Origin of the sequence: Demequina lignilytica (genome assembly GCF_030418375.1) — a bacterium.
GTDB lineage: Bacteria > Actinomycetota > Actinomycetes > Actinomycetales > Demequinaceae > Demequina > Demequina lignilytica.
Genome location: NZ_JAUHPZ010000007.1, coordinates 57,672 through 113,367, shown reverse-complemented (window position 1 = coordinate 113,367; position 55,696 = coordinate 57,672). Strand labels below are relative to the sequence as shown.

Below are 55,696 nucleotides of genomic sequence, written 5' to 3'. Positions count from 1 at the left end.
CGGCGGCGACGGGACGATGCTGCACGCGGCGGACATGACGCGCGGTACCGGCATCCCGCTGCTCGGGGTGAACCTGGGGAGGGTGGGATTCCTCGCCGAGCTCGAGCGTGACGATGTCGCGACGGCGGCGGTGCGTCTCGCCGAGGGCGACTACTCGGTCGAGGAGCGCGGCACGATCGACGTGGTGGTCACCGAGCGCGACGGCGGGGTCAGCACCGGGTGGGCGCTCAACGAGGCGACGATCGAGCGCGCCAACCTGCGCACCACGGTCGAGGTCGGGCTCGACATCGATGGACGGCCCTTGTCCACCTTCGGCTGCGACGGCGTGGTGATCGCCACCTCCACCGGCTCGACCGCGCATGCCTTCAGCGCGGGTGGTCCGGTGCTCTGGCCCGAGGTGGACGCCCTGCTGGTCGTCCCCCTGGCGGCACACGCGCTGTTCGCGCGCCCGCTCGTGATCGGCCCGTCCTCGAGCGTGACGGTGGAGATCCTGGAACGGTCGGCGAGCACGGCGCAGGTGGTGCTCGACGGCGCCCGGGCGATCGACGTCGCCCGCGGCGGTCGGGTCGAGGTGCGTCGAGGCGCGGAGCCGGTCCGCCTCGCCCGCATGCTCGACGCCCCGTTCAGCGAGCGCCTGGTGAAGAAGTTCTCCCTGCCCGTCGACGGCTTCCGCGGGACCCGCGACGTCGAGGGATGGGCCGCGGGGATCTGATGCTGCGCGAGCTCGCGATCGAGAACCTGGGTGTGATCGAGTCGGCCCGCATCGACCTCGGACCCGGCCTCACCTGCGTGACGGGGGAGACCGGAGCGGGCAAGACCATGGTGCTGACCGGGCTCGGGCTGATCCTCGGGTCCAGGTCCGTCCCCGCGACGGTCCGCACGGGCGCCGCCGCGGCGCTCGCCGAGGCGATCGTCGACGTGGCGCCCGGGAGCTGGCCCGCGGAGCGCCTCGAGGAGGCGGGCGCGGCGCTCGACGACGACGGCACCGTGATCGTCAGCAGGAGCGTGGGCGCCTCGACGCGGTCGCGCACCGTCGTGGGCGGGAGGACGGTGCCGCAGGCGGTGCTCGCGGAGGTCGCCGCGCACTGGGTCACCGTGCACGGCCAGAGCGACCAGGCGCGGCTGCGCTCCTCCGCGGAGCAGCGCGCGATCCTCGACGAGTACGCGGATCATGCGGACCTGCTCGACTCCTACGCGGCCGCATGGCGCCGCTGGCGGGATGCTCGCGACGCTCTCGAGCGGATGGAGTCCGGCGCCGAGCAGGCCCGCCTCGAGGCGGCGCGGATGCGCGACGATCTCGCGGCGATCGACGAGGTCGCGCCCGAGGCAGGCGAGGACCAGGCGCTCAAGGACCAGATCGAGGTGCTCGAGAACGCGGAGTCCGTCCGCACGGGCGTCGCCGCCGCGCGCGAGGCCATCGACGGCGACGGCGAGACCACCCTCGTCATCGCCGCGGAGGCGGCGCGGCGCGCGCTCGGCGAGGCCGCGCGCCACGACCGTGCCCTCGCGGACCTCGAGAACCGGCTGGCCGACGTGGCCTACGGCGCCGCCGACGTCGCGCAGGAGCTCGCGTCCTATCTCGACCGGATGGACGCGGACCCGTCGCGTCTCGACGAGCTCCAGCAGCGTCGTGCGGCGCTCGGCTCGCTCATGCGGCGCATCGGCGCGGATCTCGATGGCGTGCTGGCCTACCGCGACCGCGCCGCGGCCGCGGTCGCCGAGGACGACTCGTGGGACGAGCACCTGGCTGCGCGTCGCGGCGACGAGCGCGCCGCGGCGGCCGAGGTCGAGCGGCTCGCCGACGCGCTGTCCGCGAGCCGTCGCGCCGGCGCCGACCGCCTGGCCGCCGACGTGAACGCCGAGCTCGCGGGGCTCGCGATGCCCGACGCGTCGTTCGCCGTCGAGGTCGATCGTGCGGAGCTGCGCCGCTCGGGCGCGGACGAGGTCCGGATGACCCTCGCCTCCCATCCGGGAGCGCCCGCGCGGCCGGTGGCGCTGGCGGCGTCGGGAGGCGAGCTGTCCCGCATCATGCTCGCGTTGGAGGTGTCCCTCGCCCGGCACGCCGCCGCGCCCGGCCACACGTTCGTGTTCGACGAGGTCGACGCCGGGGTCGGCGGGCGCGCGGCGGTGGCCGTCGGACGGCGCCTCGCGGAGCTCGCTCGGACCCATCAGGTGCTGGTCGTCACCCACCTCGCGCAGGTGGCCGCGCACGCCGACCGTCACGTCGTGGTGGCGAAGGCCACGGACGGCGCGATCACGCGCGCCCAGGTGCGCGAGGTGGCCGGCGATGCCCGCGTCGAGGAGCTCGCGCGGCTCCTCTCGGGACACGAGGACTCGAAGACCGCACTCGCCCACGCGCGTGAGCTGTGGGAGGCCTCCCGCGTGGCACCATAGCCGCCATGACACCCCTCCCGACCGTCAGCGGGACCGCGCGTGTGGACTCCTCCCCGCTCGCCCTCGCGCGCAGGCTCCGCCAGGGCGACGTCGCGATCATCGATGCGCTCGACCTCGACCGGCGGGCCGCCCAGGCGCTGCTCGCGCGGCAGCCGGCCGCCGTCGTGAACGCCCAGGCGTCTCTGTCGGGCAGGCTCCCGCACACCGGTTCGCTCGTGCTGCTCGAGGCGGGGATCCCCGTCGTGGACGCCGTGGGCGAGGAGGTCCTCGCGTTCCATGAGGGCGACCGGGTGACCATCGAGGGCGGTCGGGTGACGGCGGGTGACACGGCCCTCGAGGGCAACCGGCTCACCTCCGAGGCCGCGCACGAGCTGCGGGCGGCGGCCGCCGCCGACCTCCCTGTCCACGTCGGCGCCTTCGCGGCGAACACGCTCGAGGTGCTCGCCCGCGAGTCCGCTCTGCTGCTCGACGGCACGGGCCTTCCTGAGCTGCGGCTGCCGGTCGCCGGCCGCGCCGTCGTGGTGGTGGCGCCCGGCTTCGCCGGCGACCCCGTCCTCAGCCGCTTCGCCCGGGAACGGCGGCCGCTGGTGATCGGGATCGGGGAGGGCGCCGACGCCGCGCGCGCCGCCGGCCTCGCCCCGCGCATCGTGCTCGGGGACATCGACACCGTGGCCGAGGACACCCTGGCACGGGCCAACCAGGTGATCATCCACGACCCCCGGGGCCACGATGCCGGGCGCGCGAGGGCGCAGGCGATCGGCCTCACCCATGACACCTCCGACGCGGGCATCGCGAGCGAGGACCTGGCGATCCTGGCAGCCCACGCGGCCGGCGCGACGGTGATCGTGGTCGCCGGCGGCCGGACGGGGCTCCTCGACCACGTCGAGGACCGCACCGGCGACGCCGCGGGGGCCCTGCTCGCGCGCCTCGCGGCCTCGGGAACCGTGGTGGACGCGGACGTGCTCGGACCCCTGTACCGGCACCGCTACTCGGCCGTCGCCGCCTGGGGCCCGCTCGTGCTCGCCACGGTCGCGCTCGTGCTCGCAGCCTGGGGCACCCCGGAGGGCCACGATGCGATGACCGGCGCGTGGGAATGGCTCAGCGGGCTGCTGGAGGGAGCACGATGAGGGACGGCAGGACCGTCGCCCTGCTCGCCGGCGCCGGGGTCGCGCTGCTCGCGATCGGAGTCGTGCTCGGGTCGGGCCCGCTGCGCGCGGCGCTGCTCGGCGACGTGGGCGATGAGATCGACACCCTGCAGGCGCAGATCGAGGTCGAGGCCGCGGCACGCGCGGATGCCGAGGCCGCGGCGCAGGCCGCCGTCGCGTACGTCGACGGCGCCGCGCCCGCGCTGCTCGCGGACCGGCTGGCGGGGGCGGCCGTGCTCATCGTGACCGTGCCCGGAGCCGACGGCGACCTCGCCGCGGGTGTCGCGAACCGGATCGTCCAGGCCGGGGGACAGGTCGCGGGCGAGGTCGCCCTCACCGACGAGTGGGCCGCGACGGAGACCACGACGTTCCGCGAGGCGCTCGCCGAGCAGCTCGCCCCGACGGTGATCGGCGAGGCGGAGGGCGACGTCGAGGCGCTGCTCGCGCACGCGTTCGTCCAGGGTTCCACGGGGGGAGCCGCACCGTCGGCGGCCGACCCCGCTGAGGTGGCGGCGATCGGCACCGACCGCGGCGAGGTGCTCTGGTCCCTCCTGGTGCAGGCGGGCCTGGCAGACGGCGCGGCGGCGCAACGCGCAGATGCGGTGGTGATGATCGGCGGCAGCGACGCCGGGACGCTCGGGGTCCTCGCGGACGCGTTCGCGCAGTACGACGCCCCGGTGATCCTGGCGGGGTCGCCGGGCCAGACCGCCCCGTACGCGGGCTCGCTCGACGTCGCGACCGTCGCCGGCGACGAGTGGACCATGGGGTCGGTCACGGTCGCCGCGGTGATCTCGGAGAGCCTGTTCGGAGCGGTCCCGCACTACGGCCCGGGCGAGGTTCCCGGAATCCTCAGCGCGTCAGCCGTTCCGACCGGGACCGCGGGCTGATAGGCTTGAAGCCCGTGGAGCGAACGCGATTTATGTCCGGCACGGACCATGTCACCAAGCACATCTTCGTCACCGGAGGAGTCGTCTCCTCCCTGGGGAAGGGCCTGACGGCTTCCAGCCTCGGTCGACTTCTCCGCTCGCGCGGCCTGCGGGTGACCATGCAGAAGCTGGACCCGTATCTCAACGTGGACCCCGGCACCATGAACCCGTTCCAGCACGGCGAGGTCTTCGTGACCGACGACGGTGCCGAGACCGACCTCGACATCGGCCACTACGAGCGGTTCCTCGACGTCAAGCTCTCCGCGAGCTCCAACGTCACCACCGGTCAGGTGTACTCGCAGGTCATCGCGAAGGAGCGCCGCGGCGAGTACCTGGGCGACACCGTGCAGGTCATCCCGCACATCACGGACGAGATCAAGCGCCGCATGCGCGAGCAGGCGGGCCAGTCGGTCGACGTCATCATCACCGAGATCGGCGGCACCGTCGGCGACATCGAGTCCCAGCCGTTCCTCGAGGCCGCGCGCCAGGTCCGCCACGACGTCGGACGCGACCACGTGTTCTTCCTGCACGTCTCGCTCGTGCCGTTCATCGGCCCGTCGGGAGAGCAGAAGACCAAGCCGACCCAGCACTCGGTGGCCGCGCTGCGCAGCATCGGCATCCAGCCGGACGCCCTGGTCCTCCGCTCCGACCGCGAGGTGCCCTCGTCGGTCAAGAACAAGGTCGCGCTCATGTGCGACGTCGAGCCGCAGGCCGTCGTCAACGCCGTCGACGCGCCCAGCATCTACGACATCCCCAAGGTGCTCCACGCCGAGGGCCTCGACGCCTACGTGGTGCGTCGCCTCGACCTGCCCTTCCACGACGTCGAGTGGGGTGCCTGGAACGACGTCCTCAAGCGCGTCCACAAGCCCGCCAACGAGGTCGAGGTCGCCCTGGTGGGCAAGTACATCGACCTGCCCGACGCGTACCTCTCGGTGAGCGAGGCGCTCCGCGCCGGCGGCTTCCACCACAACGCCCGGGTGCGCATCCGCTGGGTCGCGTCCGACCGCTGCCAGACGCCCGAGGGGGCGCAGGAGGCCCTCGGCGGGGTCGACTGCGTGCTGGTGCCGGGAGGCTTCGGCATCCGCGGCGTCGACGGCAAGATCGGCGCGCTGCGGTGGGCCCGCGAGAACAAGGTGCCCACGCTCGGCATCTGCCTCGGCATGCAGACCATGGTGATGGAGTACGCGCGCAACGTGCTCGGCCTCGAGGGCGCGTCGAGCTCGGAGTTCGACCCGGAGACCCCGCATCCCGTGGTCGCGACCATGGAGGAGCAGCTCGAGATCGTCGAGGGCAAGGGCGACCTGGGCGGCACCATGCGCCTCGGTGAGTACCAGGCGGTCCTCAAGGAGGGCTCCGTCGTGGCGCAGACGTACGGCACGTCCACCGTCGGCGAGCGCCACCGTCACCGCTACGAGGTCAACAACGCGTACCGCGCGCAGCTCGAGGAGGCCGGCCTCATCGTCTGCGGCGAGAGCCCCGACCGTTCGCTGGTCGAGTTCGTCGAGCTCCCCGCCGACGTGCACCCGTACTACGTCGCCACCCAGGCGCACCCCGAGTTCCTGTCGCGCCCCACCAAGGCGCACCCGCTGTTCGCAGGGCTCGTCGGCGCCGCGCTGGCGCGTCAGCAGGCGGCGGCCCAGGACGCCGAGCCGGCGACGGAGGCCGCGAGCGCGTGACCTCCGACGCGCACGTGCCGCTCGCGGACGCGGCAGCGCCGCGCCCGATCCTGGCCCGGGAACCCCGGTTCGACGGCAAGGTCTGGGACGTCGTCAGCGACCAGGTGGACCTCGACCACACCGTGGTGACGCGCGACTTCGTGCAGCACACCGGCGCGGTGGTGATCGTGGCGCTCAACCACCGCGACGAGCTGTACCTGGTGCGTCAGTACCGCCACCCCGTCGGCGTCGAATGCTGGGAGCCGCCCGCCGGGCTGCTCGACGGCGTCGGGGAGACACCGGTCGAGGCCGCCGCTCGGGAGCTGCACGAGGAGGCCGACCTCACCGCGGAGACCTGGCATGTGCTCGCCGACTACTACCCGTCCGCGGGAGGCAGCTCGGAGGGCGTGCGGGTGTTCCTCGCGCGCGACCTCGCGGCGGTGCCCGACGAGGAGCGTCACGAGCGGTCCGAGGAGGAGCGCGACATGGTCGGCGACTGGGTGGCGCTCGACGACATCCTCGCCGCGATCGCCGCGGGTGGCGTGCATGCGTCCTCGCTGCTCGTCGGGGCGATGGCCGCGGACCAGGCGCGGAGGTCGGGCTGGTCGACGCTCCGGCCCGCGGACTCCCCCTGGCTGCTCGCTCCGGAGGACCGCCGCCGCGGCGGCTCGCTCTAGCCCGCCGCCCGCGCGGCTCAGTCCCCGGCGACCTCGGGGGTGAAGCCGGACGCCGTCAACGCGTCCAGGACCTCCTGCTGGTGGTTCGGCCCCCGCGTCTCCACGGAGACCTGGAGCACCACCGAGTTCAGCGCGAGGCCCAGGTCGTGCCGGGTGTGCAGCACCTCCGTCACGTTCGCGCCCACCCGGGCGAGCAGCTCGGACACCGCCGCGAGCTGACCGGGCCGGTCCGGCAGCGGGATCCGCAGCGTCATGTAGCGGCCCGAGGCGACCAGGCCGTGGGCGACGATCCGCTGCAGCAGCAGCGGGTCGATGTTGCCCCCGGAGACCAGCGCGACGGTCGGGCCGGACGCCTCGATCAGCCCGGCGAGGATCGCCGCGACGGGCGCGGCGCCCGCGGGCTCGACCACCAGCTTGGTGCGCTCGAGCAGGGTCAGCACGGCGCGGGCGAGGTCGTCCTCGCCCACGGTGAGCACCTGGTCGACCAGGTCGCGGACGATCGGGAAGGTGTGCGCGCCCGGACGCGCGACCGCGATCCCGTCGGCGATCGTCGGCGTGCGCTCGACGGTGACCGGGTGCCCGGCGGCGAGCGACGGAGGGAACGCGGCCGTCGCGGCGGCCTGGACGCCGATCACACGGATGGTCCGTCCCTCGAGCGCCGCGCGTGCCTTGGCGGCGACGGCGATCCCGGCGATGAGGCCGCCGCCGCCGATCGGTACGACGATGGTCTCCACGTCGGGAACGTCGTCGAGGATCTCGAGGCCGATCGTGCCCTGGCCGGCGATGACGTCGGGGTGGTCGAACGGGTGGATCATCACCGCGCCCGTGCGCTCCGCGTGCTCCTGTGCGAGCGCGAGGCAGTCGTCCACGATCGCGCCCTCGGTCACCACGGTGGCCCCGTAGCCCTTGGTCGCGAGCAGCTTGGGCACCGGGGCGCCCAGCGGCATGAAGATGGTCGCCTCGACCCCCAGCTGCTGGGCGGCGAACGCCACGCCCTGCGCGTGGTTGCCGGCCGACGCGGCCACGACGCCGCGGGCACGCTCCTCCGGGGTCAGCCGCGACAGCCGGTAGGTCGCCCCCCGCAGCTTGAACGAGCCGGTCCGCTGCAGGTTCTCGAGCTTCATGTACGTGGGCACGCCGAGGAGGCCCGTGAGGTACGAGGCCTGGTCGACCGGCGTGTGCTGCGCCACGCCGTCGAGGACGCGCGCGGCCTCGCGCACGTGGTCGAGCGTGACCTCGTGGCTCATGCCGGGGTCCGGTCCGCCCGGGTGAGGAGGTGGAAGGCAGAGTGCGCCGCGGTGAGGATCGCCGCGCCGGCCAGGTGGACACCGACGATGATCTCCGGCAGGCCGGTGAAGTACTGGACGTAGCCGATCACACCCTGCGCGAGCGTCACGACGGCGAGGACCACCCAGGCCTTGCGGACCGAATCGCGATCGCCCACGGAACGGTCGCGTCGGACGCGCCAGATCAGGAACGCGAGCAGCGCCACGAACGCCCACACGCTCAGCGCGTGGGCGCGCGCGATCAGCGCCGGATCGAGGCCGAGCCTCTCGGTGGCGTCCGCGTCGCCGGAATGCGGGCCCGCGCCCGTGGTGAGCGTCCCGAGCGTCAGCAGCACGCCGAGCAGGACGGTGAGCAGGCGGCGCGGCCACACCAGCGGGGCGCCCGCGCGACGCGGCGCGTTCCGGTAGCGCAGCGCGAGCCAGACCGCGTTCCACACGAGCACCGCTGACAGCAGGAAGTGCGGCATGACCGTGAGCGGATTGAGGCCGGTGAGCACGGTGATGCCCCCGAGGACCGCCTGTCCGAGGACGCCGAGGACGGGCACGAGCGCCCACCACCGCAGCGCGGGTCGAGTCCGCCAGACCGCCACGGCGAGCGCCACGGCCACCACCAGCAGGATCCCGGTGAGCGTGCGGTTGCCGAACTCGATGTACGGATGGATCCCCGCCTCGGGGTGCGCGACCGGCGTGAACTGGCCCGGCTCGCACTGCGGCCAGGTCGAGCAGCCGAGGCCCGATCCGGTGAGCCGGACCGCGCCGCCGGTGACGATGATCCCGCCTTGCGTCAGGATGTTCGCCAGCGTGAGCGCACGCGTCACGCGGTAGCCGGTTCCCCGGCTCTCGACGGTGGGCGCGGGGGAGGTGGTCTCGCTCGTCACGCCGACCAGTCTAGGGCGGGACGATGCGGTGCCAGGCGCGCGCCGCGGACGGCCTTCGGTAAGGCTTCCCTTGCTTGCAGGGAATGCTTTAAGCAACGACAATGTTTGCTTAATCGCCACCCCCGTCCCCGTGCTCTCGAGGAGGTCGTATGTCCGCTGACACCACGCGCGATCGCGTGCTCAGCCTCATCGCGACCGCGGGTCCCATCACCGCGGCCGCGCTCGCCCAGGAGCTCGGCGTCACCGCTGCGGGCGTGCGTCGTCACCTGACCTCCCTCGAGGACGCGGGGCACATCGTCGACCACGAGCCGCCGGGCGTGCACGCTCGCGGGCGCGGGCGCCCCGCGCGTTCGTTCGTGGCGACGCAGGCGGGACAGCAGGCGCTCGCCTCCGCCTACCAGGACGTGGCCGTCGATGCGCTGGGCTACCTGCGCGATCACGGCGGCCTCGACGAGTTCGTCGAGGCGAAGGCCCGCGAGCTCGAGTCCGCCCTCGAGCGGTCGGTGGACCCCGGCGCGCCGCTGGCGCAGCGCGTCACCGCCCTCGCCAGCGCGCTCGGCGAGCGCGGGTATGCCGCCTCGGTCCGGCCCGGTCCCGGTGGCATCACGGTCCAGCTCTGCCAGGGGCACTGCCCCGTCCAGTCCATCGCGGAGAAGACCCCCGAGTGGTGCGAGGCCGAGGCCCGCGCCTTCTCGAGGATCCTCGACGTGCACGTGCAGCGGTTGTCCACCCTCGCGGGTGGCGCCCACGTCTGCACCACCACGATCCCGCTCACCACCCCGACACCCCGCAAGGAAGGATGAGCATGAGTGCTCCCACCGAGCCCATGAGCCAGGACGAGGCGATCGCCTCGATCGGCAACTACCAGTTCGGCTGGCACGACACCGACACCGCAGGCGCGCTCGCGAAGCGCGGCCTCAACGAGGACGTCGTCCGCGAGATCTCGGCGCTGAAGAATGAGCCCGAGTGGATGCTCGACCTGCGCCTGAAGGGCCTCAAGCTCTTCGGCAAGAAGCCGCTGCCCAACTGGGGCTCCGACCTCACCGGCATCGACTTCGACAACATCAAGTACTTCGTGCGCTCGACCGAGAAGCAGGCCACCAGCTGGGAGGACCTGCCGGAGGACATCCGCAACACGTACGACAAGCTCGGCATCCCCGAGGCGGAGAAGCAGCGCCTGGTCGCCGGAGTCGCCGCGCAGTACGAGTCCGAGGTGGTCTACCACCAGATCCGCGAGGACCTGGAGGAGCAGGGCGTCATCTTCGTCGACACCGACACGGGCCTGCGCGAGCACCCCGAGATCTTCGAGGAGTACTTCGGCTCCGTGATCCCGGTCGGCGACAACAAGTTCGCCGCGCTGAACACGGCCGTGTGGTCGGGCGGCTCGTTCGTCTACGTCCCCCCGGGCGTCCACGTCGAGATCCCGCTCCAGGCCTACTTCCGCATCAACACGGAGAACATGGGCCAGTTCGAGCGCACCCTGATCATCGCGGACGAGGGCTCGTACGTGCACTACGTCGAGGGATGCACCGCGCCGATCTACAGCTCGGACTCCCTGCACTCCGCCGTGGTCGAGATCATCGTCAAGAAGAACGCCCGCGTGCGCTACACGACCATCCAGAACTGGTCGAACAACGTGTACAACCTGGTCACCAAGCGCGCGACCGCGGCCGAGGGCGCCACCATGGAGTGGGTCGACGGCAACATCGGCTCGAAGGTCACCATGAAGTACCCGGCGATCTTCATGCTCGGCGAGCACGCGAAGGGCGAGACCCTGTCGATCGCGTTCGCGGGCGAGGGGCAGCACCAGGACGCCGGCGCCAAGATGGTGCACGCGGCGCCCAACACCTCGTCGTCGATCATCTCCAAGTCCGTCGCCCGTGGCGGCGGCCGCACCTCGTACCGCGGCCTGGTCCAGGTCCTCGAGGGCGCCAAGAACTCGAAGTCGAACGTGCTGTGCGATGCGCTGCTCGTCGACCAGATCAGCAGGTCCGACACCTACCCGTACGTCGACGTCCGCGAGGACGACGTCCACATGGGCCACGAGGCATCCGTCTCGAAGGTGTCCGAGGACCAGCTGTTCTACCTCATGTCCCGAGGCCTCGAGGAGTCGGAGGCCATGGCCATGATCGTGCGCGGGTTCGTCGAGCCCATCGCGCGCGAGCTGCCCATGGAGTACGCGCTCGAGCTCAACCGCCTCATCGAGCTTCAGATGGAAGGATCCGTCGGTTGACCGTCACCGATCACACCCAGGCCACCGCCGACGCCGCGCACAGCCACGGCATCGTCCCCGACTCGTCCCGTGCGGATCGCGTCGTCTCCTTCGACGTCGACGCGTTCCCCGTGCCGACGGGTCGTGAGGAGAACTGGCGCTTCAGCGCCGTGCGTGACCTCAAGCCGCTGTTCGCCGACGAGCCGGCCGACGGCCACCTCGAGTGGTCCACCAGCGACCTTCCGGCGGGCGTGACGCTCACCGAGATCCCGGTCGACGATGCGGTGGTCCGCACCGTGCGTGCGCCCGGCGACCGCGCCTCGGCCGTGGCGGCCAAGCACTCCGGCGGCGCCATGGTGCTCGCCATCGCGCCGAACACCGTGGTCGACGAGCCCATCACCATCGACCTCAACGGCGCCGGCGGCGACGTCCGCGGCCACCTGCTCGTCGAGGTCGGCACCTCCGCCGAGGCGACGGTGGTCATCACCCGGACCGGCACCGCACGCTACTCCGAGCTCGTCTCGGTGGACCTGCGCGACAACGCCGGGCTCAACCTGGTGCTCCAGCAGCAGTGGGACGCGGACGCGATCCACGCGGGCGAGGTGGTCGCACGCCTCGGGCGCGACGCGCGCCTGCGGGGCACCGTGGTCACCCTCGGCGGCAAGGTCGTGCGCCTCAACACCTCGGCGGCGTTCGCCGGCGAGGGCGCGAGCGTCGATCTGTTCGGCCTGTATTTCGCGGACTCGGGTCAGCACCAGGAGCACCAGCTCTTCGTCGACCACGCGGTGCCCAAGTGCACGTCGCGCGTCACCTACAAGGGCGCGCTGGCGGGGGCCTCCGCGCGCTCCGTGTGGATCGGCGACGTGCTGATCCGCGCCGCGGCCGAGGGCACCGACACCTACGAGCTCAACCGCAACCTGGTCCTCACGGACGGCGCGCGCGCCGACTCGGTCCCGAACCTCGAGATCGAGACCGGTGAGATCGAGGGCGCGGGCCACGCGTCCGCGACCGGCCGCTTCGACGAGGAGCAGATGTTCTACCTGCGCTCGCGCGGCATCTCGGAGGAGCAGGCCCGCAAGCTCGTGGTCCGCGGCTTCTTCGCCGACCTCATCCACGAGATCGGCGTCCCCGCCGTCGAGGCGAGCCTGATGAAGCAGATCGAGCTCGAGCTGGAGCACGTGGAGGAGGAGCTCGAGGATGAGTGAGCAGTTCGCCTGCATGGTGAGCGACCTCGCGCCCGAGCGCGCGCTGCTCGCGGAGCTGACGCTGGCCGACGGGGCCGAGATCCCCGTCGCCATCGTGCGGTCCGCGGACGGCGACTTCTACGCGATCGACGACCTCTGCACCCACGGCGAGGTCTCCCTCTCGGAGGGCGAGGTGGAGGGCTGCCACGTCGAGTGCTGGGCCCACGGCTCGCGCTTCGACATCCGCACGGGCGTGCCGGACGAGCTGCCCGCGATGACCCCCGTGAAGACCTATCCGACCCGGGTCGAGGGCGAGCGCGTGCTCGTCGACATCGACCACCCCATTCTTACCAAGGAGAACGCATGAGCACCCTGGAGATCCGCAACCTCCACGTCACCGTCGAGACCCCCGAGGGCACCAAGGAGATCCTCAAGGGCGTCGACCTGACGATCAACTCGGGCGAGACGCACGCGATCATGGGCCCCAACGGCTCCGGCAAGTCGACCCTCGCCTACTCGATCGCCGGCCACCCGAAGTACGAGATCACCGAGGGCTCGGTCACGCTCGACGGCGAGGACGTCCTCGAGATGTCGGTCGACGAGCGTGCCAAGGCCGGCCTGTTCCTCGCCATGCAGTACCCGGTCGAGGTGCCCGGCGTGTCCGTGTCGAACTTCCTGCGCACCGCGAAGACCGCGATCGACGGCGAGGCCCCCAAGCTCCGCACGTGGGTCAAGGACGTCAAGGGCGCGATGGAGAACCTCCGCATGGACCCCGCGTTCGGTGAGCGCGGCGTCAACGAGGGCTTCTCGGGCGGTGAGAAGAAGCGCCACGAGATCCTCCAGATGGAGCTGCTGCAGCCGAAGATCTCGATCCTCGACGAGACGGACTCCGGCCTCGACGTCGACGCGCTGCGCATCGTCTCCGAGGGCGTCAACCGCGCCAAGGACAACACGGGCCTGGGCATCATGCTCATCACCCACTACACCCGCATCCTCAACTACATCCGGCCCGACTACGTGCACGTGTTCGTGAACGGCCGGGTCGCCGAGGAGGGCGGCCCCGAGCTCGCCGAGCGTCTCGAGGCCGAGGGCTACGACCGCTACCTGGCGAGCGCCTGAACGATGCTCGCCGACGTCCGCGACGACTTCCCGCTCCTGGCACGCACGGTCAGGAACGGGAGGCCGCTCGTGTACCTCGACTCCGGCGCGACGGCCCAGCGGCCGCGTGCCGTGCTGGAGGCCGAGGCCGACTTCCTGACGCGGAGCAACGGCGCTGTCGCGCGCGGCGCGCACCTGCTCGCGGAGGAGGCGACCGAGGCCTTCGAGGGTGCGCGTGCGGATGTCGCGCGGCTGGTCGGAGCGCCCGTCGAGGAGATCGTCTGGACCTCGGGAGCGACCGCGGCGATCAACCTGGTCGCGAACGGGATCCAGAACGCGACCCTGGGAGCCGGGGGAGCGGAGGCGGATCGCTTCCGCATCGGCCCGGGTGACCGGATCGTCGTCACGGAGCTCGAGCACCACGCGAACCTGATCCCGTGGCAGCAGCTCGCGGCACGGACGGGCGCCGAGCTCGCCTGGATCCCGGTGGACGATGCCGGGGTCCTGGACCTCTCGACGCTCGCCGAGATCGTGAGCCCGTCCACCAAGGTGGTCGCGTTCACGCACGCCAGCAACGTCACCGGCGTCATCACGGACGTCGCGGCGATCGTGGCGCGCGCCCACGAGGTGGGCGCGCTCACCGTGCTCGACGCATGCCAGTCGGTGCCGCACATCCCGGTGTCCTTCCCGGAGCTCGGCGTCGACTTCGCCGCCTTCTCGGGCCACAAGATGCTCGGCCCGACCGGGGTGGGCGCCCTGTGGGGCCGCAAGGAGCTGCTCGACGCGCTGCCGCCGTCGATCTTCGGCGGTGGGGCCATCGCGGTGGTCACCATGGAGAGGACCACGTGGCTCGAGGCGCCCACGCGTTTCGAGCCCGGCACGCAGCCCGTCTCTCAGGCCGTCGGCATGGGTGCGGCCGCGAGGTACCTCATGAGCCTCGGGATGGAGAACGTCGCCGCCCATGAGGCGCGCATCGCGCAGATCATGCGCGAGGGCGCTGCGAGTCTCGACGGTGTCCGGCTCCTCGGCCCGGTCGGCGGCCCCGCCGCCGGGGACGTGCTCGGCCTCGCCGCGGTCGCGGTCGAGGGCGTCCACGCCCATGACGTCGGCCAGGTGCTGGACGACCGCGGCATCGCCGCGCGGGTGGGACACCACTGCGCCCAGCCCCTGCATCGTCGCCTCGGGCTCACCGGCTCGACCCGGGCGTCGGCCCACGTGTACACCACCGAGGCGGACGCGCACGCGTTCGTCGAGGCGCTCGCCTCGGTCCGCAGCTTCTTCGGAGTCACCGCATGAGCTCTCTCGAGCAGATGTACCAGCAGGTCATCATGGACCACGCCCGCGCCGCGCATGGCCGCGGCCTGGTTCAGGTCGACCTGCCCGCCCACGGCGAGTCGCACCAGGTCAACACGACCTGCGGAGACGAGGTCACCCTGCGGGTGGGCCTCGAGGGCGACACGATCGCGTCGCTCTCCTGGGAGGGCCAGGGCTGCTCGATCTCGCAGGCGTCGATCTCTGTGCTCGCCGAGCTCCTCGACGGCGAGTCGCTCGAGACGGCCGATGAGACCTACGAGGCGTTCCGTGCCCTGATGCAGGCGAAGGGCGAGCCGCTGGACGACGATCGCGAGGACATGCTGGGCGACGCGACCGCGTTCGTCGGTGTCGGCAAGTACCCTGCACGCATCAAGTGCGCGCTCCTGGGCTGGGTGGCCCTCAAGGACGCGCTCATCCAGGCGAGGGGCGCATCGTCCTCCGCCACGGAAGGAGACAAGGCATGACCGAAGGCACCAAGGCCCCGGCCAACGCCGCGGACGTCGAGGAGGCGCTCCGCGACGTCATCGACCCCGAGCTCGGCATCAACGTCGTGGATCTCGGGCTGGTCTACGGCGTGATGCTCGATGAGAACCGCCACGCCGTGATCGACATGACGCTGACGTCCGCGGCCTGCCCGCTGACGGACGTCATCGAGGACCAGACCTCGCAGGCGCTCGACGGCCTGGTCGACGGCTTCCGCATCAACTGGGTGTGGATGCCGCCGTGGGGGCCGGACAAGATCACCGACGACGGCCGCGAGCAGCTCCGCGCGCTCGGCTTCAACGTCTGACACCACCATGGCCACGACGCACGTGGTCCTCATCCGCGCGATCAACGTCGGCGGGCGCAACAAGGTGCCCATGGCGGAGCTGCGCGCCTCTCTCGAGGCCGCGGGGCTCCGCCAGGTGCGCACCTACATCCAGTCGGGCAACGTGCTGGTCGACGCGGGGGAGAGCCGCGCCGACCAGGTGAACTCCCTGGTCGAGCGTGTGCTGCTGGCCGACTTCGACGTGGACACCGTGGTCGTCACGGTCGACGCGGCGACGATGCGCGGCGCCGTCGAGGGCGCGCCGTCCCGCTTCGGTGCGGAGCCGGATGTCTACCACTCGGATGTCGCCTTCCTCCGGCCCGGCATCGCCGCGTCCGAGGCCGCGGACGCGTTCTCGTTGCGCGAGGGCGTCGACACGCTGTGGGAGGGCGAGGGAGTCGTGTACTTCCGCCGGCTCAGCGCGCAGCGCACGAAGTCGCGGATGTCGAGCGTGATGGGCACGCCGATGTACAAGCAGATGACCATCCGCAACTGGGCGACCACCACGACGCTGGTCGGGATGCTGGACGGCTGAGCGTCCTCAGAGGCTGACGGCGCCGGTCGCGAGGGCGACCACGGCCGCGACGGCGCCCGCGACGCTGAGCGCGCACAGCACCGCCTCGCGGCGGCTGAAGACCCGCAGGCCCTGCTCCCGGCGCGCCCACGCGTACAGCAACGTCGCGGGCGCGTAGATGATGAGCGCCAGCAGGGCGTACGCCGGTCCCATCGCGTAGACAAGGAAGAACGTGTAGGCCAGCGCGATGGCTGCGACCACGATCGCGGCCGGCGCGCGATGGTCGCGTGACAGCGCCGCACGCACCCCGAATCCAGCCGTGAGCAGGTACGGGATGATCGCGAGCGCGCTGGTGAGCTCGAGCGAGAAGTCGAATGCGTTCTCGGAGAGCTGGGTGAGCACCAGGAAGAGCCAGGTGACCAGCGAGGTCGCCGTGAGCGCCGCGATCGGCACGCCCCGGCCGTTGGTGCGGCGGAGGAGGCGCGGGGCGTCGTCCTGGAGCGCCGCCTCGTGCAGCACCTCGGTGGCGAGCAGCGTCCAGGCGAGGTACGCGCCCAGCACGGAGATCAGCAGCCCGATGCCGATGAGCCAGGCGCCCCATGGTCCGACCGCCGCCTCCAGCACCCCGGCGGCCGACGGCTGGTCCAGCGCCGCGAGCTCGGCCCGGGGCAGGACGCCGAACGAGAGCATCGTGACGGCGACGAACAGCGCGAGCACCGTGAGGAAGCCCGTCACCGTCGCCCGCCCGACGTCCTCGCGCCGGCGCGCGTAGCGCGAGTAGACGCTCGCCCCCTCGACGCCCAGGAACACGAACACCGTCACCAGCATGGTCGCGCGCACCTGGTCGCCCAGCCCGCCCAGCGCATCGTCGCCCGCGAGGTTGCCGGTGAAGGTGTCCCAGGAGAAGCCGCCGAAGATCAGCAGCACCACGAACAGCAGCAGCGGCACGAACTTCGCGACGGCCGTGATCGCGTTGAGCGCCGCGGCCTGCGTGACGCCGCGCGCGACCACCAGGTGGAACGCCCACAGCCCGACCGTGCCCAGCGCGAAGGCCGCCCACGTCGAGCCGTCGCCGAACGCCGGCACCACCGCCCCGAGCGTCGAGGCGATGAGCACCCAGTAGGTCACGTTGGCGATGCACGCCGCGGCCCAGTACCCGAACGCCGAGAAGAATCCCACGTACGGGCCGAACCCCGCCTTCGCGTACGCGACGATGCCGGAGTCGAGATCGGGCCGCCGTATCGCGAGCCGCTGGAAGACGAGCGCGAGCATCAGCATGCCGCCGCCGGCGACGCCCCACGCGAGGAGGGCGCCGAGGCCGCCGGCCGAGCCCGCGAACGACGAGGGCAGGGAGAAGACGCCCGCGCCGACCATCGACCCGATGACCATGCCCGCGAGCACGGGCATCGACATCCCCGCGCGGCGCTCCTGGGTCGGGCCCGACACCGGCTCAGCCGTCCGTGACGCCGAACGCGTCGCACGCGGCGAGGGTGCCGTTGCGATAGCCGGCCGCGAACGCGTCGGCGCGCTGCTCGGCGCTGCCGTGCGTGAAGGTGTGCGGGTCCGCCTCGCCGCCCGAGGCCTCCTGGATGCGGTCGTCGCCCACCGCCGCGGCGGCGGAGAGCGCGTCGTCGAGGTCCTGCTGCGTGAGGGGCGCGAGGTACGGGGTGCCCGACGCGTCCGGCACGGTGGCCGCGTGTCCCGCCCAGACCCCCGCGAGGCAGTCGGCCATCAGCTCGACCTTGACGGAGTCGGAGTCCTCGCCGGTGCCCGTCCGGTCGGCGACGTCGAACACGCCCACGAGGTTCTCGATGTGGTGACCGTACTCGTGCGCCATCACGTACATCTCCGCGAGCGGGCCGCCGCTCGCGCCGAAGTCGGTCGCGAGCACGTCGAAGAAGCTCACGTCCAGGTAGATGGTCTGGTCGGGCGGGCAGTAGAACGGCCCCGTGGCGGACGATGCGGTGCCGCAGCCGGACTGCGTGGCCTGGTCGAACAGGACGATGCCGGGGTAGGCGAAGTCGACGCCCGCGGCGGGCAGCGCCTCGGCCCAGTACGCGTCGAGCGAGTTCACCGTGCCGACCATGCGGCAGTCGGTGTAGTCGTTGGCGTCGGCGCCCGTCTGGCAGCGGTCGGCGAGGTCCTGCTGCGCGGTGTCGTCGACGGGGGCGCTGCCGGTGCCGCCCATGAGCGCGCCCAGGTCGCTCGGGTTGCCGCCCAGGAACATGTACAGCAGCACGATCGCGAGGCCCCCGATGCCGCCTCCGATCGCGAGCCCGCCCTTGGCGCTCCGTCCGCGCGAGCCGACGCGGCCGGGATCGAGCCGAGAGCCCTCGTTGAACGTCATCGCCCCACCTCCACCGACCCCAACGCTAGCGGGGTGCTCAGGCTTCCGGAGGAGCGAGGTCGAACGGGTGCGCCGGTCGGACCTAGCGCAGCCCGCGACGGCGCTGGCGGCGCGAGGGCAGCCCCACGATGTCCTCGAAGGACGTGCCGGTGCTGTCGGCAGGGTCCTCCGCGACCTCGGGCTCGGCGGGGTCGTCTGACGCCTCCGGCTCGGGGGCGGCGTCCGTCACGGGCTCGGGCTCGTCCGTGGGCTCGGGCGCCGCGACCGCGGCGTCGGCGTCCTCCGCGACCACCGCATCGTCCTGCTGCCGGACCTCGATCTCGCCCGACGCCTCGCGGACGGGCGGCTCCGCGAGGCCGCGGGCGGCGAGCGCGTCGTGCCGGATGTCCGACTCGGCGACCTCGCGCTCGATGCGCTTGGTGCGCCCGTGCTCGGCGATGCCGCGCGCGTGCAGGGCCTGCCCCAGCTGCAGGGCGAAGCCGACGGTGCGGGACGCCGAGGGGATGAGGATCGCGCGCAGGTTGCGGTCCATGCCGCGGGCGCGGGCGGCGACGCGCGCCTCGACCAGGATGCGCGCGGCCTCCGGGATCGCGCGCAGGGCGAGCGCGACCATGAGGCCCAGCGTCTCGGGCGGCAGGATCCACCGCAGCGGCTTCGCGAGGGTGACGACGAGGTCCATCATCGCCTCCATCGAGGTCGACGAGGTGATCGCGAGCGCCAGCGCCGAGATCGCGATCAGATCGCCCGCGAGGTCGAGCGCGCGGACGTAGTCGCCCAGCCAGATCTGGAAGCCGGCCGTCAGGATCGCGACCACCGTGATCGCGAGCATGCCCTTGAGGGTCGCCTTGAGCGGGGGCTTGGTCGACGCGAGCAGCAGGAGGCACGCGGCGGTGATGCCGATGCTCGTGACCGGGTCCGAGATCACCATGCAGCTGATGGTGATCCCCAGCAGGAAGAGCATCTTGGCCCACGCCGGGGTCAGATGCATCGGCGTGCGTCGGGGTCGGTAGAGCCCGAGCAGCGAGATCACGCGGTGGCCCCCTGCGAGGCGCGACCGAACATGAGGTCGCGGTAGATCTTGACGGCCTCCTTGGGGTCGCCGTCGAAGACCACCTGCCCGAGGTCGATCACGAGCGTGCGCTCCGCGCGTGCCGCCGAGTCCAGGTCGTGGGTGACCTCGATGACCTGGAGCGGGAGGGAGCGCAGCAGCGCGCCCACGTGCGCGCGCCAGCGCAGGTCGAGCAGCGTGGTCGGCTCGTCGGCCACCAGGATCGACGGCGTGCAGGCGAGCACGCCCGCGAGCGCCAGCAGCTGGCGCTGCCCGCCCGAGAGAGCGTTGACGGAGACGTCGGCCTTGGACGCCAGACCGATCTCCTTGAGAGCCGAGAGCGCCGCCTCGTCGCGCTCCTTGCGGTTCTTGATCACCCGACGCAGGGAGAGCGCGACGTCCTCGATGCCGGTGGGCATGATGAGCTGGTTGGACGCGTCGGTGAACAGGTAGCCCACCTTGCGGCGGACGGCGGCGCCCTGCTTCTGGGTGTCGAGGCCGTCGACCTCGACGGAACCGCTCACCGGCAGCACCAGCCCGTTGATCAGCCGCGCGAGGGTCGACTTGCCGGACCCGTTCGCGCCGATGATGGAGATGCGGTCCTCGGTGAGCGTCAGCGAGGTCGGCTCGAGGATCGGCACCCCGGAATCGGGCGCGACGACGGCCGCCTCCTTGAACTCGATCATGGGGTCAAGGGTAAGCGGTGCGCCTCGCGAACCCGTAACCGGGGCGAGCGTGCCCCGACCGTGATAGACCTGGGGAACCGGACGCGACGGGGGGTCGCCATGGCAACGATGCTGATGCCCGACGGGCTGGGTCTGCACTACGAGATCTTCGGAGACGGTCCGCCGCTGGTGCTCGTCCACGGCGGCTGGAGCGACGTGTCGACGTGGCTGATGGTCAGGGAGCTCCTCGCGGAGCGCTTCACCGTGGTGATGTACGACCGCCGCGCGCACGGCGCGAGCGGCCCGCACGACGCCCCGCGGAGCGTGGCCGCGGATCTTGTGGATCTCGCCTACCTGATCGCGTCGCTGGGCGTCGGGCCCGTCGGCCTCTGCGGGTTCTCGCACGGCGCGCTCATCGCCCTGCGCCTCGCCGTCCGGCACCCGGACATGGTGGTCGGCGTGATCGGGCATGAGCCGGCGGCCCTCGGCGTCCTCGCCGCGAGCCGCGAGCACGACGCCGTCCGCATCCGCGACGCGGCGGAGCTGGCGGAGGTCCGCAGGCTTCTCGAGTCCGGCGCGCACGCACGCGCCGCCGAGCGCTTCGTCGATCGCGTGGCGTTCGACCCCGGCGTGTGGGCCTCCCTGCCGCCGGAGGAGCAGGTGCGGTTCGCCGCGCACGGTCCGACGTTCCTGTCCGATCTCCGGGACGACGAGGCCTTCACCCTCGAGCTCAGATCGATCGCGGCCCTCGAGGTGCCTCGAACCCTCACCTTCGGGGGTCGGAGCAGGCCGGTCTTCGGCGCCATCGGCGAGGTGCTCGCACCGGTTCTCCCGGCCGGGGCCATCCGGCGGTTCGACGACTGGGGTCACGTGCCCCACATCAGCCACCCCGCCGAGTACGTCGACGTGGTGAGCGACCTCCTCGCCGGGTGACCGTTCAGGCGGTGGCGCGCTCCTCCTGCGCCTCCGGGGTCCCGGCGACCCTCACCGCGGTGCGGGCGGCACCCAGCAGGCCCGGGTACGCGCGGTGGATGGTCGCGGCGACGATCCCGGCGAAGACCACCTTGAGGAGGTCGCCCGGCAGGAACGGGATCACGCCGGCGGTGAGCGCCGAGACGCACTCCTTGTCGAAGATGCCGGAGCAGCCCTCGCCGGGGAGCAGCGGCATGCCGGTGCGGACGGCGAGCCACGGGGCGCCGACGGCGTAGACCACCGGGATCGAGATCAGGCCGGCGATGATCAGCCACAGCGTGGACGACGCGCGGGAGGCGAGGCGTCCCGTCCGGGCCAGGAGCTGGGCGGCGCCGCCGACCACCAGCGCGGCGGCGGCGAACCCGACCAGGTAGCCGCCGGTGGGTCCGGTGAGGATCGCCAGGCCCGAGGTGTGGTTCGCGAACACCGGCAGCCCCATCAGCCCCATCGCGAGGTAGAGCACCACGGAGGCGAAGGCGCGCCACGCGCCGAGCACCAGGCCGGCGAGCACGATCGCGAACGTCTGCAGCGTGATCGGCACCCCGCCGAGCAGCTCGACGCCCGGCACGAGCGTCGAGGCGGCGATGAAGGCGGCGAAGACGGCGATCAGCGCGATCGACTGGCCGGTCATGTGGCGGTTCTGCGGCATGGGGACCCCCTGGGATAATGGACGCGGTCACCCTATCCGGCAACGAATGCCCTGGTCCGCGGCATGTGCCCGGATGCAGAAACGTTGTCGGTTCCCTACAGACACGGTGACATCGACCCCGAGGAGACTGTGTGATCATCGCCAAGGATCTGGAGATCCGCATCGGCGCCCGCGTGCTGCTGCACCCCGCGTCGTTCCAGATCGGCCCCGGCGACCGCGTGGGCCTGGTCGGCCGCAACGGCGCCGGCAAGACCACGATGACCCGCCTGCTCGCGGGCGAGGGGCAGCCCACGGGCGGCAAGGTCACCCACAAGGGATCGATCGGCTACCTGCCTCAGGATCCGCGCGAGGGCGAGCCCACCCAGCGCGCGCTCGACCGGATCCTCTCCGTGCGCGACCTCGCCTCGATCCTCACCAAGCTCCGTGAGGCGGAGGAGGGCATGGCGAGCCCCGACGTGGCGGTGATGGAGAAGGCGATGAACGCCTACCCGCGCCTCGAGGAGCGCTTCCGCGCCGCCGGCGGCTACGCCGCGGAGTCCGAGGCGCAGCGGATCGCCGCGAACCTCGGTCTCGACGAGCGCATCCTGTCGCAGCCGCTGGGGACCCTGTCGGGTGGCCAGCGCCGCCGCGTCGAGCTGGCCCGCATCCTCTTCTCCGACGCGGAGACGCTGCTGCTCGACGAGCCGACCAACCACCTCGACGCCGACTCGATCGTGTGGCTCCGCGGATTCCTCGCCGCGTTCCCCGGCGGGCTGGTGGTGATCTCGCACGACGTCGAGCTGCTGCGCGCCTCCGTCACCCGGGTGTTCCACCTCGACGCGAACCGTGGCGAGCTCGACCAGTACGCCCTGGGCTGGGACCTGTACCTCAAGCAGCGCGAGACCGACGAGAAGCGCCGTCGTCGCGAGCGCGACAACGCGGAGAAGAAGGCCGCGGCGCTGATGGCGCAGGCCGCCAAGATGAAGGCCACCGCCACCAAGGCCGTCGCCGCGCAGAACATGGCCAAGCGCGCCGAGCGGATGCTCTCCGGCGTCGAGAGCGAGCGGGTGCAGGATCGTGTGGCCGCGCTGCGCTTCCCGACCCCCGCGGCGTGCGGCAAGACGCCGCTGCGTGCGTCCGAGCTGTCGAAGTCCTACGGCTCGCTCGAGGTGTTCACCGACGTCGAGCTCGCGATCGACCGCGGCTCGCGCGTCGTGGTGCTGGGCCTCAACGGCGCCGGCAAGACCACGCTGCTGCGCCTGCTCGGCGGGGTCGAGGACCCCGACACCGGCCAGGTCGAGCCGGGGCACGGCCTCAAGCTCGGGTACTACGCGCAGGAGCACGACACGCTCGACATGGACGCCACGGTGCTCGAGAACCTGCGGCACGCCGCGCCGGATCTCGACGACACCGCCGTCCGCAACGTGCTCGGCTCCTTCCTGTTCATCGGCGACGACGCGTACAAGCCGGCGCGGGTGCTCTCCGGCGGCGAGAAGACCCGCCTGGCGCTCGCGACGCTGGTGGTGTCCCAGGCGAACGTGCTCCTGCTCGACGAGCCGACCAACAACCTCGATCCGGCCTCGCGCGCCGAGATCCTGCGCGCGCTGCGGACCTACGAGGGCGCGGTGGTGCTCGTCACGCACGACGAGGGAGCGGTCGAGGCGCTCGAGCCCGAGCGCGTGCTGCTGCTGCCCGACGCTGTCGAGGACCTGTACAACGAGTCCTATCGGGAGCTGATCTCGCTCGCGTGAGGCTCAGCCCGACGGGTGCGAGCGGACCCAGTCGAGGGCGAACGCCTGCTGGGCCGCGGCGTCGTCGCTGACCCACAGCGCGTGATGGGAGCCCTGGGGGATCACCCGGAGCTCGGTGTCGGGGATCCGCGCCGCGGCGCGCTCGGCGTGCGCGACTCCGAGGGGTTCCGCGCCTCCGTGGATCACGAGCGTCGGGCAGCCGACCGACGCGAGCGGCGGATCCTCGAGCACGTCCCATGCCTCGAAGGCATCGAGCCGTGCGCCGGGGAAGCGCTCGGGGCTGCGCACGGTGCGCCGGCCCCAGACCGACGTGACGTAGGCGGCGCGGGAGGGGTCGGCGGCGACCCTGCGGGCGAGCCGCTCGACCACCGTCTCCCCGAGCGTGCTGTCGTCGCCGATCATCCGGCGCGCCGCGTCCTCGACCGAGCTCCCCAGCAGCGCGCGGTCCCGCCTCATGAGCATGGCCAGCATGGGGCGTGTCATCGCGACCCGCAGCACGCCGGGGCTCACCCCGATGTCGGGCGCGGTCGGGGTGGAGATCAGCACGAGCGACGTGACGCGGTCGGGGTGGCGGGCCGCGAGCTCGTAGCCCACGATCCCTCCCGCGCAGTGCCCGACGACCGCGCACGAGTCGATCGCCAGCGCGTCGAGCAGCGCCGCCATGCGGTCCGCCTGGCGAGCCGGGTCCCCGCCGGTGCCCGCCGGGGTGCCGAGGTACCCGGGGCGCGAGGGCGCGATCACCCTCCATCCGTTGCTCCAGAACGCGGCCGCCATGCCCAGTCCGGTGTCCCAGCCCCCCATCGTGGGGTGGAGGCTCAACAGCACCGGGCCGTCGCCCGCCTCCGCGTGCTCGACCGGGCCGAGCGGCGTCTCGGCGGTCCGCGCGCGTCCGGACACCCGCAGGGTCATCTCGGCGATGTCGGGAGCACGCATGGGTCGCCTCTCAGCTGGCGGGGGACGTGACGGACACCGTCAGGCTATGCCGTCCGGCCCCTGCAGCGCGTCCTCGATCTCCTCGTCGGACGGACCCGACCGACGGCGCGGCGCCCGCCGCACCCGAGACGCGGTGGCGACCGGAGCGCCGTCGCCGGACAGCGTCCACTCGCGTCGCGCCAGCAGGACGCCGCCGACCGGTGCGATGACGGCGAAGGCGAACCACTGCCACGTGTACGCGAGATGCGGACCCAGGCTCAGCTCGGGCAGCGGCACCTGCCCGGCGCCGTAGTGATCGACGCAGCCGTCGTCCGCGCACGCCTCGCGGAGCACGGCGTACGCGTCGTACGGGTCGCCGGCGGGGGCGGGCACCTGGGTCGGGACGATGCGGGTGGCGCCCGAGTCGCGGCGCCCGTCGTCGGCCTCGAACGCACGGGCGACCGCGGTCACCGTGACGGACCCGTCGGGCAGGGCGGGCGCCGCCAGGTCCTCGGTGGGGCCGGGCACCGGCACGTAGCCGAGGTTGACCAGCAGCGAGCGTCCGTCGTCGGTGTCGAGCCACACGAGCAGCTGGTACACGCGCTCGCGGTCGATCGGCCGGTTGCGCAGGAGCGTGAGGGAGGCGGTGTCGAAGGTGCCCGTCGCTGTGATCCGGCGCCATTCGTCGTCGGCGAGGGAGCCGTCGGACGCCGCCTCGGACGCCGCGACCGGCGCGAGCTGCGAGTTCTCGTCGAACAGCGCGATCGCGCTCGCTCTCGCCTCGTGGCGGCCCAGCTGCCAGAACCCCGCCCGGACCGCGACGGCCGAGATCAGCAGGGATGCCAGGACGATCGCGACCACCACCAGAGCCCGGCGCGCGCGCGAACGCGTCGGAACGGCGGGGGAGTCGGGCACGCTCCCGATGCTAGTCGCGCCCCGAGCGGCGCAGGTCCCGCCGTCGTGGGAACCGCCAAAGTCCCGGCGGCATCGTTGGCGCGCCCGGCGCGGCTCCAGCGTGCGGCGTCCGCTACCGTCGTGACCATGAGCCGTCACGTCCTTGTCACCGGCGCCAACCGCGGCATCGGTCGAGCCATCGCCGAGGCGTTCGTCGCCAACGGCGACACCGTGTCCACCATCTACCGCAGCGGAGACCTGCCCGAGGGCGTCACCGGCGCGATCGCCGACGTGACCGACACCGACGCGGTGAACGCCGCGTTCGACGAGCTCGAGGCGCAGCACGGTCGCGTGCGCGTCCTGATCGCCAACGCGGGCATCACGCGCGACGGGCTCCTGATGCGCATGTCCGACGCGGACTTCGAGACCGTCCTCGACGTCAACCTCACCGGCACGTTCCGCTGCGTCCGCCGCGCGGTCAACTCGATGATGCGCGAGAAGTACGGCCGGATCGTCCTCATCGGCTCCGTCGTGGGCCTGATGGGCAACCCCGGCCAGGTGAACTACTCGGCGTCCAAGTCGGCGCTGGTCGGCATGGCGCGGTCCGTCACCCGCGAGGTCGGGTCGCGCGGCATCACCGCGAACGTGGTCGCCCCGGGCTTCATCACCACGGACATGACGGCGGAGCTGGGCGAGGACACCGTCAAGCAGTACGCCGCGACCATCCCGGCCAAGCGCTTCGGCGGCACCGATGAGGTCGCCGCCGCCGCCCTCTACCTCGCGTCCGACGCCGCGGGCTACGTCTCGGGTGCCGTGCTGCCCGTCGACGGCGGCCTCGGCATGGGCCACTGACACCCCGCATCGTCCCCCTCTAGGAGCACACTCATGGGCATTCTCGAAGGCAAGAACATCCTGGTCACCGGCGTCCTCACCGAGGGCTCGATCGCGTTCGAGGTGGCGCGCCTCAGCCAGGAGCAGGGCGCGACCGTGGTCCTCACGGGGGTCGGCAGGTCGCTGAAGATCACGCAGGCCATGGGCCGCCGCCTCCCCGTCGAGGCGAAGGTGGTCGAGCTCGACGTCACCGACCCCGAGCACCTCGCCGCGCTGCCCGACGCCGTGCGCGAGCACGTCCCGCACCTCGACGGCGTGGTCCACTCGATCGGCTTCGCCCCGCAGACCGTCATGGGTGGCAACTTCATGACCGGCGAATGGGACGATGTCGCGACCGCGATGCACATCTCCGCCTACTCGCTCAAGGCGCTCGCGGCGGCGACCGCGCCGCTCATGCCGAACGGCGGGTCCATCGTCGGCCTCACCTTCGACGGGCGCTTCGCCTGGCCCGTGTACGACTGGATGGGCGTCGCCAAGGCGGCCTTCGAGGCGGTCAACCGGTACGTGGCCCGTGACCTGGGACCGCAGGGCATCCGCTGCAACGTGGTCTCGGCCGGCCCGATCAAGACCACCGCCGCGCGCCACATCCCCGGGTTCGACCAGATGGAGGGTGGCTGGTCCGCCCGCGCACCGCTCGGGTGGGACTCGGAGGACACCGAGCCGACCGCGCGCGCCGTGACCGCCCTGCTCTCCGACTGGTTCCCCGCCACCACGGGCGAGATGATCCACGTGGACGGCGGCGTCCACGCCATGGGACAGTGACCCCGTGCCTACGCTGATCATCGCCCGCCACGCCAAGGCCGAGGCCCCCGCGGCCGGCCTCTCCGACGCCGACCGCGCCCTCGAGCTGATCGGTCGCAAGGCCTCGACTCGGCTCGGCCAGGTGGCTGCACGCGCGGGCATCAACCCGGACCTCGCGCTCATCTCTCCCGCGCTGCGGACGCAGCAGACGTGGAACCTGATGGCGGGCGCGTTCTCGGGCGTCGAGGAGCGCGTGGTCGAGGACCTGTACGAGACCCACGTCGCCGGCATGGTCGAGATCCTGCAGGAGCTCGGCGAGGTCGAGACCGTGGTGATGGTCGGCCATGAGCCGACGTCCTCCGCGCTCGCCGCTCACCTTGCTGGTCCGGGCTCGGACAAGACCTCCCTGCAGCGCGTCGCGCATGGCCTTCCCACCGGCACGGCCGCGGTGATCGACCTCGAGTGCGACTGGGCGTCGGTCGGCTCTCGCTGCGGCCGTCTGGTGACGGTGCTGTCGGGCCGCGACGTCGAGGAGTGAGCGCTCCGCTCGACTCGATCGACACGGGAGCGCTCTGGCGCGCGCTGCTGTCGATGCAGCGGTTCGCCTGGGAGCAGGGCGTCGCGTCGCACGCCGCGATCGACGCAGGCGACCTCGACCTGGCCCGGCTGCTCGCGCGCGACGCGGTAGCGCGTGCCGACGCGGACGGTCAGCTGGGCGGGATGGACGATGCGGGTGCCGTCAACTCCGGCGCCCTTCTCGAGGCGGCGCTGCTGCTCGGGCGTGACGATCCGGCGGCGGCCGCGGCGGCGCAGCGGCAGCGCTGGTGGCTGCTGCGGTTCTCGCCGCGCGACGACTGGGGCGTGCTGCACCATCTGCGCGGCTCCTCCGAGGTGTGGGCCGACTCCGTGTACATGGTGGTGCCCGCGCTGGTCGCCTCCGGGGACCTCGCGCCCGCCGACATGCAGTACCGGATGCACCGCGAGCAGCTATGGGACCAGGCCAGCGGGCTCTACCGGCACCGCTTCGACATGGCGTCCCGCGCGTTCACGCGGGACGCCCTCTGGGCGAGCGGCAACGGCTGGGTCGCCGCCGGCCTGGCGCGGGCGCTCCACCTGGGCGTCGACGCCGACACGGTGCGTGAGCGCTGGGAACGGGAGACGCGGGAGCTGATCGATGCGTGCGCGGCGGTCGCGTCCGTCGACGGCCGCTTCCACGACGTGCTCGACGACCCCTCGACGTTCACGGATGGCTGCGCCGGGCTGATGCTCGCGTACGCCGCGTTCACGGGCGTCGCCGACGGGTGGCTCCCGGCGGAGTACGCCGAGGCGGGGGAGCGGTGGGCCGCGGCCGCCCTGACCCGCACCGACGACGCCGGCCTCGTCCGAGACGTCTGCGGCGCGCCGTCGTTCGACGCGCCAGGCACCAGCGCGGAGGCGCAGGCGTTCGCGGTCCTCGCGCTCAGCGCGAGGGCGCGGGCCCGGGCGGCCTGAACGCCCGCATCGTCCGCGTCAGGACGCCGCGACCACCCGCGGGACGCCCAGGACCTCGAGCGCCTCGTCCAGGCCGGCGCCGTTGAGCGCCACGTCCGCCTGCGCCTGCACCACGGGCTTGGCGTGCCACGCGATGCTGAGACCCGCGACGTCCATCATGCCCAGATCGTTGGCGCCGTCGCCGATCGCGACCGCGTCCTCCAGCGGGCAGCCCACCTCGGCGGCGTAGTCGCGCAGCGCCTGCGCCTTCGCCTCCCGGTCGATCACCGGGCCGATGGTGCGGCCGGTGAGCCGCCCGTCGGCCACCTCGAGCCGGTTCGCGCGGAACCGGGTGATGCCGAGCCGGGCGGCCAAGGAGGACACGACCTCGGTGAAGCCGCCGGAGACGAGCGCGACCTCCCATCCGGAGGCCTGGAGGCTGCGGATCAGCGTCTCGACTCCGGGCGTCAGCTCGACCTCCGCGACCACCTCCCCGAACACGGTGTCGGGCACCCCCGCGAGGGTGGCGACACGCTCGCCGAGGGACGCGGAGAAGTCGAGCTCGCCGCGCATGGCGCGCTCGGTGATGCGGGCCACCTCCTCGCGCGTTCCCGCGCGTTCGGCGATGAGCTCGATGACCTCGGCGGTGATCAGGGTGGAGTCGACGTCGAGGACGCAGAGCCTCATGCGGTGACGACCGTGCCCTTCGACACCACCGTGACGCCGCTCTCCGTGACGGTGAAGCCGCGGGCGAGGTCGGCCTCCTTGTCGATGCCCACGCGGGCCCCGTCCATGACCTCGACGTTCTTGTCGAGGATGGCGCGATGCACCTGGGCGTGCCGGTGGATCTGGACGCCGTCGAGCAGCACCGAGTCCGACACGGTCGACCACGAGTGCAGGCGCACGCCAGGCGACAGCACCGAGCCGGTGACGGTCGCGCCGGAGACGATCACCCCGGGGGAGACGATCGAGTCGGCGGCGTGGCCCAGGCGGCCTTCCTCCGAGTGGATGAACTTGGCGGGAGGGTTGGTGATGAGCCCCTGGTGGAGCGGCCACTCGTAGTTGTACACGTTGAACACCGGCTGGACCGCGATGAGGTCCATGTGGGCGTCGTAGTACATGTCGAGCGTCCCCACGTCGCGCCAGTAGTCGCGGTCGCGGTCGGTCGAGCCCGGGACGTCGTTGCGGATGAAGTCGTAGAAGCCGCACGTGCCCTTGTCGACGAAGTAGGGGACGATGTCGCCGCCCATGTCGTGCTTCGACGACGGGTCCTCGGCGTCGGCCGTGAGCGCCTCGAGCAGCGCGTCGGCGTTCGCGACGTAGTTGCCCATCGAGGCGAGGATCTCATCCGGGCTGTCCGGCAGGCCCTCCGGGTCCTTGGGCTTCTCGAGGAACGCGCGGATCCGGTCCGGCGTCGCGGGGTCGATGTCGATGACGCCGAACTGGTCCGCGAGCGAGATCGGCTGGCGGATGCCCGCCACCGTGAAGTCGGCGCCCGACTCGATGTGGGCGTCGACCATCTGCGAGAAGTCCATGCGGTACACGTGGTCGGCGCCCACGATCACGACGATGTCCGGCTTCTCGTCCTCGATGATGTTGACGGTCTGGTAGATCGCGTCGGCCGAGCCGAGGTACCAGTGCGGGCCGCGACGCTGCTGCGCCGGGACCGGAGCGACGTAGTTGCCCAGCAGCGGCGACATGCGCCACGTCCGGGCGATGTGGCGGTCGAGCGAATGCGACTTGTACTGCGTCAGCACCACCACATGCAGGTAGCGGGAGTTCACCAGGTTGCTCAGTGCGAAGTCGATGAGCCGGTAGGTCCCTCCGAAGGGGACGGCGGGCTTCGCACGGGCCGCGGTGAGGGGCATCAGACGCTTGCCCTCACCTCCTGCAAGGACGATGGCGAGAACTTTCGGCGCTGACATATGTCCAGCATAGGGGGCGACGCGGCCGCGTGGGGAGGTCACGACGCAGGAAGTGCCGCTAGCGTGGGAGCATGCGCGTCGACATCCTCACCCGCGAGTACCCCCCTCACATCTACGGTGGCGCCGGAGTCCACGTCACGGAGCTCGCCGCAGTGCTCCGTGCGCACCTCGACGTCCGCGTGCGTGCCTTCGACGGTCCGCGCGACGAACCCGGAGTGACCGGGTACGACGCCCTGGGCGGCGGCGTGGGCGACGCGTCGCTCGACGTCCTCGCCCACAACCTGCCCATGGCGAAGGACTGCGCGGGGGCCGACCTGGTCCACTCGCACACCTGGTACGCGAACATGGCGGGCCATCTCGCGGCGCGCCTGCACGGCATCCCGCACGTGCTCTCGGCCCACTCGCTCGAGCCGCTGCGCCCGTGGAAGGCGGAGCAGCTGGGCGGTGGCTACCGCGTGTCCAGCTGGATCGAGAAGACGGCATACGAGGCTGCCGACGCGGTGATCGCGGTGTCCGACGGGATGCGCAAGGACGTGCTCCGGTGCTACCCCGACATCGACCCCGCCAAGGTGCAGGTGGTCCACAACGGCATCGATGTGGCGTCCTGGGCGGCCCCGTCGACCGACGAGGCGCGCGCCGCGGCCGACGCCGTGGTCGCCGAGCACGGGATCGATCCGACGCGCCCGGCGATCGTCTTCGTGGGCCGCATCACCCGTCAGAAGGGCCTGCCGTACTTCCTCAAGGCCGTCGAGCGCCTGCCCAAGGACATCCAGGTGGTGCTGTGCGCGGGCGCGCCCGACACCAAGGAGATCGCGGCGGAGGTCGCGGGCGCGGTCGAGCGGCTCCAGGCCGAGCGCGACGGGGTGATCTGGATCGAGAAGATGCTTCCGCGCCCCGAGCTGATCGCCGTGCTCGACGCGTGCACGGCGTTCGTGTGCCCCTCGGTCTACGAGCCGCTGGGCATCGTCAACCTCGAGGCCATGGCGGTGGGGCTGCCGGTGGTCGCGACCGCGACCGGCGGCATCCCCGAGGTGGTCGTGCCCGGGGAGACCGGCACGCTGGTGCCGATCGACCAGGTGCAGGACGGCACCGGGACGCCGACCGACCCGGAGGGCTTCGCGTCCGATCTGGCGGAGGCGCTCACCGCGATGGTCTCCGATGCGGCGCGAGCGAAGGTCATGGGGGAGGCCGGTCGCATCCGAGCCGCGGAGGAGTTCTCGTGGGGGGCGATCGGCGAGCGCACCCTCGACGTCTACCGCTCGATCCTTCGCTAGGCTCGGCGTCCATGAGTGAGGTGCTCGCGTTCGAGGGCGTGTCGGTGCGCCGTGGCGACAAGGACATCCTGAGCGATGTGACATGGACCGTCGCCGACGAGGACCGGTGGGTGGTGCTCGGGCCGAACGGCGCCGGCAAGACGACGCTGATGTCGATCGCCGCCGGCCGGCTGCACCCGACGGGCGGCACCGTCGACGTGCTGGGCGAGCGCCTGGGACGCACGGACCTGCGGGAGCTCCACGTGCGCGTGGGCCTGTCCTCGGTCGCCCTGGCGGATCACATCCCCGCGCGCGAGACCGTCAAGAACGTGGTGATGACGGCGTCGCAGGGCACCATGGGCCGCTGGAACGAGGACTACGAGTCGCTCGACGAGGACCGCGCCGACGCCCTCCTGTGGGCGTTCGGCATGGCCGGCTTCGCGGACCGGGAGTTCGGCACGCTGAGCGAGGGCGAGCGCAAGCGCACGCAGGTGGCGCGGGCGCTCATGGCGGACCCGGAGCTGCTGCTGCTCGACGAGCCCGCCGCGGGTCTCGACCTCGGCGGACGTGAGGAGCTGCTGCTCGCGCTCACCGAGCTCGCGGGGGATCGGCGGTCGCCCGCGATCGTCATGGTCACCCACCACGTCGAGGAGATCCCGGTGGGGTTCACGCACGCGCTGCTGCTGCGTGACGGCGGCGTCGTCGCCGCCGGACCGATCGACCGGACCCTCACGGCGCAGGCCCTGTCGGACACGTTCGGCATGCCCATCGCGCTCGCCGTCGACGGCGGCCGCTACTCGGCGCGTCGCGCCTCGTAATCCCCGATTCCACCCGGGGGATGAGGGGTATCGTCCCGAGGGACGATGCCGGGGTCGGGGCGCGCTGATAGCGTGCTGGTGAAAGGGGGAACACCATGCAGTTCCTGTACTGGTTCATCGGCGCGATGGTGCTCGGTGCGGTCGAGATCTTCACCCTCGACCTGACGTTCGCGATGCTCGCCGGCGGTGCGATCGCCGGAGGCGTGGTCGCCCTCCTGGGCGGCCCGTGGTGGCTCGCGATGTTCGTCGCGATCGGGGTCTCGGCGCTGCTGCTGTTCGGCCTGCGCCCGTTCCTCCTGCGCAGCCTGCGCCTCAAGGGCGAGGCCGAGCCGCAGACCAATGCGAAGGCGCTCGTGGGGCGCGCCGCGCGGACCATCGACTCCGTCTCCGAGTCGGGTGGACGCGTGAAGCTCAACGGTGAGGTGTGGTCCGCGCGCACCGAGGAGGACGCCCCGTCCATCCCCGAGGGGGCCGAGGTGCGCGTGGTCAGGATCGAGGGCGCGACGGCGATCGTCGAGCCGGAAAGTGAGGCATGACATGGAGTTCGACATCGTTCAGGTGGTGCTGATCGTCGCGTTGGTCGTCTTCGCGATCTTCGTCATCACGGCGATCGCACGGTCGATCGTGGTGGTCCAGCAGACGCAGGCGTACCTGGTCGAGCGGCTCGGCCGGTACCACGCGACCATGGACGCGGGCCTGCACCTGCTGGTCCCGTTCATCGACAAGGTGCGCGCGAAGGTGGACCTGCGTGAGCTGGTGTACTCGTTCCCGCCGCAGTCGGTGATCACCTCCGACAACCTGGTGGTCGACATCGACACCGTCATCTACTTCCAGGTCACCGACCCGAAGTCGGCGGTGTACGAGATCGCGAACTACATCACCGGTGTCGAGCAGCTCACCACGACCACGCTGCGCAACATCGTCGGCACCATGGACCTCGAGCAGACCCTCACGAGCCGCGACCAGATCAACGGTCAGCTCCGCGGCGTCCTCGACGAGGCGACCGGCAAGTGGGGGATCCGCGTCAACCGCGTGGAGCTCAAGTCGATCGAGCCACCGCTGTCGATCAAGGACTCGATGGAGAAGCAGATGCGCGCCGAGCGTGATCGCCGCGCCGCGATCCTGACCGCGGAGGGCGTCAAGCAGTCCGCCATCCTGACCGCGGAGGGCGAGAAGCAGTCCGCGATCCTGACGGCCGAGGGCGAGGCCCAGTCCCGCATCCTGAAGGCCGAGGGTGAGGCGCGCGCGATCCTGCAGGTGTTCGACGCGATCCACGAGGGCGACGCCGACAGCAAGCTGCTGTCCTACCAGTACCTGCAGATGCTGCCCGAGGTGGCCAAGGCGAACAACAACCAGATGTGGTTCGTCCCCACGGAGTTCACGGGCGCGCTCAAGGCGGTGGCGGCGGGGTTCGGCCTCACGGACGAGGCGGAGCCGCTGGAGCGGGACCCCGAGAAGGCCAAGACGCGCGCGTCGCGCATCACGTCGGCCCTCGCCGACCCCCGCGCGGCGCTCGAGGAGGCGCGTCGTCAGGCCGAGGGCTTCGCGGCCGAGGCCGACCAGGCCGGCTCCGGCTCCGGCCGTCCGTTCAACCCGGACGCGGAGAAGGGCCAGCAGCCCTGACCCACCCGACAGGCCCCTCAGGAGCGATCCTGGGGGGCCTGCGGCGCGTCCGGGCGCCGATGTGACGGCATCGGCGCGGCGCGCCTATGCGTGGCCGGCGAGGGGGCGCCCCCGGCCACGCACCATCCGGATGGCCACCGCGACCAGCGCGACGCCGGTGACCAGCACGCCGCCCCACACCGCGAGGGTGTCGCCCCAGAGGCGCGAGATGAGCATCGGGATGCCCTGCATCACGCCGATCGCTCCGGGGATGATGAGCAGCACCAGCGGCCGCCTGAGCGCCGCGACCGCGACCATCCCGACTGCGAGCGCCACCTGCAGCGCCAGCATCCAGGTGCCCGTGCCGTCGTCGAACGCGGCGTTCTGCAGGCCTTGCGTCGCGAGCAGGCCGCCGCCGATCAGCGCGACCCCGGCCGGAGCCAGCCGACCGACCATGGCGAGCCCGACCCATGCGAGGCCCAGCGCGGTCCACGCCAGGGCGAGCGGAACCGACGACCGGCCGTCGCTGGGGGCGAGCACCACGGCGAGCAGCGCCGCGAGCGTGCCCAGCGCGGCGAGCTGCGCGAGCGCCTTGCGCCGCCAGGCGTAGATCCCTCCTGCCACGACCGTCATGGCTCCGGTGATCGCGATCAGTCCCGGCCGCTCCTCCAGGCCGATCGCCTGGTCGGCGATCACCCAGGTCAGCCAGCCGGTCAGCCCGACGGTCGCGAGCAGCAGCACGGAGGCGAGCCGCTGCGCGGGGCCGGCGGCCGACCGCGCCGCGAGCGCTCCGGCCACCGCGACGAGCGCGGTGAGCGGCGCGACGATCCCGATCCGGCCGACCGTGGGGATGTCGCCCCAGGTCCTGCCCAGCAGGAACGAGACGGCGACGATGATCAGCACGGCCCCGAGGTAGCCGACGATCTCCCCGACGAGCGCGAGCGGGCGCGCCTGCTCCGGTGCGGCGGGGACGTCGACCGGCACCGGCGAGGCGGCCTCCTGCGTCGGTGCGGGACCGGGGGGCGCCAGGTGATCATGCTCGTAGCGGTGGAGCTCGGCCGCGGTTCCCGGGCTCACGAGCCCGGCCTCGACCCACTCGTCGATCCGCACATCGATGCCGTTCATGGTCGCCTCCCTTCGGCGACGCGACGGACCCCGTCGGTACTTCCAGGCTACGCCCGTGCGGCACGTGGCACCCGGTGCTCGATGCGCGGCTGGGATGATGGCCGCATGCCCGTGATCACCGTCACCGACCCCGCGGATCCCCGCCTCGCCGACTACCGCGACCTCACCGACGTGGCGCTGCGCCGCGCGCTCGAGCCCGCGCGCGGGCTGTACATGGCCGAGGGGGCCAAGGTGATCTCTCGGGCCGTGGCGGCGGGGCATCGTCCCCGGTCGGTCCTGGTCAGCGAGCGATGGCTCGACTCCGTCGCCTCGAGCGTGGACGGCGACGTGCCGGTCTATCTCGCGCCCGCGACGCTCCTCGAGGCCGTCACGGGCTACCAGGTGCACCGGGGGGCGTTGGCCTCGATGGAGCGACCGGCGCTGCCCGCCCTCGCGGACCTCGCGCGGGACGCTCGGCGGATCGTGGTCCTCGAGGGGATCGTCGACCACACCAACGTGGGGGCGATCTTCCGCTCCGCCGCGGGTGTCGGAGCCGACGCCGTGATCGTGTCGCCCACGTGCGCCGATCCCCTGTACCGCCGGTCGGTCAAGGTGTCGATGGGTACCGTCTTCCAGGTCCCCTGGACCCGCGCCGAGTCCTGGCCCGGGTCTCTCGACGTGCTGCGCGAGCTCGGCTTCCAGGTCGCGGGCCTGGCGCTCAGGGACGATGCGGTGCCGCTGGACGAGTTCGCGGCGCGCGCCGGTGAGCGGGTCGCGATCGTGATGGGGACCGAGGGCGACGGGCTGACACGGGAGGCCCTCGCGCACGTGGACCACGCCGTGGTGATCCCCATGCACGGGGGAGTGGACTCGCTCAACGTCGCCGCCGCCTCGGCGGTGGCCATGTGGGAGCTGCGCGTCCGCTGACGGCTACCCGACCTCCGCCGTGGTGAGGTGCGTGATCGGGTCGTAGGTGAACATCACGGTCGCGGGCGCGTCGAGCTCCAGCACCATGTTCGGGCCGTCGCCGACGCCGCCGTCGCCGTAGTTCTCGTCCCACGCGCCGTCGATCGCGACCTTGTACTCGTGGCGGCCCGCAGGCAGGTCCACCGTGATGCGCCAGGTGGAGGCGGCCTCGTCGAACGTCATGACCGCGGCCTCGCAGTCGGGCTGCCACCACTCGGCGCAGCCCATCAGCTCGTTGAAGCTCCCGGGCAGCGACGGTGTGCCCGCGCCGGCGGAGCCCGCCGCCTTGAGGGCGAGCGTCGAGGACTCGACCGTCGCGGCGCCCTGCGTCGCCCGCGCGCGGTACAGCACGTCGGCGCCGGCCTCCACCGCCGCCAGGTCGTCCACCACGCCGTACACGGGAGCCGTGGTGTCGGTGCCCACCTCGGTCCACCCGCCGGAGCCGACCTTGCGCTCGATCACCACGGAGGTGTCCGCGCGGGCCGGGGCGACGGTGGCGCTGATCAGCGGGTCCACCCCGACGGAGTCTCCAGCCGCGAGGTCGAGCGTCACCGTCGGGTCGGGCACGGTCTGCACGACCGTGGCGCTGCGCGACTCGTGCCCGAGCCCGTCGGACGCCACCGCGACGTACTCGACCTCCTCGCCCGGCGCGAGGTCCGAGACCACGTCCATCACCTGGTAAGGCGCCGCATCGTCCGTGCCCAGGTGCTCCCAGGACCCTCCCGCCGCACGCGCCCAGAAGGACACCTCGGCGTAGCAGTCGCAGTCGACGCTCGCGCTCGCTCCGAGCCGTCCGGGGTCGCTCTCACCGGCGGTCTCCACCGCGCCCGCCGCGAGCGTGACACCGATGTCGGAGCCCTCCACCATCGTGGAATCGGCCTGATAGACCAGCGTCCCGAACGCGGGAACCGTCACCATGACCACGCCCTCGTCGTCGGCGACCACCGCATCGTCCCCCTCGCCGACGAGGCGGGTGAAGCCGCCTCGCGTCCACGTCGGGATCTCGACGGCCCGCGGCTCGGCCGCGCTGTTGACGGCCACCACGACCTCGCGGCGCTCCTCGCGGTCGATCCGGGAGAACGCGTAGACGCCGCGGGCGTCCTCCGCGACGCGGGTGATCTGCGCGCCGGTCGTGAGCGCGGGCGTGGACGTGCGCAGCGCGGACAGCTCGGCGATCCACCGGTAGAGGGGCTGCGCGGTGTCGAGGACGGGGTCGGCGAGCGTGGCGCTCGATCCGATCAGCGTGTCGTCCAGGTACTCCGGGATGGAGGTGCCGAACAGGGGCTGGCGTGCGGCCTTGTCACCGCCCTCGCCCGTGAGGCCCTGCTCGTCGCCGTAGTAGACGATCGGGTTGCCGCGGGACAGGAGGAGCAGCGCGTGCGCGAGCTCGTCGCGCGCGAGCAGCTCGGCGGCGTCGGCCGCGGGGTTGTCCTCGAGCAGCATCGATCCGAAGCGGCCCATGTCGTGGTTGCCCAGGAAGGTCGGGAGCTGGGTCGCGCTCGAGTCCGCGTCGGTGTACCAGTCGTCGGCGGCGAAGAACGTGGCGAGGTCCGTCGCCCGGCCGCTTCCGGACGCGAACGCGCGGGCCGCGCCCTGGAACGGGAAGTCGAGCACCGCCTGCAGCCCCACCTCGGTGGTGTATCGGGAGGTGAAGGCGCGGGAGCCGTCGTAGACCTCGCCGAACACGAAGAAGTCGTCCTTGCCCTTGTCCCGGGCGGCCTCGAGCACGCCGGGGATGAAGGACTCCCAGAAGGCGTCGTCGACGTGGCGGACGGTGTCGATGCGGTAGCCGTCGATGCCCGCGTCGATCCAGTCGGCGTAGATCGCGGTCATGCCGTCGACCACCTGGGGATTCTCGGTCCAGAGGTCGTCGAGCCCGAAGAAGTCGCCGTACTGCGAGTCCTCGCCGGTGAAGGTGGTGTTGCCGCGGTTGTGATACATCGTGACGTCGTTGAGCCAGGCCGGGGACTTGGCCTCCTCCTCGCCCGCGGCGAGCACGGGCGCATGGGGGAAGGACGATGCGGTGACCTCCGGGAAGCCGCCGGTCGCCGCCGCCGCGGTGTCGTCGAACGCCTCGCCGTCCGCATCGACGTACGGCTGCGCGTCCTTCGCGACGTAGGGGAGGCGGTCGCCGCCCTCGTATCCGATCACGTCCGCGGTGTGGTTGGTGATGATGTCGAGGAAGACCTTCATGCCGCGCTCGTGCGCGGCGTCGACCAGGCTGTCGAGGGCCTCGTCCCCGCCCAGGTGCGGGTCGACCGAGGTGAAGTCGGTGATCCAGTAGCCGTGGTAGCCGGCGGAGGAGTCCTCGGGCTGGACCGCCTTGTTGGTGAGCACCGGTGAGATCCACACGCCGGTGACGCCGAGGCCCTGGAGGTAGTCGAGCTGCTGCTCGACCCCCGCGAGGTCGCCTCCCTGGTAGAAGCCCGCGTCGGTCGGGTCGAAGCCGCTCACCAGCGGGTCGTCGCCCAGGCCGCCGGTGTTGTTCCCGGGGTCGCCGTCCGCGAAGCGGTCGGCCATGAGGAAGTAGAGCACCTGGTCGGACGACGCGGCGCGCGCCGGGGCGACCGCGTGCGGGCTCTCGCCGCGGGTGGCGAGGTGGACGGCGACGGCGGCGCCGGCGAGCAGGAGCGCGGCGGCGGCGCCGCCGATCCAACGGGTGCGGGTGGACATCGTCATCGATGCATCCTCCTGGTCGGGGCGGTGGCCCGCGGGAACGTCGGGGTGGCGACGGTGCGCGGTGCCCGTCGCCCGGCGGGGACGGGGTGCGCGCATGCAAGCGCTTGCACCATTGCCATGAAGAGTCATCTTAGGCCCTTTTTCGCGCGCCGCGCGCCGGGGCTCCGGCGCGGAACGAGGCACCTTGCCGATGTCGGAGGTCGGGTTCATAATCGACCATACGTTCGAACAGGTGTTCGAATCGACCTCCGCTCGCGGGGGCGTTCGGAGGGGCCGGGAGGTGACGGCATGGAGACGGCGGAGGACAGGCTCGCCCGCGCACGCGCCGCGCTCGAGGGCGTGCAGCGGCGGGTCGGCACCACCCGGGATCGCTGGAGCGCGCCCACGCTGCCGCTGGCCGCCGTGCTCGATCAGCTGCTTCCCGAGGGGCTCAGGCGGGGCCGGGTGGTGGCGGTCGAAGGGTCCACGGCGCTGCTCCTGTCGCTGGTCGCGGCGGCCTCCGCGGCCGGATCCTGGACGGCGGTGGTGGGGATGCCCTCGCTCGGCGTGGTGGCGGCCGCCCGGCGCGGTCTCGACCTGGACCGGCTGGCGTCGGTGCCGCATCCGGGCGCGCAGGCGCCGGCGGTCGCGGGCGCCTGCGTCGACGGCATGGACGTCGTGGTGCTGGGGCCACGGCTCGCGCTGTCGGACGCGGACCGGCGCCGGCTCGCCTCCCGGGCGCGGGAGCGGGGCGCGGTCATCCTCTCCGCCGGACCCTGGCCGGGCGCTCATGTCTCCCTGGCCGTGACCGGCTCGCGCTGGCACGGGCTCGGCGCGGGTGACGGGCGGCTGCGCGGCCGTGACCTCATGGTCGAGGTGCGGGGACGTCAGTCGGGCGGCACCCGTCTGGTGACGCTGCCCTTCGACGCGGATGCGCCGGCGCGGCGCCCCGCCCAGATGCCGGCCGTCCAGGTCCTCGGCGGTGCCGCATGAGCCCGGTGCCGGTGGTGAGGCGCGCGGTCCTGTGGGTGCCGGACTGGCCGGTGGTCGCGGCCATGACCGAGGCGGGGCTGGGGGCGGATGTCCCCGCGGCGGTGCTGCACGGCCGCGGACTGGTCGCGGTGTCCGCGGCCGCGCGCGCGGCCGGGGTGAGGCGGGGGAGCACCCGCCGGCTCGCCCAGCGGGCCTGCCCCGACCTGGTGCTGCTGCCGCACGACGAGGGGCGCGACTCCCGTCAGTTCGAGGCGGTCGCCGCCGCCGCCGAGCAGGCCGTCTCCGGGGTGGAGATCTCCCGTCCCGGCCTGCTGATGATCCCCGCGGACGGCGCGGCGCGCTTCCACGGCTCCGAGGAGGCGCTGGCCGAGGCGCTGGTGACCTCGGTGGCGGAGCAGGCCGGGATCGAGAGCTCCGTCGGGATGGCGGACGGGCTGCTGGCCGCCGTGCTGGCCGCGCGGGGGTCGGCGCTGGTGCCGCCGGGCGGGTCTCCGGGCTTCCTGGCTCCGGCGTCGGTCGAGTCGATCGCGCTGGCGGCCATGGAGAAGGCGCAGCGGGAGGAGGCGGAGCGGCTGGCGAGCGTGCTGGTGAGGCTCGGCATCGTCACCCTGGGCGACCTGGCGTCGCTGCCGTTCGCCGACATCCTCGCGAGGTTCGGCCCGGTGGGGGCGTGGGCGCATCGTCTCGCCTCGGGCCAGGACCTGGCGCCGCCGGTGCTGCGTCGCAGCGAGGAGGACATCGCGGTCGAGCGGGTGTTCGAGGACCCGGTCGAGCGCATCGATCACCTGGTGCCTGTCGCCGCCGAGCTCGCCGACGGCCTGGACCGTGCGCTGCTCGACGCGGGTGTGCGCTGCGGTCGCGTGCGCATCACCGCGCGCACCGAGAAGGGGCACGACCTGGCCCGGGTGTGGCGGACCGATGTGGGCGCGCGGGCCGGGGCCTTCGCGCGCCACATGACGGATCGGGTGCGGTGGCAGCTCGAGGGCTGGCTGTCGGGCACCTCGGGGACGGCCGGCAGGGAAGGGGCGCCCGAACCCGCGCCGCTGGTCGCGCTGGGGCTGGTGGCCGAGGACGTGGTGCCGCTCGGCTCCGAGCAGTCCTATCTGTGGGGTGGGACCTCGGGCGCGGACGCCCGCGCCCACCGCGCCCTCGAACGCGTCCAGGGGCTCCTGGGGCTCGAGGGCGTGCTCGCGGTCGCCGAGCAGGGCGGGCGCTCTCCCCGCGACAGGGCGCATCTCGCGCCCTGGGGCCAGGAGGCGCCCCCCGCCCGTGCGATCGCCCATCCCTGGCCGGGACGGATCCCCGACCCTCCGCCGGCGACGGTGCCCCCCGTGCCCCGACCCGCGCTGGTGCTGGACGCCGGAGGCGGGGCCGTCACCATCAGCAGGCGGCTGGCGGTCAGCGCGCCACCCACCTGGGTGCGGCTCGAGGCGGACCCTGCGGACGAGCGCGCGCGGGCCGCCAACCGCCATCCCTCCTCCGGGCACGTCGGGAGGATCGAGGGCCCGGTATGGGACCGGCCGCGGCCGGTCGAGTCCTGGGCCGGCCCATGGCCGGTCGCGGAGCGGTGGTGGTCGGAGGACGCCTCGCGGCGTGCCTACGTCCAGGTCGCGCTGCGCGACACCGAGGAGTCGCAGCTCGCGGTGCTGCTCGCCTACACCTCCGGTCGATGGGAGCTCGAGGCCGTCTATGACTGAGATCGCCGACTACGCCGAGCTTCACGCCCACAGCGCCTTCAGCTTCCTCGACGGTGCCAGCCAGCCCGAGGAGATGGCGGCGGAGGCCGGCCGGCTGGGGCTGAGCGCGCTCGCGCTCACCGATCACGACGGCCTCTACGGCGCCGTCCGCTTCGCCGGCGCGGCCCGCTCGATCGGGCTGCCCACGGTGTTCGGGGCGGAGCTCAGCCTCGCGGTCGGCGGCGTCGGCGGCAGGCCCGTGCTCGACCCGCCCACCGGGGTCCCCGACCCGCGGGCGAGCCATCTGGTGGTGCTCGCCCGCGGGGCCGAGGGCTACGCGCGCCTCAGCCACGCCATCGGCATGGCCCACCTCGCGACGGGGGAGAAGGGCAAGGCTCGCTACACGCTCGAGTCCCTCGCGGAGGCGGGCGACGGGAGGCTGCTGGTGCTCACCGGCTGCCGCAAGGGGGCGGTACGGGCGGCGCTCACCGGGCAGGCCGGGGTGGCGCTCGGGGGAGGCTCCCGCGGTGTCGGCACCCACGTGCTGTCCGGGGGCGTCACGCCGGCCGGCCACGCCGCCGCGCGGACCGAGCTGGACCGGCTGGTCGCGCTGTTCGGCCGGGACAACGTCGCCGTCGAGATCACCGACGCCGGCCACCCTCACGACTCGGAGGTCAACGACGCGCTCGCCGACCTCGCCTTCGACCTGTCGCTGCCGCTCGTCGCCACCACCAACGCCCACTACGCGACGCCGCGCGACGCCGACCTGGCCGGGGCGCTGGCCGCGGTGCGCGCCCGGTCCTCCCTGGACCAGATGGACGGCTGGCTCCCCGGCTCGCCGGGCCAGCATCTGCGCAGCGCCGGGGAGATGCTGTTCCGGCATCGGCGCCATCCCCAGGCCGTCCTCAACGCCGCCCACCTCGCGGCGGAGTCCGCCTTCGACCTCGACCTGGTGGCCCCGAACCTGCCGCCGTATCCGGTGCCGCCCGGCCACACCGAGGCCACGTGGCTGCGCGAGCTCACGTATCGCGGCGCGCGGGAGCGCTACGGGCCGCCCGACCGGGAGCGGGTCGCGGGCGCGTGGGCGCAGATCGAGCACGAGCTCGCCGTGATCGAGGCGCTCGACTTCCCCGGCTACTTCCTGATCGTCCACGACATCGTCGCGTTCTGCCGCCGGCAGGACATCCTGTGCCAGGGACGCGGGTCGGCCGCCAACAGCGCGGTCTGCTTCGCGCTCGGCGTCACCGCGGTCGATGCCGTCACCCACGGCCTCCTGTTCGAGCGCTTCCTCGCGCCCGAGCGCGACGGCCCGCCCGACATCGACGTCGACATCGAGTCCGACCGGCGCGAGGAGGTGATCCAGCACGTCTTCTCCCGCTTCGGGCGCATCAACGCCGCCATGGTCGCCAACGTCATCCAGTACCGGCCGCGCTCCGCGGTGAGGGATGCGGCCCGGGCGCTCGGCTTCGACGTGGGCCAGCAGGACGCGTGGTCCAAGTCCATCGACCGCTGGAGCGCGCTGCGGGTGCCCCCGGAGAAGCAGGAGGAGTGGGCCGCGAAGCAGCGGGACGCGATGTGGCCCGAGCCCCCGCCCACGCAGGACCTCGAGCACATCCCGGACGACGTCCTCGACCTCGCGGACCGGCTCATGCGGCTGCCGCGGCACCTGGGGATCCACCCGGGCGGCATGGTGCTGTGCGACCGGCCCGTGATCGACGTGTGCCCCGTCGAGTGGGGCCGCATGCCCGGCCGCACCGTCCTCCAGTGGGACAAGGACGACTGTGCGGACGCCGGCCTCGTGAAGTTCGACCTGCTGGGCCTGGGCATGCTGTCCGCGCTCAAGTACGCGTTCCGCTTCATGCAGGAGATCCGGCGCGAGGATCTGGGGCTGCACTCCCTGCCGCAGGAGGACCCGGAGGTCTACGACCTGCTGTGCGCCGCGGACACGGTGGGGGTGTTCCAGGTCGAGTCGCGCGCCCAGATGGCGACCCTGCCGCGTCTGCGGCCGCGGAGGTTCTACGACATCGTCATCGAGGTCGCGCTCATCCGGCCCGGCCCCATCCAGGGCGGCTCCGTCCACCCGTACATCAACCGGGCGCGCGGGCGGGAGGAGGTCACGTTCCTCCACCCGCTGCTGGAGAGGTCGCTGGGCAAGACGCTCGGGGTGCCGCTGTTCCAGGAGCAGCTGATGCAGATGGCGATGGACGCCGCGGGCTTCGACGGCGCGCTCGCCGACCAGCTCCGGCGCGCGATGGGCTCCAAGCGCAGCCCCGAGCGGATGGAGGCGCTGCGGGCGCGATTCATGGTGGGTGCCCACGAGCGGGGCATCACCGCCGACGTCGCCCATCAGATCTTCGACAAGCTGAAGGCCTTCGCGGACTTCGGATTCCCGGAGTCGCACTCGTTCTCCTTCGCCTACCTGGTCTACGCGTCCAGCTGGCTCAAGGTGCACCGCCCCGCGGCGTTCTACGCGGGGCTGCTCGCCGCGCAGCCCATGGGCTTCTACTCGCCGCAGTCGCTCGCCGCTGACGCCCGCCGCCACGGGCAGGCGATCCTGCGCCCGTGCGTGGCCCGCTCCGAGGTGCTCGCGCGCGTCGAGCTGCTCGAGTCCCCGTTCCCGGCACCAGGGGAGACCCGGCCCGAGATGGCGTCCCTGGTGCACGTGGATCCGACCCTCGCCGTGAGGATGGGCCTCGGTGCGGTGAGGGGCCTCGGGGACGAGGCCGCAGGCGCGATCGTGGCGGCACGGGAGGAGGGCCCCTTCGCATCGCTCCACGACATGGCGCGACGCGTGCGGATCCGTCCGACGGGCGTGTCCGGCCAGGCCGGGCTCGCCCCCGAGAAGGGGCTCACCACCGCCCAGTGGGAGGCGCTCGCCACCGCGGGCGCGCTCGAGTGCTTCGGCGTCACGCGCCGCGAGGGCCTGTGGGCGTCAGGGGTGCTCGCGCTCGAGGGTCCCGACACCCTGCCCGGCGCGGTGCCGGGCGCGCAGGCGCCGACGCTGCCCGGCATGAGCGTGGTCGAGGAGGCCGTCGCCGACGTGTGGGCGTCGGGCGTCTCCGTGGAGGGCTACCCGACGGCGTTCGTGCGCGACGGTCTCGACAGGTCGGGGGTGCTGCGGGTCGCCGACGTCCTCGCGCACGAGGCGGAGCGGCGCGTCACGGTCGCCGGCGTGGTCACGCATCGGCAGCGACCCGGCACCGCGCGCGGCGTCACGTTCATCTCGCTGGAGGACGAGACGGGCTTCCTCAACGTCATCTGCTCGGTCGGGGTGTGGAAGAGGTTCCAGGCCGTCGCCCGGCGCTCCCCGGCGCTCATCATCCGCGGCCGGATCGAGCGCGCCGACGGCGCCACCAACCTGGTCGCCGAGCACCTCTCGCCGATGTCCCTCAAGGTGCCGTCGCGCAGCCGTGACTTCCGGTGAACCGGCCACAGGCGGGGGAGCGCGCGGGCGTCACCAGATGGCGCACGGTCGCGAACGCCCACACCAGCGCGGCCGTCGCCGCCAGGCTGGTGAGGCTGCCGAGCGGGTGGTGCCACCGTCGCCTCGAGCGATCCTGCTGCCACGCCTCCGTCGACCCCGAGGCGCACGCGACCACCCTGAGCACATAGACCAGCCCCGCCGACGACGAGCGTCGCGACCGCATCTCCTCCGGACGCGATCATGGCCTCCCCCTTCGAGTCGAGTCGTGCCCGGAGGGCCACCTTCCACGGTAGGTGGCGTGCCCGGTCGCGGCCGGGCCCACGGGCCCTGCGGCGCACCCCGACGACGAGGCCGCACGCGGCCCGTCGCGGCGCCGCGATGCGGACGAATGTTGGGCAGGCGGGAATACCTGGGGCGTCACGCGCGGTTGACACGTGTGCACCACCCCGGGGACCGCGAAACAACCATTCGAAGGAGACACACCATGTGGGACTTCATCCTCTGGATTGCCGCCGTGATCCTTGTCGTGTTCGGCATCGTCCGCATCTTCCAGAAGCAGCTCCTGTGGGGCATCGTGCTCATCGTCATCGGCCTCCTGATCGGTCCCGGTGGCGTGAGCCTGCTGACCTGACGGCGCCGCTCGTGCAGGCGTGACCAGAGCCCCGGCCGCCCGGCCGGGGCTCTCGCGCGTCCCGCTCAGACCAGGTGGATGGCCACCGTCACGCCGGCGACCACGATCGCCTCCATGGACATCAGCTTCACCAGGATGTTGAGTCCCGGACCCGCGGTGTCCTTGAACGGATCGCCGACGGTGTCGCCGATCACCGCGGCCCGGTGGGCCGCCGAGCCCTTGCCTCCGTGGTGCCCCTCCTCGATGTACTTCTTGGCGTTGTCCCACGCGCCGCCGGCGTTCGCCATGAACATCGACAGCGAGAACCCTGTCACGGCGGCCCCGGCGAGCAGCCCGAGCACGCCCGGCACCCCGAAGAGCACGCCGATCAGCACGGGGGCGGCGATCGCCAGGATCGAGGGCACCATCATCTCCCGCTGCGCCGCGCGGGTGGAGATCTCGACGCAGCGCGCGTAGTCCGGATCCGAGGTGCCCGCCATGATGCCGGGGATCTCGCGGAACTGGCGGCGCACCTCGTCGACCATCTGGCCGGCGGCGCGTCCCACGGCCTTCATGGTGATGCCGGAGAACACGAAGGCGAGCATCGCGCCGGTGAACATGCCGACGATCACCTTCGGGTTGACCAGCACCACCTCGAAGCGGGCCATCATCTCCATGAGGCCGAGCTCCTGGAGCGCGTCGCCGGATCCCGGCACCACCGAGGACCCGTCGGGGAAGAAGAACTCGTTGCCGCGGTCGAGCACATGCGAGATGCCGATCTTGACCTCCTCGATGTAGGAGGCCAGCAGCGCGATGCCGGTGAGCGCCGCCGACCCGATCGCGAAGCCCTTGCCGGTCGCGGCCGTGGTGTTCCCCAGCGCGTCGAGCGCGTCGGTGCGCTCGCGCACCTCGGGAGGAAGCCCGCTCATCTCGGCGTTGCCGCCGGCGTTGTCCGCGATGGGGCCGTAGGCGTCCGTCGCGAGCGTGATGCCGAGCGTCGAGAGCATGCCGACCGCCGCCATGCCGATGCCGTACAGGCCCAGGTTCATGGTGTCCGTGGTGAACTGCCAGCCCGAGCCGGCGAAGTAGGCGAGCGAGGTGCCGATGCCGACAGCGGCGACGGGCACCGCGACCGACAGCATCCCCTCGCCGAGCCCCGAGATGATGACGGTCGCCGGACCGGTCTTCGAGCTGCCCGCGATCCGCTGCGTAGGAGCGTAGCCCTGGGACGTGAAGTGCTCGGCCGCGCGTCCGATGGTGATGCCGACCAGCAGGCCGACCACCAGAGCGGTCCACACGCCCCAGAGGTTCGGCACCCCCATCAGCGACAGGACCGCGAGGGACAGCAGCGCGATCAGCACCGCCGAGCCGTTCACGCCACGCCCGAGCGACGCGAGGAGCTGCTGCGCGCTCGCACCCTCCCGGGTGCGGACGAAGAACACGCCGACGACCGACAGCAGCGTGCCGAGGGCGCCGATCACCATGGGCGCCACCACGGCCGTCAGCTGGACCTCGGCGCCCGCGCCGAAGTACGCCGCCGCTCCCAGGGCGGCGGAGGCGAGGATCACACCCACGTAGGACTCGTACAGGTCGGCGCCCATGCCTGCGACGTCGCCGACGTTGTCGCCCACGTTGTCCGCGATGGTCGCCGGGTTGCGAGGGTCGTCCTCGGGGATGCCCGCCTCGATCTTGCCCACCAGGTCCGCGCCCACATCGGCGGCCTTGGTGAAGATGCCGCCGCCGACGCGGGCGAACAGCGACTGCACGGCGGCGCCCATGCCGAACGTCAGCATCGTGGTGGTCACGATCACCACGTGGTGCGCGTCGTCGATCGAGTAGAAGCGGGTGAGGACGAAGAACCACACGGCGATGTCGAGCAGCCCGAGCCCGACCACCGTCAGCCCCATGACGGCGCCCGACCGGAACGCGACGCGCAGCCCGTGGTTGAGGGACTCGCGCGCGGCGTTGGCCGTGCGAGCCGAGGCGAAGGTCGCGGTACGCATCCCGATGAAGCCCGCGAGTCCGGAGAACAGGCCGCCGGTGAGGAACGCGAACGGCACCCACGGGTTCTGCATGTGCAGCACGTACGCGAGCACGCAGAAGATCGCGGTGAGCGACGCCAGGACGATCCCGACCACCTTGTACTGCTGCTTGAGGTAGGCGAGCGCGCCGGCACGCACGTGCGCGGCGATGCGGGCCATCGTCTCGGTGCCCTCCGACTCCTTCATCATCTGCGAGAAGAAGAAGTAGGCGGCGCCGAGCGCGAGCACGGATGCGAGGGGGACGAGCCAGAACCAGGCAGGCATGACGACCTTCCGTCGGTAGGGGGTCTAGTGGCCGAAGGCGGACTGGGCGGAGCGCCACCAGGCGAGATGCTCACGCTCCAGCGCGTCTCGGTCGGGCATGGGGAACGCGGTGAGCCCGGTGGAGTCGCCGACGTAGAAGGCGCGCCGGACGGTCCGGAACAGCACCTCCTGGGTCATCTGCCGCAGCACCGTCTTCGTGGGCTTCGCAGGTCCGGTGGCGAGCTCTCGCAGGCAGTCGCGCAGGTGCCCGATGTTCGGGTAGGGGAGGTCCTCGACGTCCGGGTCGGCCGAGTCCGGGTCGCCGCGCAGGGTGCCGAGCGTGAGCTCGGTGAAGGCGATGCGGGGCACGTGCACCGGCTGCGAGGTGTCCGTGATGAAGGCGGTGAAGGCGGCCGGGTCGAGGTTCGACACGACGCGCGGATTCACGGGGCAGAACTCCTGGTACATGCGCGCGCGCTGCTCGCCGTCGGGCTCGTACGGTCGAGGAAGCAGCGTCAGGGTGCGGCCGTCGTCGGTGGTGAGGTGCAGCGCGGTGAGCGCCTCCCGCGGGATGAACTCGAGCACCCGGTAGATCGACAGGTACACCGAGTTCTTCGGATGTCCGTCCGGATGCGGCGAGGTGCGCGCCTCCACGTCGGACAGGTCGAAGGCACCGGGCGGGAGCGCGCCACGATCGACCGAGAAGAACACGGCCTGGCCCCGCGCGCGCTTGGCGTTGCCGATCGCGTAGTAGAGACCGAACTCCTCGGGGGTGAGCCCCGAGGCGATGAGCGCCTCGGGGATGAGGGAGAGATACAGGTGCGTCGTCATCGTCGCGTTCCTCGTGGGCCGAGCGGGTGGGGGCTCACCTTCGACGCTAGAACCCCTCGAATAGCAGGGTTGTGGGCATTTGGTCCCGGTGGCGACGAACGACGCGGGGTGACGGGTGTGCACATCGCGAGGTTCCGGGCGTGCTACAGTTCTTCTCGCGCTGAAGCGCTCCACGGAGCGGTTCGGTCCACTCGTCCGGGTGGCGGAATTGGCAGACGCGCTAGCTTGAGGTGCTAGTGCCCTTTATCGGGCGTGGGGGTTCAAGTCCCCCCTCGGACACGGAATCGAAGGCCCCGACCTGATGGTCGGGGCCTTCGTCGTGCCCGGCGACGGCATCGTCCTCCGGCCGCGTCCCCGAGGACGGCCCGCGCCTCCGCTATACGATGCGAGCAGCGCGCACATGCGCGCGAGCCCGAGACCGTCGATGCGAGGAGGACCGGTGCCCGCGACCCGGACACGGCCGGTCCCGCTGCCGTCGACCTGGGTGTCCCGCGCCGAGGCGTGGGCTGCATCCTTCCGCGACACCCGGCGCGGACGGATGGGCGTGCTCGCGTTCTACGTGGTCGTCTCGGCGCTGATCGTCGTCCCGGTCGTGCTCGGGCCGGGGACCGCGCTGTCCCGGATCGACGAGCCGACCCACGCCGACTACGCCTGGCAGGTCGCGCACGGCCAGATCCCCTATGCGGGATCCGTGATCGCGCCCGAGATCCGCGAGCTCTGGGCGTGCGCCGGTCAGGAGCGCTACGACCTGCCCGCCTGCGGATCTGCCGCCGAGGCGTGGGAGTTCCCCTACCTGGGCCAGCAGTACAACTTCAGCCATCCACCGCTGTACTACGCCGTGGTCGGCCTGCCCGCGCGCGCGCTCGACGCCGTGCTGCCCGGCTCGGACTTCATCACCTCGGCGAGGCTGCTGGGGGTGGGATGGCTCGCCGGCGGCATGTTCGTGCTGTTCGTCGCGCTGCGTCGCTGGCGTCTCGATCCGATGGCGGCGATCGTCGCTCCGCTCCTGCTCCCTGCGTTCCCCCGGGTGCTCCACGCGGTCACCACGGTGAACCCCGACGCGGCCGCGGTGGTGATCGGCGCCGCGGCGGTGTGGCTCGCCGCGCGGATCCTCGTCGACGACCACGCCGACTGGCGCGTCGCGGCCGCGCTGGCGGGCGCCGCGGGCATGTCGAAGACCATCACCGCGATCCCGTTCATCGCGCTCGGCGCTCTCCTGGTGTTCCGCGCGGTGCGCGACCGCCGCGTCCGGGATCGCGCGTCCCGGGTGAGGGAGCTCGTGCTCGTGGGCGCCATGGCCGCGGCGATCCTGATCCCATACGGCCTCTGGCAGGCGTGGCAGGGGACGCGTGGGGACGTCGGGTGGCAGAACCCGCTCGTCGGGCTCAACACCCGCGACGTGCTCGGGCTGCCGGGATCGGAGTGGATCGAGACGGCGTTCAGCGGCCTCAACCTCGCGTCCGAGTACTACCTGCAGCCACCCCTCAACGTCGCGCTGATGATCTCGTGGACCCGGCTTCTCAACCTGCTCGTGATCGGCGCCGTGTTCGCGGTGATCGTCGCGTGCGCCAAGGAGCCCGCGCGACGGTCCCTCGGCTGGATGGTGCTCGCCGGGGCGGCCCTGTACCCGACGATCGTCCAGGCGCAGGCGTACCTGAGCACCGCGGTCCCCCAGTACTTCCCGTCCGTCACCGGTCGCTACGGTCTCGCGCTGGTCCCGGGGGTGGTCGCCTGCCTGGTGATCGCCGGCTGGAAGGCCGGGTACCGCCGCCTCATCTACGTGCTGGTCCTGGCCGGCGCCGTGGTGCTCGGGATCGTCATCTCGAACGGCATGTCCGTCTCCTGAGGCGACGATGCGCGGCGTCGCCGCGCGCCGCCGCTAGCCTGGGCGGATGACCGAGTCCGACGTGGTGCGCCTCGCACGAGACCTCATCCGCATCGACACCTCCAACTACGGTGACGTCGACGGCCCGGGGGAGAGGGCCGCGGCCGAGTACGTCGCCGCCTACCTGTCCGACCTCGGGCTCGAGCCCGTGATTCGCGAGTCCGAGCCGGGCCGCGCGAGCCTCACCGCGCTGTGGGAGGGCTCCGACCGCACGCGTCCGCCGCTGGTCCTGCACGGACACCTCGACGTGGTGCCGGCGTTCCGGGAGGACTGGACCGTCGAGCCCTTCGCGGCGGAGGTCAAGGACGGCATGATCTGGGGCCGCGGCGCGGTCGACATGAAGGGCGTCGACGCGATGTACCTGGCCGCGATCGGCCGGATGATCCGCGCCGGCGCGAAGCCGGCCCGCGACATCGTCATCGCGTTCTTCGCGGACGAGGAGCATGGCGGCCACCGGGGCGCGAAGTGGATGGTGCAGCATCACCCCGACGACTTCCGCGGGGCCACCGAGGCGGTCTCCGAGGTCGGCGGCTTCTCGATCCAGGTGGGGGACCGGCGCGTCTACCTGTTCCAGACCGGCGAGAAGGGCATGCAGTGGGTGCGCCTCGCCGCGACCGGCGTGCAGGGGCACGGCTCGCTGGTGCACCGGGACAACGCCGTCGCGCACCTCGCCGGCGCCATGCACCGGATCGGTCAGCATGTCTGGCCCATGGAGATCACGCCGCCGGTCGAGACCCTGCTGCGCGGCATCGCCGACATCCTCGGCATCGACTACGCCGAGGACCCTGAGACGGTCGACCGGATCGTCGCCGGCATGGGGGCCGTCGGGCGGATGGTCGAGGCGTCGCTCAGGAACACCTCGAACCCGACCATGCTGGACGCGGGCTACAAGGTCAACGTGATCCCCGACACCGCCGGCGGCTTCGTGGACTCGCGCTTCCTCCACGGTCAGCAGGAGCAGGTCCTGCGCAAGCTCGAGGAGCTCGCCGGCACCGACGTCAAGGTCGAGCCGTACATCCTCGAGCAGTCCATCGAGCTGCCCTTCGACGCGCCGCTGGTCCACAAGGCGATCGCGGCGATCAAGGCGGACGACCCGGACGCCGTGGTGCTTCCGTACTCGATGATGGGCGGCACCGACAACAAGCACCTCGCGACGATCGGGATCGCCGGCTACGGCTTCGCGCCCCTGCGGCTGCCTCCCGAGCTCGACTTCCCCGGGCTCTTCCATGGCATCGACGAGCGCGTGCCGCTCGACTCGCTCGAGTTCGGCACCGATGTCATGGTGCGCTTCCTCGCCGACTGCTGACGCGCATCGTCCCGGCGGGGACGATGCGGCGCCGGGGCCGCGCGTCAGGCCGCGTCGTCGGTGCGACGCACGTTCATCACCCGGCGGCGCAGCCACACCCGGCGCGCGCCACCGTAGAACAGCTGCGACCTCACCAGGTCCCAGCGGCCGTACTCCGCCTGCTCGGTGAGGACCGCGCGCGCCTCCGACCGCGACACGTCGCGCGCGATGTCGACCACGCGCCACTCGTAGCGGCTGTCGGCGGATGCGGTGCCCCGGGTCGGGACCACCACGTGGGCGGGGACGTGCTGACCAGGATTCATCGTGCCTCCCATTCAATCGCAACCACGGGTAACGTCATAGCCATGAGCAGCAATGCGCATGAGGCGCTGAGGGTGCTGGTGGCGGCCTTCGAGGAGCATCTGGCCGCGGTGATCGGGCGTCGCGGGGACGAGGACGCGACCGTCGACGAGGCGTACGACGCGCTCGCGGACGCCTTCGACCGGTACGAGGCGGTGCTCGACGTCGAGCTCGGCGAGACGCTGCCGATGATCGCGGACGACGACGAGGAGCTGGACGACGAGGAGCTCGACGGCCACGCCGAGGAGGACGAGGACGAGCTGGACGACGACCTGGACGACTTCGAGCTGAGCTGACCAGGCCGCGCGCTCATCGCCGCTCCGGGTATCCCAGGTCGATCGCCGAGACCTCGTCCAGCGCCTGCGCGATCGCCGAGGCCAGGCGCAGGTCGGGCGCGGCGAGCGACGGTGTCAGCTGCTCCGCCGTGCGGGCACCGACCACCGCGCTCGCGATGAACGGACGGGCCAGCACCCATGCGAGCGCCACCTCCTGCGGCTGGACGCCGAGCCCGTCGGACGCGATCGACACGGCCTCCACGATCGACCCCGCGCGGTCGTCCAGGTAGGGCGCGACGAATCCCGAGAGGTGCTCGGACGCCGCCCGCGAGTCCGCGGGGATCGCGTGACGGTACTTGCCGGTCAGCACCCCGCGGCCCAGCGGGGACCAGGCGAGGACCCCCATCCCGAGCGCCTTCGTGGCGGGCACGACCTCGCGCTCGATGCCGCGCTGCAGCAGGGAGTACTCCATCTCGGTCGCGGCGATCGAGGGCCGGCGCCCCGCCAGCGCCGCGATCTGCGCCGTCGCCCACCCGGGGAAGTTCGAGACCCCGACGTAGCGCGCGCGGCCGCTGTTGACCGCGATCTCGAGAGCGTGGAGCGTCTCGTCGATCGGGGTGGTCGCGTCGTGCTGGTGGACCAGCCACAGGTCCACATGGTCCGTGCCCAGGCGCTCGAGCGAGGCGTCGAGGGTGTCGAGCATCGTGTCGCGCGAGGCGTCGACCACGCCGCCGCTGCGGGTCCGTCGGATCCCCGCCTTGGTGCAGATCTGCACGTCGCCGCGCGAGTGCGCCGCGGTGAGCAGCCGCCCGATCAGCGCCTCCGACCCGCCGTCCGCGTACGAAGCCGCGGTGTCGATCAGCGTGCCGCCGGCGTCGAGGAAGAGGTCGAGCTGGTCCGCCGCCTCACCGTCGTCGGTGTCGCGGCTCCAGGTCATGGTGCCGAGTGCCAGGCGCGAGACCTCGAGACCTGTGGTGCCGATCCTCGCGCGCTGCATGACAGCGACGCTAGCGGACCGGTCGCGCCGAGCCTCGGCGCGACGCGCGGGGGCCGTCCCGGCGGGCAGTAGGGTGGCCGCCATGGGTTGGTGGGAAGCGGTCATCCTCGGACTGGTGCAGGGGCTCACGGAGTTCCTGCCGATCTCCTCGAGCGCGCACATCCGCGTGATCGGCGCGCTCCTTCCGCACGGCACCGACCCGGGCGCGGCGTTCACCGCGATCATCCAGATCGGCACCGAGGCAGCGGTGCTCGTGTACTTCTGGAAGGACATCGTCCGGATCGTCGCCGCGTGGTTCCGCGCGCTGTTCGGCCGTGACGGCTCCGACTGGCGTGCTCGCATGGGCGCGCACTCGTCCGACGCGCGGATGGGGTGGTTCGTCATCCTCGGCTCGTTCCCGATCGTGATCCTCGGCGTGCTCTTCAAGGACGCGATCGAGACAAGCCTGCGCAACCTGTACATCACCGCGGCCGTGCTCGCCCTGTTCGCGATCGTGCTGTGGTTCGCGGATCGCGTCGGCTCGAAGCGGCGTCAGCTCGACGAGCTCACGGTGAAGGACGCGATCCTGCTGGGCTTCGCCCAGGCCATGGCCCTGATCCCCGGGGTCTCGCGGTCGGGCGGCACCATCACCATGGGCCTGCTGCTCGGCATGACCCGCGAGGCCGCGGCGAGGATCTCCTTCCTGCTCGCGATCCCGGCGGTGCTCGGCTCGGGCTTCTTCGAGCTGTACACCGAGTGGGACACGCTGGGGGCCGCCGGGTCGCCCGGCTTCGTCAACACCGCGATCGCGACGGTGGTCGCCTTCGGCGTCGGGTACGCCGTGATCGTGTGGTTCCTCAAGCTGGTCTCGACGCACAGCTACACGCCGTTCGTGCTGTACCGGATCGGCGCCTCGGGCGCGATCCTGGGCCTGCTCGCGGCGGGAGCCATCAGCGCGACCTGACCCCCGCATCGCCCCGCCCCGCGCGAACCCCTCTACCACCCCACTCGTCTCGGGACACTCAGTCCTCAATCTGAGGCGTGGTCGGGCGTCTCGGGACACTCAGTCCCCATCGGCGCGAGGTCACCGCGGGCGACGAGGACTGAGTGTCCCGGGAAGGCTTGGATCGGCCGGAAACGAGGACTGAGTGTCCCGACAGCATGTGGCGAGCGGAGGCGCGGAAGCGCGGGGAGGCAGGGGGAGAGGGCTCAGGCCTTGCCGTTGCCGCTGTCGCGGCGGCGCAGGAACTTCTCGAACTCCGCGGCGATCGCGTCGCCCGAGGCCTCCGGCAGGCTGGTCTCGTCCATCAGCGACTCGAGCTGCTGGACATGCGCGGCGATCTCCTCGTCCTCCTCGGCGAGCTCGTCGGCTCCGCGCTGCCACGCGTCGACCTCGTCGACCATCTCGCCCAGATCGATCGGCTCGCCCAGGAAGCGCTCGAGCTGCGAGAGGATCGACACCGTCGCCTTCGGGCTCGGCGGGTGCGCGACGTAGTGCGGCACCCCGACCCAGACCGAGATGACCGTGATGCCGCGCAGGCTCGCCTCGTGCCCGAGCACCCCGAGCACGCCGGTCGGTCCCTCGTAGTCGGACCGCTCGAGGTCGAACGCCTGGCGCGCGGCCGCGTCCTCGCTGGTGACGAAGGTCGGCAGCGGTCGCGTGTGCGGCGCGTCGACCAGCAGCGCGCCGCAGGTGATGAGGGTCGAGACCTCGAGGTCCTCCGCGTAGTCGAGGATCTCCCGGCAGAAGGTGCGCCAGCGCATCGAGGGCTCGATGCCGCGCACGACCACCACCTCGCGGTCGCCCACCCACGGCCCGTTCGCGGTCGACAGCACCGTTCCCGGCCACGAGACCACGCGCTCCCCGCCCGGCAGGGTCTGGATCGAGGGCCGGCTCACCTGGAAGTCGTGGTACTCCTCCGGGTCGAGAGTCGCGTACTCGCGGGCCTCCCACGCGCGGGCCAGGTGGTCGAGCGCGGACGATGCGGCGGAGCCGGCGTCGTTCCAGCCCTCGAAGGCCGCGATCATCACGGACTGGTCGGCGGCCAGGGAGACGGGGTCGCTGTCGGGGCTCATTGCGCCAGCCTAGACTCGCCCCATATGAATGAGAAGGCGACTCTCCCTGCCGCGGTCCTGTGGGACATGGACGGCACCCTGATCGACTCGGAGCCGTACTGGATCTCGGCCGAGATCGAGCTCACCCGCAGCTTCGGCGTCGAGTGGACGCACGAGGACGGGCTGACCCTGGTCGGCAAGCCGCTGCTGTACTCGGCAGAGCTGTTCCGGGAGCGCGGGGTCGATCTGGACCCCGAGGACATCATCGACTTCCTCATCGAGCGCGTGACGGCGCAGGTGCGGCG

At 72.3% G+C, this 55,696-nt stretch carries 53 protein-coding genes and 1 tRNA gene (2 of these 54 only partly in view); 36 read left to right on the top strand and 18 right to left on the bottom strand.

Translation table 11 applies throughout. The annotated features are described in order from the left end of the window. The 6 genes in view from QQX13_RS10710 to QQX13_RS10685 are tightly spaced (at most 32 nt apart) and all read left to right on the top strand, a layout consistent with a single transcriptional unit that may run on beyond the window. Positions 1–712: the 3' portion of an NAD kinase gene (locus QQX13_RS10710; RefSeq protein WP_301121687.1), read on the top strand. Its footprint begins 155 nt before the window's first position; 712 of the gene's 867 nt are visible here — the last part of the coding sequence; its start codon lies off the left edge, out of view; its stop codon occupies positions 710–712. Further along, positions 712–2,394: a DNA repair protein RecN gene (recN, locus tag QQX13_RS10705; protein WP_301153388.1), complete on the top strand. Its 1,683-nt coding sequence runs from the start codon at positions 712–714 to the stop codon at positions 2,392–2,394. Before QQX13_RS10710 ends, recN begins: the two co-directional genes overlap by 1 nt. Positions 2,395–2,399: 5 nt before the next feature. Beyond that, positions 2,400–3,521 (top strand): putative cytokinetic ring protein SteA, encoded by a 1,122-nt coding sequence (gene steA, locus QQX13_RS10700; RefSeq protein WP_301121683.1) that lies wholly within the window; start codon positions 2,400–2,402, stop codon positions 3,519–3,521. Continuing rightward, complete coding sequence (locus tag QQX13_RS10695; RefSeq protein ID WP_301121681.1) at positions 3,518–4,426, top strand: copper transporter; 909 nt, start codon at positions 3,518–3,520, stop codon at positions 4,424–4,426. The genes steA and QQX13_RS10695 overlap by 4 nt, the downstream gene beginning before the upstream one ends. 32 nt (positions 4,427–4,458) lie before the next feature. Continuing rightward, positions 4,459–6,141 carry a CTP synthase gene (pyrG, locus tag QQX13_RS10690; RefSeq protein ID WP_301121679.1) on the top strand — a complete coding sequence of 561 codons (1,683 nt, stop codon included), beginning with the start codon at positions 4,459–4,461 and terminating at the stop codon, positions 6,139–6,141. Next, on the top strand, positions 6,138–6,797 hold the full coding sequence (locus QQX13_RS10685; RefSeq protein ID WP_301121677.1) for an NUDIX domain-containing protein: 660 nt from the start codon (positions 6,138–6,140) through the stop codon (positions 6,795–6,797). Before pyrG ends, QQX13_RS10685 begins: the two co-directional genes overlap by 4 nt. A 17-nt stretch (positions 6,798–6,814) precedes the next feature. Here the strand turns inward: QQX13_RS10685 and ilvA are convergent, their stop codons facing one another. Together ilvA and QQX13_RS10675 are read right to left on the bottom strand one after the other, a co-directional pair. Then, positions 6,815–8,044: a threonine ammonia-lyase gene (ilvA, locus tag QQX13_RS10680; RefSeq protein WP_301121675.1), complete on the bottom strand. Its 1,230-nt coding sequence runs from the start codon at positions 8,042–8,044 to the stop codon at positions 6,815–6,817. After that, the gene (locus tag QQX13_RS10675) at positions 8,041–8,961 is read right to left on the bottom strand and encodes a COX15/CtaA family protein (RefSeq protein ID WP_301153387.1); all 921 of its coding nucleotides are present in this window, start codon (positions 8,959–8,961) and stop codon (positions 8,041–8,043) included. Before QQX13_RS10675 ends, ilvA begins: the two co-directional genes overlap by 4 nt. A 149-nt stretch (positions 8,962–9,110) precedes the next feature. Between QQX13_RS10675 and QQX13_RS10670 the strand changes: the two genes are divergently transcribed. From QQX13_RS10670 to QQX13_RS10630, 9 genes are read left to right on the top strand one after another with little or no spacing between them, the layout of a single operon-like run. Then, the gene (locus QQX13_RS10670; protein WP_301121666.1) at positions 9,111–9,764 is read left to right on the top strand and encodes a helix-turn-helix transcriptional regulator; all 654 of its coding nucleotides are present in this window, start codon (positions 9,111–9,113) and stop codon (positions 9,762–9,764) included. After that, the gene (gene sufB, locus QQX13_RS10665) at positions 9,761–11,194 is read left to right on the top strand and encodes a Fe-S cluster assembly protein SufB (RefSeq protein WP_436968577.1); all 1,434 of its coding nucleotides are present in this window, start codon (positions 9,761–9,763) and stop codon (positions 11,192–11,194) included. Before QQX13_RS10670 ends, sufB begins: the two co-directional genes overlap by 4 nt. Further along, the gene (gene sufD / locus QQX13_RS10660) at positions 11,191–12,378 is read left to right on the top strand and encodes a Fe-S cluster assembly protein SufD (RefSeq protein ID WP_301153386.1); all 1,188 of its coding nucleotides are present in this window, start codon (positions 11,191–11,193) and stop codon (positions 12,376–12,378) included. Before sufB ends, sufD begins: the two co-directional genes overlap by 4 nt. After that, positions 12,371–12,724, top strand: a complete 354-nt coding sequence (locus QQX13_RS10655; protein WP_301121656.1) for a non-heme iron oxygenase ferredoxin subunit — start codon at positions 12,371–12,373, stop codon at positions 12,722–12,724. The genes sufD and QQX13_RS10655 overlap by 8 nt, the downstream gene beginning before the upstream one ends. Further along, a complete protein-coding gene (sufC, locus tag QQX13_RS10650; protein WP_301121654.1) occupies positions 12,721–13,476 on the top strand; it encodes a Fe-S cluster assembly ATPase SufC in 756 nt (251 codons plus the stop codon). The genes QQX13_RS10655 and sufC overlap by 4 nt, the downstream gene beginning before the upstream one ends. 3 nt (positions 13,477–13,479) lie before the next feature. Then, on the top strand, positions 13,480–14,751 hold the full coding sequence (locus tag QQX13_RS10645) for an aminotransferase class V-fold PLP-dependent enzyme (protein ID WP_301153384.1): 1,272 nt from the start codon (positions 13,480–13,482) through the stop codon (positions 14,749–14,751). Then, positions 14,748–15,233 (top strand): Fe-S cluster assembly sulfur transfer protein SufU, encoded by a 486-nt coding sequence (gene sufU / locus QQX13_RS10640; protein ID WP_301121650.1) that lies wholly within the window; start codon positions 14,748–14,750, stop codon positions 15,231–15,233. Before QQX13_RS10645 ends, sufU begins: the two co-directional genes overlap by 4 nt. Beyond that, positions 15,230–15,559, top strand: coding sequence for a metal-sulfur cluster assembly factor (locus QQX13_RS10635; RefSeq protein WP_301121648.1), 330 nt, complete (start codon positions 15,230–15,232; stop codon positions 15,557–15,559). Before sufU ends, QQX13_RS10635 begins: the two co-directional genes overlap by 4 nt. Before the next feature lie 7 nt (positions 15,560–15,566). Then, the gene (locus QQX13_RS10630; protein ID WP_301121646.1) at positions 15,567–16,112 is read left to right on the top strand and encodes a DUF1697 domain-containing protein; all 546 of its coding nucleotides are present in this window, start codon (positions 15,567–15,569) and stop codon (positions 16,110–16,112) included. A gap of 6 nt (positions 16,113–16,118) precedes the next feature. On the opposite strand, the gene QQX13_RS10625 is transcribed toward QQX13_RS10630, so the two are convergent. The 4 genes from QQX13_RS10625 to QQX13_RS10610 form a co-directional block, all read right to left on the bottom strand. Next, positions 16,119–17,537 (bottom strand): basic amino acid/polyamine antiporter, encoded by a 1,419-nt coding sequence (locus QQX13_RS10625; protein WP_301153382.1) that lies wholly within the window; start codon positions 17,535–17,537, stop codon positions 16,119–16,121. 4 nt (positions 17,538–17,541) lie between these two features. Next, on the bottom strand, positions 17,542–18,438 hold the full coding sequence (gene ypfJ, locus QQX13_RS10620) for a KPN_02809 family neutral zinc metallopeptidase (protein WP_301121642.1): 897 nt from the start codon (positions 18,436–18,438) through the stop codon (positions 17,542–17,544). An 82-nt stretch (positions 18,439–18,520) separates the two neighbouring features. Beyond that, complete coding sequence (locus tag QQX13_RS10615) at positions 18,521–19,468, bottom strand: CbiQ family ECF transporter T component (protein WP_301121636.1); 948 nt, start codon at positions 19,466–19,468, stop codon at positions 18,521–18,523. Further along, the gene (locus QQX13_RS10610; RefSeq protein ID WP_301121634.1) at positions 19,465–20,172 is read right to left on the bottom strand and encodes an energy-coupling factor ABC transporter ATP-binding protein; all 708 of its coding nucleotides are present in this window, start codon (positions 20,170–20,172) and stop codon (positions 19,465–19,467) included. Before QQX13_RS10610 ends, QQX13_RS10615 begins: the two co-directional genes overlap by 4 nt. Before the next feature lie 99 nt (positions 20,173–20,271). Between QQX13_RS10610 and QQX13_RS10605 the strand changes: the two genes are divergently transcribed. Further along, positions 20,272–21,084, top strand: coding sequence for an alpha/beta fold hydrolase (locus QQX13_RS10605; protein WP_301153380.1), 813 nt, complete (start codon positions 20,272–20,274; stop codon positions 21,082–21,084). A gap of 4 nt (positions 21,085–21,088) precedes the next feature. Here the strand turns inward: QQX13_RS10605 and QQX13_RS10600 are convergent, their stop codons facing one another. After that, positions 21,089–21,772: a biotin transporter BioY gene (locus QQX13_RS10600; protein ID WP_301153379.1), complete on the bottom strand. Its 684-nt coding sequence runs from the start codon at positions 21,770–21,772 to the stop codon at positions 21,089–21,091. A 131-nt stretch (positions 21,773–21,903) separates the two neighbouring features. On the opposite strand from QQX13_RS10600, the gene QQX13_RS10595 reads away from it, so the two are divergent. Continuing rightward, the gene (locus QQX13_RS10595) at positions 21,904–23,502 is read left to right on the top strand and encodes an ABC-F family ATP-binding cassette domain-containing protein (RefSeq protein ID WP_301121628.1); all 1,599 of its coding nucleotides are present in this window, start codon (positions 21,904–21,906) and stop codon (positions 23,500–23,502) included. 3 nt (positions 23,503–23,505) lie between these two features. Here QQX13_RS10595 and QQX13_RS10590 read toward each other — a convergent pair whose 3' ends face one another. Beyond that, positions 23,506–24,435 (bottom strand): alpha/beta fold hydrolase, encoded by a 930-nt coding sequence (locus QQX13_RS10590; RefSeq protein ID WP_301153378.1) that lies wholly within the window; start codon positions 24,433–24,435, stop codon positions 23,506–23,508. Between the two features lie 39 nt (positions 24,436–24,474). Beyond that, positions 24,475–25,329: an SURF1 family protein gene (locus QQX13_RS10585; protein WP_301153376.1), complete on the bottom strand. Its 855-nt coding sequence runs from the start codon at positions 25,327–25,329 to the stop codon at positions 24,475–24,477. A 126-nt stretch (positions 25,330–25,455) separates the two neighbouring features. On the opposite strand from QQX13_RS10585, the gene fabG reads away from it, so the two are divergent. The 4 genes from fabG to QQX13_RS10565 are packed head-to-tail and all read left to right on the top strand — an operon-like array spanning position 25,456 to position 28,431. Next, the gene (gene fabG, locus QQX13_RS10580) at positions 25,456–26,160 is read left to right on the top strand and encodes a 3-oxoacyl-ACP reductase FabG (protein WP_301121621.1); all 705 of its coding nucleotides are present in this window, start codon (positions 25,456–25,458) and stop codon (positions 26,158–26,160) included. 33 nt (positions 26,161–26,193) lie between these two features. Continuing rightward, on the top strand, positions 26,194–26,961 hold the full coding sequence (fabI, locus tag QQX13_RS10575; RefSeq protein ID WP_301153375.1) for an enoyl-ACP reductase FabI: 768 nt from the start codon (positions 26,194–26,196) through the stop codon (positions 26,959–26,961). Between the two features lie 4 nt (positions 26,962–26,965). Then, positions 26,966–27,478 carry a SixA phosphatase family protein gene (locus QQX13_RS10570; protein ID WP_301121617.1) on the top strand — a complete coding sequence of 171 codons (513 nt, stop codon included), beginning with the start codon at positions 26,966–26,968 and terminating at the stop codon, positions 27,476–27,478. Continuing rightward, positions 27,475–28,431, top strand: a complete 957-nt coding sequence (locus tag QQX13_RS10565; protein ID WP_301121615.1) for a glycoside hydrolase family 88 protein — start codon at positions 27,475–27,477, stop codon at positions 28,429–28,431. The genes QQX13_RS10570 and QQX13_RS10565 overlap by 4 nt, the downstream gene beginning before the upstream one ends. Before the next feature lie 18 nt (positions 28,432–28,449). Here the strand turns inward: QQX13_RS10565 and serB are convergent, their stop codons facing one another. Together serB and glgC are read right to left on the bottom strand one after the other, a co-directional pair. Then, complete coding sequence (gene serB, locus QQX13_RS10560) at positions 28,450–29,097, bottom strand: phosphoserine phosphatase SerB (RefSeq protein ID WP_301121613.1); 648 nt, start codon at positions 29,095–29,097, stop codon at positions 28,450–28,452. Continuing rightward, on the bottom strand, positions 29,094–30,335 hold the full coding sequence (gene glgC / locus QQX13_RS10555) for a glucose-1-phosphate adenylyltransferase (protein WP_301121606.1): 1,242 nt from the start codon (positions 30,333–30,335) through the stop codon (positions 29,094–29,096). Before glgC ends, serB begins: the two co-directional genes overlap by 4 nt. Before the next feature lie 71 nt (positions 30,336–30,406). Here glgC and glgA point away from each other — a divergent pair, with 71 nt between their 5' ends. From glgA to QQX13_RS10535, 4 genes are all read left to right on the top strand, one after another. After that, positions 30,407–31,609 (top strand): glycogen synthase, encoded by a 1,203-nt coding sequence (gene glgA, locus QQX13_RS10550; protein ID WP_301121604.1) that lies wholly within the window; start codon positions 30,407–30,409, stop codon positions 31,607–31,609. Between the two features lie 11 nt (positions 31,610–31,620). After that, positions 31,621–32,406, top strand: coding sequence for an ABC transporter ATP-binding protein (locus QQX13_RS10545; RefSeq protein WP_301121602.1), 786 nt, complete (start codon positions 31,621–31,623; stop codon positions 32,404–32,406). 95 nt (positions 32,407–32,501) lie between these two features. Next, a complete protein-coding gene (locus QQX13_RS10540; protein WP_301121600.1) occupies positions 32,502–32,942 on the top strand; it encodes an NfeD family protein in 441 nt (146 codons plus the stop codon). Between the two features lies 1 nt (position 32,943). Next, a complete protein-coding gene (locus tag QQX13_RS10535) occupies positions 32,944–34,029 on the top strand; it encodes an SPFH domain-containing protein (protein ID WP_301121598.1) in 1,086 nt (361 codons plus the stop codon). Positions 34,030–34,113: 84 nt separating this feature from the next. Here QQX13_RS10535 and QQX13_RS10530 read toward each other — a convergent pair whose 3' ends face one another. Next, a complete protein-coding gene (locus QQX13_RS10530) occupies positions 34,114–35,133 on the bottom strand; it encodes a DUF2157 domain-containing protein (protein ID WP_301153374.1) in 1,020 nt (339 codons plus the stop codon). A gap of 105 nt (positions 35,134–35,238) precedes the next feature. Between QQX13_RS10530 and QQX13_RS10525 the strand changes: the two genes are divergently transcribed. Beyond that, positions 35,239–36,039, top strand: a complete 801-nt coding sequence (locus QQX13_RS10525) for a TrmH family RNA methyltransferase (RefSeq protein ID WP_301153373.1) — start codon at positions 35,239–35,241, stop codon at positions 36,037–36,039. 3 nt (positions 36,040–36,042) lie between these two features. On the opposite strand, the gene QQX13_RS10520 is transcribed toward QQX13_RS10525, so the two are convergent. Continuing rightward, complete coding sequence (locus tag QQX13_RS10520) at positions 36,043–38,757, bottom strand: alpha-amylase family glycosyl hydrolase (RefSeq protein ID WP_301153370.1); 2,715 nt, start codon at positions 38,755–38,757, stop codon at positions 36,043–36,045. Between the two features lie 288 nt (positions 38,758–39,045). Here QQX13_RS10520 and imuA' point away from each other — a divergent pair, with 288 nt between their 5' ends. The 4 genes from imuA' to QQX13_RS10500 all read left to right on the top strand — a co-directional run bounded on the left by imuA' (position 39,046) and on the right by QQX13_RS10500 (position 45,460). Then, the gene (imuA', locus tag QQX13_RS10515) at positions 39,046–39,729 is read left to right on the top strand and encodes a DnaE2-dependent mutagenesis accessory factor ImuA' (RefSeq protein ID WP_301121585.1); all 684 of its coding nucleotides are present in this window, start codon (positions 39,046–39,048) and stop codon (positions 39,727–39,729) included. Then, the gene (locus QQX13_RS10510) at positions 39,726–41,426 is read left to right on the top strand and encodes a DNA polymerase Y family protein (protein WP_301121583.1); all 1,701 of its coding nucleotides are present in this window, start codon (positions 39,726–39,728) and stop codon (positions 41,424–41,426) included. The genes imuA' and QQX13_RS10510 overlap by 4 nt, the downstream gene beginning before the upstream one ends. Further along, positions 41,419–44,829: an error-prone DNA polymerase gene (locus QQX13_RS10505; protein WP_301153368.1), complete on the top strand. Its 3,411-nt coding sequence runs from the start codon at positions 41,419–41,421 to the stop codon at positions 44,827–44,829. Before QQX13_RS10510 ends, QQX13_RS10505 begins: the two co-directional genes overlap by 8 nt. 484 nt (positions 44,830–45,313) lie before the next feature. Further along, positions 45,314–45,460, top strand: coding sequence for a GPGG-motif small membrane protein (locus QQX13_RS10500; protein WP_301153366.1), 147 nt, complete (start codon positions 45,314–45,316; stop codon positions 45,458–45,460). Positions 45,461–45,525: 65 nt separating this feature from the next. Here the strand turns inward: QQX13_RS10500 and QQX13_RS10495 are convergent, their stop codons facing one another. Together QQX13_RS10495 and QQX13_RS10490 are read right to left on the bottom strand one after the other, a co-directional pair. After that, positions 45,526–47,745, bottom strand: coding sequence for a sodium-translocating pyrophosphatase (locus QQX13_RS10495; protein ID WP_301121577.1), 2,220 nt, complete (start codon positions 47,743–47,745; stop codon positions 45,526–45,528). Between the two features lie 24 nt (positions 47,746–47,769). Next, positions 47,770–48,555: a hypothetical protein gene (locus tag QQX13_RS10490; protein ID WP_301121575.1), complete on the bottom strand. Its 786-nt coding sequence runs from the start codon at positions 48,553–48,555 to the stop codon at positions 47,770–47,772. A 193-nt stretch (positions 48,556–48,748) separates the two neighbouring features. Between QQX13_RS10490 and QQX13_RS10485 the strand changes: the two genes are divergently transcribed. The 3 genes from QQX13_RS10485 to QQX13_RS10475 all read left to right on the top strand — a co-directional run bounded on the left by QQX13_RS10485 (position 48,749) and on the right by QQX13_RS10475 (position 51,746). Beyond that, positions 48,749–48,834 (top strand) — tRNA-Leu (locus QQX13_RS10485). 160 nt (positions 48,835–48,994) lie between these two features. After that, a complete protein-coding gene (locus tag QQX13_RS10480) occupies positions 48,995–50,401 on the top strand; it encodes a glycosyltransferase family 39 protein (protein WP_301153365.1) in 1,407 nt (468 codons plus the stop codon). A gap of 46 nt (positions 50,402–50,447) precedes the next feature. Next, positions 50,448–51,746 carry a M20/M25/M40 family metallo-hydrolase gene (locus QQX13_RS10475; RefSeq protein ID WP_301121571.1) on the top strand — a complete coding sequence of 433 codons (1,299 nt, stop codon included), beginning with the start codon at positions 50,448–50,450 and terminating at the stop codon, positions 51,744–51,746. 44 nt (positions 51,747–51,790) lie between these two features. Here QQX13_RS10475 and QQX13_RS10470 read toward each other — a convergent pair whose 3' ends face one another. Next, positions 51,791–52,048 (bottom strand): DUF5703 family protein, encoded by a 258-nt coding sequence (locus QQX13_RS10470; RefSeq protein ID WP_301121569.1) that lies wholly within the window; start codon positions 52,046–52,048, stop codon positions 51,791–51,793. 42 nt (positions 52,049–52,090) lie between these two features. Between QQX13_RS10470 and QQX13_RS10465 the strand changes: the two genes are divergently transcribed. After that, a complete protein-coding gene (locus tag QQX13_RS10465) occupies positions 52,091–52,381 on the top strand; it encodes a primosomal protein (RefSeq protein WP_301121566.1) in 291 nt (96 codons plus the stop codon). Positions 52,382–52,394: 13 nt separating this feature from the next. Here the strand turns inward: QQX13_RS10465 and QQX13_RS10460 are convergent, their stop codons facing one another. Next, entirely contained in the window at positions 52,395–53,357 is a 963-nt protein-coding gene (locus tag QQX13_RS10460; protein WP_301153363.1) for an aldo/keto reductase, read from the bottom strand. Positions 53,358–53,439: 82 nt separating this feature from the next. On the opposite strand from QQX13_RS10460, the gene QQX13_RS10455 reads away from it, so the two are divergent. Next, on the top strand, positions 53,440–54,300 hold the full coding sequence (locus QQX13_RS10455) for an undecaprenyl-diphosphate phosphatase (protein WP_301121562.1): 861 nt from the start codon (positions 53,440–53,442) through the stop codon (positions 54,298–54,300). 245 nt (positions 54,301–54,545) lie between these two features. On the opposite strand, the gene QQX13_RS10450 is transcribed toward QQX13_RS10455, so the two are convergent. Continuing rightward, positions 54,546–55,412 carry a PAC2 family protein gene (locus QQX13_RS10450; protein WP_301121560.1) on the bottom strand — a complete coding sequence of 289 codons (867 nt, stop codon included), beginning with the start codon at positions 55,410–55,412 and terminating at the stop codon, positions 54,546–54,548. Between the two features lie 24 nt (positions 55,413–55,436). Between QQX13_RS10450 and QQX13_RS10445 the strand changes: the two genes are divergently transcribed. Beyond that, positions 55,437–55,696, top strand: partial view of an HAD family hydrolase gene (locus QQX13_RS10445; protein WP_301144569.1) — the start only. Its footprint extends 430 nt past the window's final position; 260 of the gene's 690 nt are visible here — the first part of the coding sequence; it begins with the start codon at positions 55,437–55,439; its stop codon lies beyond the right edge, outside the window.

Excerpts from the sequence above, each read along its gene's own strand:
- QQX13_RS10465 (WP_301121566.1), top strand. The coding sequence starts at position 52,091 with ATGAGCAGCAATGCGCATGAGGCGCTGAGGGTGCTGGTGGCGGCCTTC.
- QQX13_RS10540 (WP_301121600.1), top strand. The coding sequence starts at position 32,502 with ATGCAGTTCCTGTACTGGTTCATCGGCGCGATGGTGCTCGGTGCGGTC.
- fabI (WP_301153375.1), top strand. The coding sequence starts at position 26,194 with ATGGGCATTCTCGAAGGCAAGAACATCCTGGTCACCGGCGTCCTCACC.
- QQX13_RS10500 (WP_301153366.1), top strand. The coding sequence starts at position 45,314 with ATGTGGGACTTCATCCTCTGGATTGCCGCCGTGATCCTTGTCGTGTTC.
- pyrG (WP_301121679.1), top strand. The coding sequence starts at position 4,459 with ATGTCCGGCACGGACCATGTCACCAAGCACATCTTCGTCACCGGAGGA.
- QQX13_RS10695 (WP_301121681.1), top strand. The coding sequence starts at position 3,518 with ATGAGGGACGGCAGGACCGTCGCCCTGCTCGCCGGCGCCGGGGTCGCG.
- QQX13_RS10490 (WP_301121575.1), bottom strand. The coding sequence starts at position 48,555 with ATGACGACGCACCTGTATCTCTCCCTCATCCCCGAGGCGCTCATCGCC.
- QQX13_RS10455 (WP_301121562.1), top strand. The coding sequence starts at position 53,440 with ATGGGTTGGTGGGAAGCGGTCATCCTCGGACTGGTGCAGGGGCTCACG.
- serB (WP_301121613.1), bottom strand. The coding sequence starts at position 29,097 with ATGAGGCTCTGCGTCCTCGACGTCGACTCCACCCTGATCACCGCCGAG.
- QQX13_RS10535 (WP_301121598.1), top strand. The coding sequence starts at position 32,944 with ATGGAGTTCGACATCGTTCAGGTGGTGCTGATCGTCGCGTTGGTCGTC.
- QQX13_RS10605 (WP_301153380.1), top strand. The coding sequence starts at position 20,272 with ATGGCAACGATGCTGATGCCCGACGGGCTGGGTCTGCACTACGAGATC.
- QQX13_RS10630 (WP_301121646.1), top strand. The coding sequence starts at position 15,567 with ATGGCCACGACGCACGTGGTCCTCATCCGCGCGATCAACGTCGGCGGG.
- recN (WP_301153388.1), top strand. The coding sequence starts at position 712 with ATGCTGCGCGAGCTCGCGATCGAGAACCTGGGTGTGATCGAGTCGGCC.
- ypfJ (WP_301121642.1), bottom strand. The coding sequence starts at position 18,438 with ATGACGTTCAACGAGGGCTCTCGGCTCGATCCCGGCCGCGTCGGCTCG.
- glgC (WP_301121606.1), bottom strand. The coding sequence starts at position 30,335 with ATGTCAGCGCCGAAAGTTCTCGCCATCGTCCTTGCAGGAGGTGAGGGC.
- QQX13_RS10545 (WP_301121602.1), top strand. The coding sequence starts at position 31,621 with ATGAGTGAGGTGCTCGCGTTCGAGGGCGTGTCGGTGCGCCGTGGCGAC.
- QQX13_RS10505 (WP_301153368.1), top strand. The coding sequence starts at position 41,419 with ATGACTGAGATCGCCGACTACGCCGAGCTTCACGCCCACAGCGCCTTC.
- fabG (WP_301121621.1), top strand. The coding sequence starts at position 25,456 with ATGAGCCGTCACGTCCTTGTCACCGGCGCCAACCGCGGCATCGGTCGA.
- QQX13_RS10450 (WP_301121560.1), bottom strand. The coding sequence starts at position 55,412 with ATGAGCCCCGACAGCGACCCCGTCTCCCTGGCCGCCGACCAGTCCGTG.
- QQX13_RS10670 (WP_301121666.1), top strand. The coding sequence starts at position 9,111 with ATGTCCGCTGACACCACGCGCGATCGCGTGCTCAGCCTCATCGCGACC.
- QQX13_RS10635 (WP_301121648.1), top strand. The coding sequence starts at position 15,230 with ATGACCGAAGGCACCAAGGCCCCGGCCAACGCCGCGGACGTCGAGGAG.
- QQX13_RS10510 (WP_301121583.1), top strand. The coding sequence starts at position 39,726 with ATGAGCCCGGTGCCGGTGGTGAGGCGCGCGGTCCTGTGGGTGCCGGAC.
- sufB (WP_436968577.1), top strand. The coding sequence starts at position 9,761 with ATGAGCATGAGTGCTCCCACCGAGCCCATGAGCCAGGACGAGGCGATC.
- glgA (WP_301121604.1), top strand. The coding sequence starts at position 30,407 with ATGCGCGTCGACATCCTCACCCGCGAGTACCCCCCTCACATCTACGGT.
- sufC (WP_301121654.1), top strand. The coding sequence starts at position 12,721 with ATGAGCACCCTGGAGATCCGCAACCTCCACGTCACCGTCGAGACCCCC.
- imuA' (WP_301121585.1), top strand. The coding sequence starts at position 39,046 with ATGGAGACGGCGGAGGACAGGCTCGCCCGCGCACGCGCCGCGCTCGAG.
- sufU (WP_301121650.1), top strand. The coding sequence starts at position 14,748 with ATGAGCTCTCTCGAGCAGATGTACCAGCAGGTCATCATGGACCACGCC.
- QQX13_RS10470 (WP_301121569.1), bottom strand. The coding sequence starts at position 52,048 with ATGAATCCTGGTCAGCACGTCCCCGCCCACGTGGTGGTCCCGACCCGG.
- QQX13_RS10495 (WP_301121577.1), bottom strand. The coding sequence starts at position 47,745 with ATGCCTGCCTGGTTCTGGCTCGTCCCCCTCGCATCCGTGCTCGCGCTC.
- QQX13_RS10655 (WP_301121656.1), top strand. The coding sequence starts at position 12,371 with ATGAGTGAGCAGTTCGCCTGCATGGTGAGCGACCTCGCGCCCGAGCGC.
- QQX13_RS10590 (WP_301153378.1), bottom strand. The coding sequence starts at position 24,435 with ATGCGTGCTCCCGACATCGCCGAGATGACCCTGCGGGTGTCCGGACGC.
- QQX13_RS10530 (WP_301153374.1), bottom strand. The coding sequence starts at position 35,133 with ATGAACGGCATCGATGTGCGGATCGACGAGTGGGTCGAGGCCGGGCTC.
- QQX13_RS10525 (WP_301153373.1), top strand. The coding sequence starts at position 35,239 with ATGCCCGTGATCACCGTCACCGACCCCGCGGATCCCCGCCTCGCCGAC.
- QQX13_RS10460 (WP_301153363.1), bottom strand. The coding sequence starts at position 53,357 with ATGCAGCGCGCGAGGATCGGCACCACAGGTCTCGAGGTCTCGCGCCTG.
- QQX13_RS10520 (WP_301153370.1), bottom strand. The coding sequence starts at position 38,757 with ATGACGATGTCCACCCGCACCCGTTGGATCGGCGGCGCCGCCGCCGCG.
- QQX13_RS10475 (WP_301121571.1), top strand. The coding sequence starts at position 50,448 with ATGACCGAGTCCGACGTGGTGCGCCTCGCACGAGACCTCATCCGCATC.
- QQX13_RS10600 (WP_301153379.1), bottom strand. The coding sequence starts at position 21,772 with ATGCCGCAGAACCGCCACATGACCGGCCAGTCGATCGCGCTGATCGCC.
- QQX13_RS10645 (WP_301153384.1), top strand. The coding sequence starts at position 13,480 with ATGCTCGCCGACGTCCGCGACGACTTCCCGCTCCTGGCACGCACGGTC.
- steA (WP_301121683.1), top strand. The coding sequence starts at position 2,400 with ATGACACCCCTCCCGACCGTCAGCGGGACCGCGCGTGTGGACTCCTCC.
- QQX13_RS10610 (WP_301121634.1), bottom strand. The coding sequence starts at position 20,172 with ATGATCGAGTTCAAGGAGGCGGCCGTCGTCGCGCCCGATTCCGGGGTG.
- ilvA (WP_301121675.1), bottom strand. The coding sequence starts at position 8,044 with ATGAGCCACGAGGTCACGCTCGACCACGTGCGCGAGGCCGCGCGCGTC.